This is a genomic window from Salinarimonas rosea DSM 21201, from assembly GCF_000429045.1.
Taxonomy (GTDB): Bacteria; Pseudomonadota; Alphaproteobacteria; order Rhizobiales; family Beijerinckiaceae; genus Salinarimonas; species Salinarimonas rosea.
On record NZ_AUBC01000023.1, the window covers coordinates 1 to 56,838 of the forward strand.

General features: G+C 70.7%; 49 protein-coding genes and 1 pseudogene (1 of these 50 only partly in view). 24 read left to right on the forward strand and 26 right to left on the reverse strand.

All coding sequences use genetic code 11. The features are described 5' to 3' along the window. The first annotated feature begins 444 nt into the window (after window positions 1-444). Both G407_RS0116405 and prpB read left to right on the forward strand, forming a co-directional pair. On the forward strand, window positions 445-2,262 hold the full coding sequence (locus G407_RS0116405) for an NAD(P)/FAD-dependent oxidoreductase (RefSeq protein WP_029031699.1): 1,818 nt from the start codon (window positions 445-447) through the stop codon (window positions 2,260-2,262). A gap of 184 nt (window positions 2,263-2,446) precedes the next feature. Next, window positions 2,447-3,358 carry a methylisocitrate lyase gene (gene prpB / locus G407_RS0116410; RefSeq protein ID WP_029031700.1) on the forward strand — a complete coding sequence of 304 codons (912 nt, stop codon included), beginning with the start codon at window positions 2,447-2,449 and terminating at the stop codon, window positions 3,356-3,358. Here prpB and G407_RS0116415 read toward each other — a convergent pair whose 3' ends face one another. Next, a complete protein-coding gene (locus G407_RS0116415; RefSeq protein WP_029031701.1) occupies window positions 3,359-5,857 on the reverse strand; it encodes an extracellular solute-binding protein in 2,499 nt (832 codons plus the stop codon). Next, on the reverse strand, window positions 5,854-6,525 hold the full coding sequence (locus G407_RS0116420; protein WP_029031702.1) for a response regulator: 672 nt from the start codon (window positions 6,523-6,525) through the stop codon (window positions 5,854-5,856). The genes G407_RS0116415 and G407_RS0116420 overlap by 4 nt, the downstream gene beginning before the upstream one ends. A 164-nt stretch (window positions 6,526-6,689) precedes the next feature. On the opposite strand from G407_RS0116420, the gene G407_RS0116425 reads away from it, so the two are divergent. The 4 genes and pseudogenes from G407_RS0116425 to G407_RS32600 form a co-directional block, all read left to right on the forward strand. After that, window positions 6,690-7,661 (forward strand): Bug family tripartite tricarboxylate transporter substrate binding protein, encoded by a 972-nt coding sequence (locus G407_RS0116425; protein ID WP_029031703.1) that lies wholly within the window; start codon window positions 6,690-6,692, stop codon window positions 7,659-7,661. Then, the gene (locus G407_RS0116430) at window positions 7,658-8,107 is read left to right on the forward strand and encodes a tripartite tricarboxylate transporter TctB family protein (RefSeq protein ID WP_029031704.1); all 450 of its coding nucleotides are present in this window, start codon (window positions 7,658-7,660) and stop codon (window positions 8,105-8,107) included. Before G407_RS0116425 ends, G407_RS0116430 begins: the two co-directional genes overlap by 4 nt. A 6-nt stretch (window positions 8,108-8,113) precedes the next feature. After that, window positions 8,114-9,613 (forward strand): tripartite tricarboxylate transporter permease, encoded by a 1,500-nt coding sequence (locus G407_RS0116435; protein ID WP_029031705.1) that lies wholly within the window; start codon window positions 8,114-8,116, stop codon window positions 9,611-9,613. A 105-nt stretch (window positions 9,614-9,718) separates the two neighbouring features. After that, a pseudogene (locus tag G407_RS32600) lies at window positions 9,719-10,183 on the forward strand (transposase); the annotation flags it as partial. Between the two features lie 54 nt (window positions 10,184-10,237). Here the strand turns inward: G407_RS32600 and G407_RS0116445 are convergent. The 5 genes from G407_RS0116445 to gyrB form a co-directional block, all read right to left on the reverse strand. Further along, window positions 10,238-11,179: a PDR/VanB family oxidoreductase gene (locus G407_RS0116445; RefSeq protein ID WP_029031706.1), complete on the reverse strand. Its 942-nt coding sequence runs from the start codon at window positions 11,177-11,179 to the stop codon at window positions 10,238-10,240. After that, window positions 11,176-11,700, reverse strand: a complete 525-nt coding sequence (locus G407_RS0116450) for an MOSC domain-containing protein (protein ID WP_029031707.1) — start codon at window positions 11,698-11,700, stop codon at window positions 11,176-11,178. The genes G407_RS0116445 and G407_RS0116450 overlap by 4 nt, the downstream gene beginning before the upstream one ends. Window positions 11,701-11,702: 2 nt before the next feature. Further along, window positions 11,703-12,098, reverse strand: coding sequence for a RidA family protein (locus G407_RS0116455; protein ID WP_029031708.1), 396 nt, complete (start codon window positions 12,096-12,098; stop codon window positions 11,703-11,705). 87 nt (window positions 12,099-12,185) lie between these two features. Beyond that, window positions 12,186-12,785: a DJ-1/PfpI family protein gene (locus G407_RS0116460; RefSeq protein ID WP_029031709.1), complete on the reverse strand. Its 600-nt coding sequence runs from the start codon at window positions 12,783-12,785 to the stop codon at window positions 12,186-12,188. A 378-nt stretch (window positions 12,786-13,163) separates the two neighbouring features. Continuing rightward, entirely contained in the window at window positions 13,164-15,590 is a 2,427-nt protein-coding gene (gyrB, locus tag G407_RS0116465; RefSeq protein WP_029031710.1) for a DNA topoisomerase (ATP-hydrolyzing) subunit B, read from the reverse strand. Window positions 15,591-15,849: 259 nt separating this feature from the next. Between gyrB and G407_RS28180 the strand changes: the two genes are divergently transcribed. After that, on the forward strand, window positions 15,850-16,149 hold the full coding sequence (locus G407_RS28180) for a hypothetical protein (protein ID WP_052341470.1): 300 nt from the start codon (window positions 15,850-15,852) through the stop codon (window positions 16,147-16,149). Here G407_RS28180 and G407_RS28185 read toward each other — a convergent pair. The 7 genes from G407_RS28185 to lptF form a co-directional block, all read right to left on the reverse strand. Next, entirely contained in the window at window positions 16,086-17,030 is a 945-nt protein-coding gene (locus tag G407_RS28185; protein WP_084327581.1) for a 4-(cytidine 5'-diphospho)-2-C-methyl-D-erythritol kinase, read from the reverse strand. The two genes, G407_RS28180 and G407_RS28185, sit on opposite strands and share 64 nt — an antisense overlap. A gap of 7 nt (window positions 17,031-17,037) precedes the next feature. After that, window positions 17,038-18,804 (reverse strand): tetratricopeptide repeat protein, encoded by a 1,767-nt coding sequence (locus tag G407_RS28190; RefSeq protein WP_043540032.1) that lies wholly within the window; start codon window positions 18,802-18,804, stop codon window positions 17,038-17,040. Window positions 18,805-18,942: 138 nt separating this feature from the next. Further along, window positions 18,943-19,812, reverse strand: a complete 870-nt coding sequence (gene rsmA, locus G407_RS0116485) for a 16S rRNA (adenine(1518)-N(6)/adenine(1519)-N(6))-dimethyltransferase RsmA (protein ID WP_029031711.1) — start codon at window positions 19,810-19,812, stop codon at window positions 18,943-18,945. Beyond that, window positions 19,809-20,846, reverse strand: a complete 1,038-nt coding sequence (gene pdxA / locus G407_RS0116490; protein WP_029031712.1) for a 4-hydroxythreonine-4-phosphate dehydrogenase PdxA — start codon at window positions 20,844-20,846, stop codon at window positions 19,809-19,811. The genes rsmA and pdxA overlap by 4 nt, the downstream gene beginning before the upstream one ends. 5 nt (window positions 20,847-20,851) lie before the next feature. Beyond that, window positions 20,852-23,320, reverse strand: a complete 2,469-nt coding sequence (locus G407_RS0116495) for an LPS-assembly protein LptD (RefSeq protein ID WP_245259110.1) — start codon at window positions 23,318-23,320, stop codon at window positions 20,852-20,854. Between the two features lie 62 nt (window positions 23,321-23,382). Further along, complete coding sequence (gene lptG / locus G407_RS0116500; RefSeq protein ID WP_029031714.1) at window positions 23,383-24,471, reverse strand: LPS export ABC transporter permease LptG; 1,089 nt, start codon at window positions 24,469-24,471, stop codon at window positions 23,383-23,385. Beyond that, entirely contained in the window at window positions 24,471-25,634 is a 1,164-nt protein-coding gene (lptF, locus tag G407_RS0116505; RefSeq protein ID WP_029031715.1) for an LPS export ABC transporter permease LptF, read from the reverse strand. Before lptF ends, lptG begins: the two co-directional genes overlap by 1 nt. A 161-nt stretch (window positions 25,635-25,795) precedes the next feature. Here lptF and purB point away from each other — a divergent pair, with 161 nt between their 5' ends. Continuing rightward, window positions 25,796-27,103, forward strand: coding sequence for an adenylosuccinate lyase (gene purB, locus G407_RS0116510; RefSeq protein WP_029031716.1), 1,308 nt, complete (start codon window positions 25,796-25,798; stop codon window positions 27,101-27,103). A gap of 109 nt (window positions 27,104-27,212) precedes the next feature. Continuing rightward, window positions 27,213-28,475 (forward strand): SAM-dependent methyltransferase, encoded by a 1,263-nt coding sequence (locus G407_RS0116515; protein WP_029031717.1) that lies wholly within the window; start codon window positions 27,213-27,215, stop codon window positions 28,473-28,475. 251 nt (window positions 28,476-28,726) lie between these two features. Here the strand turns inward: G407_RS0116515 and G407_RS0116520 are convergent, their stop codons facing one another. From G407_RS0116520 to G407_RS0116530, 3 genes are all read right to left on the reverse strand, one after another. Next, the gene (locus G407_RS0116520) at window positions 28,727-29,602 is read right to left on the reverse strand and encodes a cation diffusion facilitator family transporter (RefSeq protein WP_043540045.1); all 876 of its coding nucleotides are present in this window, start codon (window positions 29,600-29,602) and stop codon (window positions 28,727-28,729) included. A 78-nt stretch (window positions 29,603-29,680) separates the two neighbouring features. Further along, on the reverse strand, window positions 29,681-30,352 hold the full coding sequence (locus G407_RS0116525) for an O-methyltransferase (RefSeq protein ID WP_029031719.1): 672 nt from the start codon (window positions 30,350-30,352) through the stop codon (window positions 29,681-29,683). Window positions 30,353-30,785: 433 nt separating this feature from the next. Then, window positions 30,786-32,012 (reverse strand): bifunctional alpha/beta hydrolase/OsmC family protein, encoded by a 1,227-nt coding sequence (locus G407_RS0116530; protein ID WP_029031720.1) that lies wholly within the window; start codon window positions 32,010-32,012, stop codon window positions 30,786-30,788. Between the two features lie 245 nt (window positions 32,013-32,257). Between G407_RS0116530 and G407_RS0116535 the strand changes: the two genes are divergently transcribed. Beyond that, window positions 32,258-33,250: a calcium/sodium antiporter gene (locus tag G407_RS0116535; RefSeq protein WP_029031721.1), complete on the forward strand. Its 993-nt coding sequence runs from the start codon at window positions 32,258-32,260 to the stop codon at window positions 33,248-33,250. On the opposite strand, the gene G407_RS0116540 is transcribed toward G407_RS0116535, so the two are convergent. The 7 genes from G407_RS0116540 to G407_RS0116570 all read right to left on the reverse strand — a co-directional run bounded on the left by G407_RS0116540 (window position 33,223) and on the right by G407_RS0116570 (window position 41,553). Then, window positions 33,223-33,957, reverse strand: a complete 735-nt coding sequence (locus tag G407_RS0116540) for a hypothetical protein (protein ID WP_029031722.1) — start codon at window positions 33,955-33,957, stop codon at window positions 33,223-33,225. The genes G407_RS0116535 and G407_RS0116540 overlap by 28 nt on opposite strands. Beyond that, window positions 33,954-34,808, reverse strand: a complete 855-nt coding sequence (locus tag G407_RS0116545) for a glycosyltransferase family protein (RefSeq protein WP_029031723.1) — start codon at window positions 34,806-34,808, stop codon at window positions 33,954-33,956. Before G407_RS0116545 ends, G407_RS0116540 begins: the two co-directional genes overlap by 4 nt. Continuing rightward, a complete protein-coding gene (locus tag G407_RS0116550; protein WP_029031724.1) occupies window positions 34,805-35,137 on the reverse strand; it encodes a hypothetical protein in 333 nt (110 codons plus the stop codon). The genes G407_RS0116545 and G407_RS0116550 overlap by 4 nt, the downstream gene beginning before the upstream one ends. Beyond that, window positions 35,134-36,765: a TULIP family P47-like protein gene (locus G407_RS0116555; RefSeq protein ID WP_029031725.1), complete on the reverse strand. Its 1,632-nt coding sequence runs from the start codon at window positions 36,763-36,765 to the stop codon at window positions 35,134-35,136. The genes G407_RS0116550 and G407_RS0116555 overlap by 4 nt, the downstream gene beginning before the upstream one ends. A gap of 13 nt (window positions 36,766-36,778) precedes the next feature. Next, window positions 36,779-38,218 (reverse strand): TULIP family P47-like protein, encoded by a 1,440-nt coding sequence (locus G407_RS0116560; RefSeq protein WP_029031726.1) that lies wholly within the window; start codon window positions 38,216-38,218, stop codon window positions 36,779-36,781. Beyond that, on the reverse strand, window positions 38,215-39,909 hold the full coding sequence (locus G407_RS0116565; protein ID WP_029031727.1) for a TULIP family P47-like protein: 1,695 nt from the start codon (window positions 39,907-39,909) through the stop codon (window positions 38,215-38,217). The genes G407_RS0116560 and G407_RS0116565 overlap by 4 nt, the downstream gene beginning before the upstream one ends. 84 nt (window positions 39,910-39,993) lie before the next feature. Beyond that, the gene (locus G407_RS0116570; RefSeq protein WP_084327582.1) at window positions 39,994-41,553 is read right to left on the reverse strand and encodes a TULIP family P47-like protein; all 1,560 of its coding nucleotides are present in this window, start codon (window positions 41,551-41,553) and stop codon (window positions 39,994-39,996) included. Window positions 41,554-41,629: 76 nt separating this feature from the next. On the opposite strand from G407_RS0116570, the gene ccoG reads away from it, so the two are divergent. The 12 genes from ccoG (at window position 41,630) to G407_RS0116630 (ending at window position 53,164) form a co-directional block, all read left to right on the forward strand. After that, the gene (gene ccoG, locus G407_RS0116575) at window positions 41,630-43,177 is read left to right on the forward strand and encodes a cytochrome c oxidase accessory protein CcoG (protein WP_084327583.1); all 1,548 of its coding nucleotides are present in this window, start codon (window positions 41,630-41,632) and stop codon (window positions 43,175-43,177) included. Between the two features lie 31 nt (window positions 43,178-43,208). Then, window positions 43,209-43,733, forward strand: a complete 525-nt coding sequence (locus G407_RS0116580; RefSeq protein WP_029031730.1) for a FixH family protein — start codon at window positions 43,209-43,211, stop codon at window positions 43,731-43,733. 5 nt (window positions 43,734-43,738) lie between these two features. Continuing rightward, on the forward strand, window positions 43,739-46,048 hold the full coding sequence (locus tag G407_RS28195; RefSeq protein ID WP_425337504.1) for a heavy metal translocating P-type ATPase: 2,310 nt from the start codon (window positions 43,739-43,741) through the stop codon (window positions 46,046-46,048). Then, on the forward strand, window positions 46,045-46,230 hold the full coding sequence (ccoS, locus tag G407_RS0116590) for a cbb3-type cytochrome oxidase assembly protein CcoS (protein ID WP_029031731.1): 186 nt from the start codon (window positions 46,045-46,047) through the stop codon (window positions 46,228-46,230). Before G407_RS28195 ends, ccoS begins: the two co-directional genes overlap by 4 nt. Window positions 46,231-46,446: 216 nt before the next feature. Further along, complete coding sequence (locus G407_RS0116595; RefSeq protein ID WP_029031732.1) at window positions 46,447-46,695, forward strand: (2Fe-2S)-binding protein; 249 nt, start codon at window positions 46,447-46,449, stop codon at window positions 46,693-46,695. A 128-nt stretch (window positions 46,696-46,823) separates the two neighbouring features. After that, window positions 46,824-47,309, forward strand: coding sequence for a bacterioferritin (gene bfr / locus G407_RS0116600; RefSeq protein WP_029031733.1), 486 nt, complete (start codon window positions 46,824-46,826; stop codon window positions 47,307-47,309). 332 nt (window positions 47,310-47,641) lie between these two features. Next, a complete protein-coding gene (locus tag G407_RS0116605) occupies window positions 47,642-48,556 on the forward strand; it encodes an ABC transporter permease subunit (protein WP_029031734.1) in 915 nt (304 codons plus the stop codon). After that, window positions 48,556-49,917: a high-affinity branched-chain amino acid ABC transporter permease LivM gene (gene livM, locus G407_RS0116610; RefSeq protein WP_084327584.1), complete on the forward strand. Its 1,362-nt coding sequence runs from the start codon at window positions 48,556-48,558 to the stop codon at window positions 49,915-49,917. Before G407_RS0116605 ends, livM begins: the two co-directional genes overlap by 1 nt. Then, entirely contained in the window at window positions 49,917-50,825 is a 909-nt protein-coding gene (locus tag G407_RS0116615) for an ABC transporter ATP-binding protein (RefSeq protein WP_029031736.1), read from the forward strand. Before livM ends, G407_RS0116615 begins: the two co-directional genes overlap by 1 nt. Continuing rightward, complete coding sequence (locus G407_RS0116620; RefSeq protein ID WP_052341471.1) at window positions 50,822-51,547, forward strand: ABC transporter ATP-binding protein; 726 nt, start codon at window positions 50,822-50,824, stop codon at window positions 51,545-51,547. The genes G407_RS0116615 and G407_RS0116620 overlap by 4 nt, the downstream gene beginning before the upstream one ends. A 12-nt stretch (window positions 51,548-51,559) precedes the next feature. Then, window positions 51,560-51,925, forward strand: coding sequence for a DUF6867 family protein (locus G407_RS0116625; RefSeq protein WP_029031738.1), 366 nt, complete (start codon window positions 51,560-51,562; stop codon window positions 51,923-51,925). Between the two features lie 138 nt (window positions 51,926-52,063). Further along, window positions 52,064-53,164, forward strand: a complete 1,101-nt coding sequence (locus G407_RS0116630) for a branched-chain amino acid ABC transporter substrate-binding protein (protein ID WP_029031739.1) — start codon at window positions 52,064-52,066, stop codon at window positions 53,162-53,164. A 312-nt stretch (window positions 53,165-53,476) separates the two neighbouring features. On the opposite strand, the gene G407_RS0116640 is transcribed toward G407_RS0116630, so the two are convergent. Together G407_RS0116640 and G407_RS0116645 are read right to left on the reverse strand one after the other, a co-directional pair. Continuing rightward, a complete protein-coding gene (locus tag G407_RS0116640; protein ID WP_029031740.1) occupies window positions 53,477-53,995 on the reverse strand; it encodes a YceD family protein in 519 nt (172 codons plus the stop codon). Beyond that, entirely contained in the window at window positions 53,992-54,540 is a 549-nt protein-coding gene (locus tag G407_RS0116645; protein ID WP_029031741.1) for a ubiquinol-cytochrome C chaperone family protein, read from the reverse strand. The genes G407_RS0116640 and G407_RS0116645 overlap by 4 nt, the downstream gene beginning before the upstream one ends. Before the next feature lie 112 nt (window positions 54,541-54,652). Between G407_RS0116645 and G407_RS0116650 the strand changes: the two genes are divergently transcribed. Then, the gene (locus G407_RS0116650; protein WP_043540035.1) at window positions 54,653-55,156 is read left to right on the forward strand and encodes an outer membrane protein assembly factor BamE; all 504 of its coding nucleotides are present in this window, start codon (window positions 54,653-54,655) and stop codon (window positions 55,154-55,156) included. 113 nt (window positions 55,157-55,269) lie between these two features. Continuing rightward, window positions 55,270-56,838, forward strand: the 5' portion of a protein-coding gene (aspS, locus tag G407_RS0116655) for an aspartate--tRNA ligase (protein WP_029031743.1). 237 nt of this gene lie beyond the right edge of the window; 1,569 of the gene's 1,806 nt are visible here — the first part of the coding sequence; its start codon is at window positions 55,270-55,272; the stop codon falls past the right edge of the window.

Here is a 56,838-nt window from a genome sequence, read left to right on the forward strand (position 1 = left end):
TCCTGAAGCTCGTGTTGTCGCAAACCCAAGCTTCCGGGATCCCCGATCCCGTTCAAGTCCCCTCCGTCTCACTTCTGTCCGGCCCTACACAGGGGCTTCTGGCGCATCTCCGACGGGTCGCACACCGGCTCGCGCCCGTGGCGACGGGCCCCGACGCTGCTCACCCGACGACCGCCGGCCCGCCGACTGCGCATTCGGGAGCTTTCGACCGGGCCGGTCGTGGTGAAGGCGGCCGAGATGCCTCCTGCTGTCAGGTAGACCCGGCCACTATCGCCAGCGAAGACAGGGTGACACTCCGTTCTTCTTGCAGCGCACAAGACGATCTTCTTGTCGCCCCGGCGGGACTATGCCAGCCTCGGCCGTAAAGGAGACTTCGGCGCTCGCGCGCGGGGTCGAGGAGGGCGGGAACGGCCGCCCGGGGACATGCGATCGGGGAGACGGGTCATGCTGGACAAGACGGCGGCGGCGCGCGTCACGGAGGTTCTGTCGACGCTCGAGGACGCGCTCGGCGCGGCCGGAGAACAGGACCGAGAGAGCTTGGAGCGCGCGGTCGCGCTCTTCGCGCCGGACTGCTACTGGCGCGACCTCGTCGCCTTCACCTGGAACATCAAGACGCTCGAGGGCCGCGACCAGGTGCGCGACATGCTGGCCGCGCGCCTCGCCGACGTGAAGCCGAGCGGCTTCGCCCTAGACGAGAAGGAGTTCCCCAGCGAGGCGGGCGGGATCACCGAGGGGTGGATCCGCTTCGAGACCGACGTGGCGCGCGGCTACGGGCACGTACGCATCAAGGACGGGCTGATCTGGACGCTGCTCACGACGATGGTGGAGCTGAAAGGCCACGAGGAGAAGGCGGGCTTCACCCGGCCGCTCGGGGCCAGGCACGGCGTCAACCCCGGCGCGCCGACCTGGAAGGAGGAGCGCGAGGCGGAGGCCCGCACGCTCGGCTTCGAGACCCAGCCCTACGTCGTCGTCATCGGCGGCGGCCAGGGCGGCATCGCGCTCGGCGCACGGCTGCGTCAGCTCGGCGTGCCCACCATCATCGTGGAGAAGAACGAGCGCGCCGGCGACAGCTGGCGCAAGCGCTACAAGTCTCTGTGCCTGCACGATCCGGTCTGGTACGACCACCTGCCCTATATCGACTTCCCGAAGAACTGGCCGGTGTTCTCGCCCAAGGACAAGATCGGCGACTGGCTGGAGTTCTATGCCAAGGTGATGGAGCTCAATTACTGGACGAGCACCACGGCCAAGTCCGCCCGCTACGACGAGGCGACGAAGGAATGGACCGTCGTCGTCGAGCGCGACGGGAAGGAGATCGTGCTGCGGCCCAAGCAGCTCGTCTTCGCGACCGGCATGTCGGGCAAGCCGAATATGCCGGACTTCCCCGGAATGGACCGCTTCGAGGGCGAGCAGCACCATTCCTCGCAGCATCCGGGCCCCGACGGCTACGTCGGCAAGAAGGTGGTCGTGGTCGGCTCGAACAACTCCGCCCACGACATCTGCGCCGCCCTTTGGGAAGCGGGGGTCGACGTCACCATGCTGCAGCGCTCCTCGACGCACATCGTCCGCTCGGAGTCGCTGATGGAGATCGGGCTCGGCGACCTCTATTCCGAGCGCGCCGTGCAGTCCGGCATGACGACCGCCAAGGCCGACCTGATCTTCGCGTCTCTTCCCTACGCGATCCTGCACACGCTCCAGAAGCCCGTCTACGACAAGATCCGCGAGGTCGACGCCGAGTTCTACGCCGCCCTGGAAGAGGCGGGTTTCCAGCTCGACTTCGGGGTGGACGATTCGGGCCTGTTCATGAAGTACCTGCGCCGCGGCTCGGGCTACTACATCGACATCGGCGCCTCGCAGCTGATCATCGACGGCAAGATCAAGCTCGTGAACGGCCAGGTGGCGGAGATCCTGCCGCACGGCGTGCGGCTCGAGGACGGGCGCGAGATCGAGGCGGACGTGATCGTCTACGCCACCGGCTACGGCTCGATGAACGGCTTCGTCGCCGATCTCGTCGACCAGGAGACCGCGGACAAGGTGGGCAAGGTCTGGGGGCTCGGCTCGGACACGCCCAAGGATCCGGGCCCGTGGGAGGGCGAGCAGCGCAACATGTGGAAGCCGACCCGGCAGGAAGGCCTCTGGTTCCACGGCGGCAACCTGCACCAGTCGCGCCACTATTCGCAGTTCCTGTCGCTGCAGCTCAAGGCCCGGATGGAGGGCATCCCGACGCCGGTCTACGGCCTGCAGGAGACGCACCACACGCGCTGAGCGCGGCCGCGCGCCCGCCCGCGAGAGAGCCGACGGGCGTCGCAGGCGACCCGCGCCGGCGGGTCGCTCCGCCGGCGCCGCGGGCGACGGGCGTCACCGGCAGGGAGCCGGCATCCGTGGCCGATGTCGACGGACGCCACGCCGCCATGCTACCGGCTCCGCACTTTGCAGATCGGAGCCCGCCATGCCTTACCTCGTCCCGGATCGATCGGTGCACACGCAGGGAGCACGCCTGAGGTCCCGCCTGGCCGACGACGCTTTCCTCGTCATGCCCGGTGCCCATGACGGGCTCGCGGCGCTGCAGGCCAAGCGGGCGGGCTTCGAGGCGCTCTACCTCTCGGGCGCGGCCATGACGGCCTCCATGGGCATCCCCGATCTCGGCATGATCACGCTGGACGAGGTCGCCTTCTTCACCCGCACGATCGTTCGAGCCGGGGACCTGCCGGTCCTGGTCGACATCGACACCGGCTTCGGCGAGGCGCTCAACGTCATGCACGCGGTGCGCACGCTGGAGGACGCCGGGGCCGCCGCGGTGCAGATCGAGGATCAGCTGCTGCCGAAGAAATGCGGCCACCTCAACGACAAGCGCCTCGCCGATCCGCGCGACGCCGCCGCCAAGATCGCCGCCGCAGCCCGGGCGCGGCGCGATCTCGTCGTCGTCGCGCGCACGGACGCCGCCGCGAGCGAGGGGCTCGAGGGCGCGCTCGCCCGCGCCCGGCTCTACGTCGAGGCCGGCGCCGACGCGATCTTCCCCGAGGCGCTGACCAGCACCGAGATGCTCGCCGCCTTCGCCGCCGCGATGCCCGACGTGCCGCTGCTGGCCAACATGACCGAGTTCGGCCGCACCCCGGCCCTCACCGCCGCCGAGCTCCAGGCCATGGGCTACCGTATGGCGATCTGGCCGGTCTCCTCGCTGCGCATGGCGGCGAAGGCGCAGGAGCGGCTCTACGCGACCCTCGCCGGGGAGGGCACGACGCGCGGGCTCCTGCCGGAAATGCTCACGCGGGCCGAGCTGTACGACCTGATCGACCTTCCGGCCTACGAGGCGCTCGACGCGGCGATCGTGGCGACGGTGCTGCCGGACGAGGCTCGGTGATCACCGCACCTCTTCCCCCGGCTCGTACCCGATCAAGGCGCTCCACTCCGCCAGGAAGCGCGGCTTCTTCTGCGCGTCGAGATAGGCGAGCAGCGCCGGCGTGAGGCGGATGGGGCGCAAGGGACCGGCGAGACGGGCTTCGAGGCCCGTGGTCGAGCGGGGCCCGAGGATCGCCGGATGGACCGCGAACATGCGGCTCACGTCGGCGAGCACGGTCTGGCCCTCGATCGAGATCAGGAAATCGAGAAACAGCGCCGCATCGCGCGGATTGCGCGCCTGCGCCGAGACGAGCGCCGTGCGGGATACCGCCAGCGTCACGTCCGCAGGCAGCACGATCTCGAGGTTCGCGCCGCGCTCGATCGCCTCCTGCGCATAGGAGCCGAGCAGATTGTAGCCGAAGGTCCAGCGGCCCTCCGCGATTCCGTCGAGCATGAGCGAGGTGCAGCAGACGACGTCCGCGTCGACGCGCCCGAAGCTCTCGATCAGGTTGGCGAAGGCGCCCGGCTGGGCCGCGTCCTGCGAGGCGAGGAGGTAGCCCACCCCGCTGTCGACGATGTCGTAGGTGACGACGCGCTCGCGGAAGCGCTCCGGCTCCTCGCGCAGGAGCCGCACGAGATCGAAGCGCGTGCGCGGCGCCTCCTCCGCCGAGACGAGGCTCGGATTGTAGACGATCACCGCCGGCTCGTAGGTGAAGGCGAAGACCTGGTCGCGCCAGCGCGCCCAATCGGGCAGGTTCGAGGCGATCGGGGTCACGTGGCGTGCGGCGAAGCCGTCGTTCGCGAGCTTCACCTGCAGGTCCATGGCCGACGAGATCATCAGGTCGGCCGGCTCGCCCCGCCCCTCCGCGGCGGCCCGCGCCGCCTCGTAGAGGTCGTTCGTGTTCATGTCGACGAACGTGACGGCGACGTCCGGATGCACGATGCGAAAAGCCTCGACGATCGGCCGCATGGCGTCGAGATCGGTGGCGCTGTGGATGCGCAGGGAGCGCTCCGGCTGCGCGCGGGCGGGGAAGATCTCGACGATCGTCTGCGCGCGGGGCGTCTCGGGGGATGCGACGGCCAGCACGCAGGCGGCGAGCATCGCCGCTACGCCCGCGCCCCGGCCCGCCGGCGGGCGTGCCGGCTCGTCGGAGGCCGGAAGCAGGATGTCCGCGCACAGGCCGCCGAGCGGGCTTTCGCCCAGCGCGAGCCGGCCGTGATGCGCCTGCGCCACCCGCGCGACGATGGCGAGGCCGAGCCCGCCGCCGCCGGGCCGGCCGAAACGCTCGACCACTTCTCCGCGGCGGCTCTCCGGGATGCCGGGCCCGTCGTCCTCCACACGGATGCGGCGCATGCCCCCTGGCACGTCCGCGATCGAGACGCGGATGCGCGCACCCCGGCCCGGTCGCCCTGCATGATCGAGCGCGTTCGAGACGAGGTTGCGCAAGGCCTCGCGCAAGAGCACCGGGTCCGCCCGCACCGCTGCCCGCGCCGTCTCGTGCTCGAATGTGATGTCCGCCCCGCGCGCGAGGACGAGCGGGGAGAGCTCGCGCAGGGCCGCCGGCACGAGGGTCGCGAGATCGCAGGCCTCCAGCGTCGGCAATTCGCTGCGATGCGCCACGAAGGCGTGGGCCAGGAGCTGGTTCACCCGCACCGTCGCCTCGTCGACCCGCGCCTCGAGCACGGCGAGCGTCTCGCGCGTCTCCTGCGCCGGCAGGCGCTCGCGCTGGAGGGCGATCTCCGCCTTGATGGTGGCGAGCGGCGTGCGCATCTGGTGCGCCGCGTCCGAGATGAAGGCCTGCATCGCCTCGAGCTGGCCGGCGAAGCGGCCGACGAACGTGTTGAAGCCGGTGACGAGGCGCGCGATCTCCGCCGGCACCGCGCCGGAGAGCGGCCTCAGATCCGTCGCATCGCGGCTCGCGAGATCGCGCTCGAGCCGTCTGAGCGGCCGCAGCGCCGTGATCACGCTCGCGCCGGCGAGCAGGAGCGCCAGCACCGCGATGGCGACGAGGGGAAACACGGCGCCGAGCGCCATTTCGCGGGCGAGCGCGCTGCGCGCCGCGCGGGTCTGCGCCACCGAGATCCGCGCCCATCCCTGCAGGCCGGGGTCGGCGATCAGCCGACCGACCGTCGCGACGCGCACGATCTCGCCCTTGTAGGGCCGATCGTCGAAGACGGCCGCCGCCGAGACCGGCTCGACCTCGATCGCCGGCAGATCGGCATAGCCGGTGACGAGCGAGCCGTCGGGCGCGAGTACCTGGTAGAAGACCCGGTCGTCGCGCGCGAGCGCCAGCATGTCGAAGGCCGCCACCGGGACGTCGACCACGAGCCGGCCCTCGACGAAGGCCACGGTCTCGGCGATCGACAGCGCGGCCCCCGCGAGCACCTGGTCGTAGGCGGCATCCGCCGCGCGGCGCCCGTAGTGCGAGGCGGCGAGACCGAGCAGCACCGCGCCGCCCACGAAGACGACGGCGAGGCGCAGGATCAGCCGGCGCAGCAAGGAGACGCGAGCCTCGATCACGGCGCCTGCTCCACGATCGTGTAGCCCAGCCCGCGCAGCGTGCGGATCGTCGCGCCCGAGCCCTCGAGCCGCTTGCGCAGGCGCCCGACATAGACCTCGATCGCGTTGAGCCCCGCCGTGTCCTCGAAACCGTAGAGCTTGTCGGCGATCTCCTCCTTGGAGAGCACGCGGCCCTGCGCCGTGAGCAGCACGTCGAGGAGCCGGAACTCGCGCTTGGGCAGATCGACCGGAACGCCGTCGATCGCCACCGTGCGCCGGCCGCGGTCGAGCACCAGGGTGCCGATGCGCAACGCGTCGTGCGCCTCGCCCCGCGCGCGGCGCAGGAGCGCCCGGCAGCGCGCGGCGAGCTCGTCGCTCTCGAAGGGCTTGATCAGGTAATCGTCCGCGCCCTGGTCGAGGGCGGCGACCCGGTCGTTCACCGCCGAGCGCGCCGTCAACACCAGGACCGGCGCCGTCATCCCCTGCGCGCGCCAGCGCGCGAGGAGCGTCGTGCCGTCGACGTCGGGCAGCCCGAGATCCAGGATGATCAGGTCGTAGGCCTGCACCGCGAGCGCGTCCTGGGCACCCTCGCCCGTCCCGGCCACGTCGACGGCGTACCCCGCCCTCGTGAGCGGCGCCGCGGCGGCGTCGGCGATGGTGCGCGCGTCCTCGACGATCAGAATTCGCATCGGCTTTCTTCGAGAGATCGGCTCCGAGGCAGGTGCACGACAGGTGAATGACAGGTTCGGCCGCTAGTGTCACGTCTCGGAGCGTCGACCCGCACGCCACAAACACGGGCGCCGCCCTGACGAGAACGCGCGCACCGACGCGCGCACGAAACGGAGGAAACCCGATGAAGAGCCTGAAAACGGCGCTGGCCGCACTCGTCCTCGCCGGCTTCGCCCTGCCGGCCGCCGCCTTCGAGCCCGAGCGTCCCGAGTGCATCGCCCCCGCGAATCCCGGCGGCGGCTTCGACCTCACCTGCCGCGTGGCGCAGCGCGCCCTCGAGCCCGCGCTGCCGTCGCCGATGGAAGTCACCTTCATGCCGGGCGGCATCGGCGCCGTCGCCTATGCCCACATGAACTCGAACCGCATCGACGATCCCAACGTCATCGTGGCGTTGTCGTCCGGCTCGGCGCTGAACATCGCGCAGGGCAAGTTCGGCGCCGATTTCGACGAGAACGATGCGCGCTGGCTCGCCGCCGCGGGCGCGGATTTCGGCGCGGTGATCGTGCGCGCCGACAGCCCCTACCAGACGCTGGGCGAGCTGATGGAGGCGGCCGAGGCCGATCCGTCGGGCATCGTGCTCGGCGCCGGCGGCTCGATCGGCAGCCAGGACTGGATGAAGGCGGCGCTCCTGATGCGCTCGATCGGCGTCGACCCGCGCAACCTGCGTTACGTCGCCTACGAGGGTGGCGGCGCTTCCAAGGCCGCGCTCCTCGGCGGACAGATCCAGGTCTATACCGGCGACGTTTCCGAGATGGCCGGCGAGCTCGAGGCGGGCACGATGCGCATCCTCGCGGTCCTCTCGGAGGAGCGCCTGCCGGAGCCCTTCGCCGAGTTCCCGACCGCGCGCGAGGAAGGCTACGACGTCGTCTGGACGATCTTCCGCGGCTACTACATGGGCCAGGACGTCTCGGACGAGGCCTACGATTGGTGGGTCGCGCGCTTCGAGGAGATCTATGCCGACCCGCGCTTCGCCGAGATCCGCGCGGAGCAGGGCCTGTTCGAGCTCAACATGGCCGGCGAGGAATTCGACACCTACGTGAAGGCGCAGGTCGCCGCCTTCCGCGAGCTCGCCCGCGAAGCCGGCCTCATCCAGTGAGCGCCGCCACGCTCTGGGACCGCGCCTTCGGCGCGGTCCTCCTCGGCGTCGCCGGCGTCTACGCCGTCGACGCCTGGAACATCCACGTCCCGTTCCAGTACGAGCCGCTGGGGCCGACCGCCTTTCCGCTCCTCCTCGCCGCGGTGCTCGCGACGACGGGCGTGCTCCTCGTCGCGCGGCCCGATCCGGTGCACTGGTTCACCCGCCGCGATCAGGCCTTCCGCGTGGCCGCCGGCGCGGTCGTGATGGGCGTCTACGCCGCGCTCTTCGTGCCGCTGGGCTTCATGATCTCGACCGCCCTGATGACATTCGCCATGGCCCGCCTGTTCGGCTTGCCGGCGATCAAGGCCGCGATCTACGGCGTGGTGCTGGCCGTCGTCGGCTATTTCGGCATCGCCGAGGCGCTCGGCCTCAACGTCCCCTTCGGCGACATCTTCCGGAGCTGATCCGCCATGGACATCCTCGCCGGTCTCGCGGAGGGCTTCGCCGTCGCGCTGACCCCGCTCAATCTCGGTCTCCTCATCGCGGGCTGCTTCTTCGGAACGCTCGTCGGCGCCCTGCCCGGCATCGGCCCGATCAACGGCGTCGCGATCCTGCTGCCGCTCGCCTATTCGCTCGGGCTCCCCGCGGAGAGCGCGCTGATCCTGCTCGCGGGCGTCTATTACGGCGCGGAGTACGGCGGACGGATCTCCTCCATCCTGCTCAACGTGCCCGGCGACGCCTCGGCCGTCATCACGACGATCGACGGCTACCCGATGGCGAAGAACGGCGAGGCGGGGCGGGCGCTGGCGCTCTCCGCGCTCGCCTCCTTCGTCGGCGGTACGGCGGCTCTGGTCATGATGACGGTGTTCGCGCCCTTCCTCGGCCGCGTCGCCATCGGCTTCGGGCCGGCAGACTACGTGGCCTTGATGGTCTTCGCCTTCTCCTGCCTCGCGACGCTCGTCGGCGCGCGACCGTTGAAGACGATCATCGGCGTCGTCATCGGCCTGATGCTCGCCACCATCGGCATCGATTCGGCGACGGGCGTGATGCGCTTCACGATGGGCATCCCGAACCTGTTCGACGGGATGGAATTCCTCATCGTCGTGATCGGCCTCTTCGCCATCTCGGAGGCGCTCCTGCTGCTCGAGAGCTGGACGCCGGTCGCCTCCACCATCAAGGCGCAGCGCGACAATGTCCGCGCGCGCGTGCGGGAGATCGTCGGCTATCGCTGGACCATGGCGCGCTCGGCGGTGATCGGGTTCTTCGTCGGCGTCCTGCCGGGCACCGGCGCCTCCATCGCATCCGCCGTCGCCTACGGCGTCGAGAAGCGCATGGCGCAGGGCGACGATGCCATGTTCGGCAAGGGCGACCCACGCGGCCTGATCGCGCCCGAGACGGCGAACAACGCCGCCGCCGCGGGCGCGATGGTGCCGATGCTGACGCTCGGCATTCCCGGCTCGGGCACGACGGCGATCCTGCTCGGCGCGCTGCTCCTGTTCAACGTGACGCCCGGCCCGCTGATGTTCGAGCAGCGCCCGGAAGTCGCATGGGGGCTGATCGCCTCGATGTACATGGGCAACATCGCGCTTCTCGTGCTCAACCTGCCGCTGGTCGGCATCTTCGCGCGGCTCCTGTCGATCGACACGGCCTATCTCGTGCCGCTCGTGGTGATGCTCACCTTCGTCGGCGTGTTCTCGCTCTACGGCGCGACCTTCGACCTCGTCTTGATGCTGATCCTCGGCTTCTTCGGCTATCTCCTGCGAAAGCTCGGCTTCAGCCTCGCGCCGGTGATCCTCGGCCTGGTGCTGGGCGCGCTGCTCGAGAGCAACCTCAGACGTGCGCTGTCGATCAGCGCGGGGGACTGGTCGATCCTGTTCGAGACGCCGGCGGCGATCGTGTTCTGGATCGCGGCGGCCGCAGTCGCGGCGAGCCCGCTGCTGATGCGCGCGCGCAGGCGCAAGGCGGCATGAGGCGGAGCGCCGGGTAGACTCCGTCGCAGACTGCCATCGGCCGAGGCGGAGTGAAAACGCCCTCGAAGATGCTAAGCTTCAGCTCGTTACACGGGGAGCTTCGGGATGGGGCGCTCCGTCGAGGGCCAGGATCGCCGGCAGGCCGCTTTCCTTCCTGATTGCCTCGACGACTACGTCGATGCCGAGAACCCGGTCCGCGTGATCGACGCCTTCGTCGATGAGCTCGACCTCGGCGGGCTCGGGTTCGAGCGTGCGCGGCCGGCGGCCACTGGCCGTCCGGCCTAACCACCCGGCGATGATGCCGAAGCTCTATGTCTACGGCCACATGACCCGCGTTCAGTCGAGCCGGCGGCTGGAGCGGGAGGCGGGCCGGAACATCGAGCTGATGTGGCTCACAGGCAAGCTCGCCCGGACTTCGAGACCATCGCCGACTTCCGGCGCGACAATGCCGAGGCCATCAAGGCGGCCTGCCGGCGGTTCGTGGGGCCGTGCCGCGGCTTCGGCCTGCTCGGCAGCTCGGTCGTCGCGCTCGACGGCAGCCGCTTCGAGGCGGTGAACATCGCCAGCCGCGCGAATGCGCACGAGAAGCGCTTGAGCATTCGCTGAAAGGATGTGCGTGCGGTCTCAGAGATCGAGCGTGACGCCGACACGCGCGCGCGACACGCAGAGCATCATGCGGTGCTGCCGTGTGCTCGGCTTGAGAACGACGTCGCGGTGAACGACGATGCCGTCGACATATCCGCATTCGCAGGAGCCGCACACGCCGAGCTCGCACGAGGATGGCAGCGCGAAGCCCTGCTCTCGCAAGACGTCGAGCGCCGAACGGTCCGCGGGCACGCGGTACGTCTGCCCGGTGGACGCAATCGTCACGTCGAAGGGCTCGGGCTTGTAGTTCTCGTCGGACGTCGCGGCGAAGACCTCGAAATGCACGTGTTCCTCGCTGCGTCCTGCCGCCGCCTCGGCCACCGCCACGGTCAGCCGCTCGGGCCCGCAGCAATAGACGTGCACATCGTCGGGCACGCCCGTGAGCAGCGCGGCGACATCGAGCCGACGGGCATCCGCACCCGACGACCGGTAGACAGACAGCCTGTCCCCGCAGACCGCCTCGACCAGCGTGGGGAAGGGTGAATCCTCCGAGCGCACACACAGATGAAAGGCGAAGTCCTCGCCGCGCCGTGCGAGCGCTCGCGCCATGGCGATCAGGGGTGTCGCCCCGATGCCGCCGGCGATCAGCACCGCCCGCCCCGGCACGAGCGGGAAGTTGTTGCGGGGCGCCGAGACGTGGGCGATCGCGCCCTCGCGGAGGATCTGGTGAGCGAGACGAGAGCCTCCACGCCCAGTCTCGTCCCGCTTCACAGCGATCGTGTAGGTCGTCAGGTCGTCGGGGTCGCCGATCAGCGAATATTGGCGGACCTTGCCGTCGGGGAGGCGCAGGTCGACATGGGCGCCCGGCGTCCATGCGGGGAGCGCGGGCCGGCGTGGATGGCGGAGCGTCGCGCGCGCCACGCCGTCGCCGAGGTCGATGCGCTCGACGACCTCGAGCTTCATGACAATGCGTGCGGTCACGACGGTCTCGCCGCTCTGTTGGGCTTGGTGGTCCGCTCCCCCATCGGCTCGATCACGTCGCCGGGGCGGATGATCCCGCCGGTCTCGATCCAGCAATTGAGGCCCGACCGGTTGTACAGCGGCAGGAAAACCGGCTTTCCGAGCAACTCCTCCAGATAGCGGCACGGGAAATTCAGGCGCGCTCCCGCGAGGACGCATTCACCCACCCGAAAGCGCCAGCCGACGAGGTGATTGAGCGGCACACCGCGCACCGTCAGGTTCCGGCGATGCTCGTCGCGTGCGAGCGCGATCGGGGCGTCCTGCATGGGCGGGTCGTTCCAGGCGAGGGCGTCGAGCGCCTCCTCCTCGATCAGCGTCACCTCGCGGGCGTCCGGCTTGGGAGAATAGGTGCCGGTGCCGAGATAGTAGCGGTCCCCCACGATGCCTCGCCGTGCGACGAGCTCGGCCTCGGCGAGCTCCTCCATCTCGTAGCTCGCGGCGGGCGCGATGTGGATCGACAGGAGTGTGCCGCGCCAAGCCATGGTCAGGCGCCCACTTTTCCGGAGGCGAGGGCAATCGCCTCGATTTCGACCTTCGCACCCTTGGGCAGCTTCACGACCTGATACGCCGAGCGCGCAGGGGGGGAGGACGGAAAGTAGCCCGCGTAGACGGCGTTCATTTCCGAGAACGTGTCCATGTCGGTCAGGAAGACCATGCACTTCATCACGTCGGCGAGGGTGAGGCCCTCGGCGTCGAGGATCGCGGCGATGTTGTCGAGCGCCCGACGGGTCTGGTCCGTCACGCTCTCCGGCATCTCGCCCGTAGCGGGGTCGATGGGCAGCTGGCCCGAGACGAAGACCAGGCCCCCTCCCTTCACCGCCTGCGAGTACGGGCCGGCGGCGGCGGGGGCCGCGTCGGTGTTCACGATGGTCTTGGTCATGACGAGCTCTTCTGGTGGAGGATGAAGGGGAGACGGCGCCGGGCCGACGGGACGCGGCGCGTCGGCACGCCACGGCGGAGAGGGGCCTCAGCCATGGCCGAGCGCCTCCCGGTTGGCGGCGAGCGCCCTGTCGTACTCCATCACGCGCACCACTTCGGCGGCGACGTCCTCGCCGTGGTCGCGGGCGAGCAGGTGGAACATCGCGTCGATGCCGAGCGTGACCCCGCCGCTCGTCACCACGCCGCGGTCCTCGGCCAGCACGACGCGGCGGCTTCTCACGCGGGGGCCGAGAAGGTCGATCGGCGGCACCTCGCCGGCAAATACGGCGGCCTTGGTCGTAGCGGCAAGGCCGTCGAGCAGCCCTGCCGCGTGAAGGATCATCGCGCCGGTGCACAGTGATGCGACGCGGCCGTGACCGGCGCGTATGAACGCTAGGGTCTGCGCATCGGAGGCTGCGCGCGTCCAGCCGGGTCCCCCAGTCACCACCAGCAGGTCGAGGGGTGGGCAATCGGAGAAGCCGTGCTCGGCGATGACCCCGAGCCCGTTGGCGCACGCGACCTCGCCCGCTCGCCGGGCGACCCCGGTGAAGGCGAGGCTCGGGATGATGCGCTTGGCGATCGAGAGGACCCCGAAGGCGGCCCCGACGTCGATCGGCTCGACCCCGTCGTAGAGCAGGATGCCGTACATCGATTGCGCCCCGCGCTCACCCCGCCTTCGCCAAATCGATAATAGCGGCGATCCAGGGGAAGGGAAGGTGGGGCGTTTGCGGCGGAGAGGGTGGTCGGGAGACGACGCATGGCTGCCACCGAGCTGTCGGCGCCGAGGCGCCCCTGGAACAAGGGTGTGCTCGTCGGCCAGATAGTCGATCCGCAAAGACCGTTTACATGTCAGGTATTTGAGATGGAAGGATGGCGGAGAGGGGGCTTCGGGCCCCCGACACTTTTGCCCTTATGCCGCATTCCGAGTTCGGTCCTCTCTCGCCCGAGCTTGCAGCGCTGAAGAACCTTGGAGCTAAACCGCAGAGCTTTGGTCAAGACGAAGCACTATGCGCAAATCTACAGCACCTCACACATCCAGGTTCGACACGCTCAGCGCGTTGTCCTGGATGAACTCCCGCCGCGGTTCCACCACGTCGCCCATCAGCTTGACGAAGAGGTCGTCCGCGTCGGCGACGTCCTTGACCTTCACCTGGAGCAGCGAGCGGGCCTCGCGATCGAGCGTCGTCTCCCAGAGCTGGTCGGGGTTCATCTCGCCGAGCCCCTTGTAGCGCTGGAGCGTGATGCCCTTCTGGCCGACGCTCATGGCGGCCTCGAACAGGGCGCTCGGGCCGTAGAGGGTGCGCGTCTCGGCCTTGCGGACGAGCTCGACCGGGCGGTCGTAGATGTCCTGGAGCTTGCCGGCGCGCTCGTCCAGGCGCTTGGCGTCCTGGCTCTCGAGCAGCGCGGCGTCGAGCGTCTCGACCTGGGTCACGCCGCGCAGCGTGCGGGTGAAGACGAAGCCGTGATCGCGCACCTCGCCGGTCCAGCCGCGCTCGGTCTCCTCGGAGATGGCGTCGAGGCGCCGGGCGACGTAGGCGGCCGCTTGGCCGGCGGCGTCCGGGTCGTCGACGAGCTGCGGGCGCAGCACCCCGGCGATCGCCGCCTGCTCGACGATGAAGCGGCGGTAGCGCGAGTGCAGCCCGGCGAGGATGTTGCGCACGGTGCGCGCCTCGTCGACGAGCGCCTTGAGCTGCTCGCCCTGGAAAACCACGCCGGTCGCGAGCTTGAGCTGCGCGTCCGCCATGCCGGTCTCGATGAGGTAGTCCTCCAGCGCCCGCTCGTCCTTGGCGTAGATCGAGCTCTTGCCGCGCCCGACCTTGTAGAGCGGCGGCTGGGCGATGTAGAGGTGCCCGCGCTCGATCAGCTCCGGCATCTGCCGGAAGAAGAACGTCAAGAGCAACGTGCGGATGTGGGAGCCGTCCACGTCCGCGTCCGTCATGATGATGATCTTGTGGTAGCGCAGCTTGTCGGGGTTGAACTCCTCGCGGCCGATGCCCGTGCCGAGCGCCGTGATCAGCGTGCCGATCTCCTGCGAGCCGAGCATCTTGTCGAAGCGCGCGCGCTCGACGTTGAGGATCTTGCCGCGCAGCGGCAGCACCGCCTGGTACTCGCGCGCGCGGCCCTGCTTGGCCGAGCCGCCGGCGGAATCGCCCTCGACGATGAACAGCTCGGCCTTGGCGGGGTCGCGCTCCTGGCAATCGGCGAGCTTGCCCGGGAGCGAGGCGATGTCGAGTGCGCCCTTGCGCCGGGTGAGCTCGCGCGCCTTGCGCGCCGCCTCGCGGGCGGCGGCTGCCTCCACCACCTTGGAGGCGATGGTCCGGCCCTCGGCCGGGTGCGTCTCCAGGAAGTCGCGCAGCGCCTCGTTGACGACGTTCTCGACCGCCGGCCGGACCTCGGAGGAGACGAGCTTGTCCTTCGTCTGCGAGGAGAACTTCGGGTCGGGCACCTTCACCGAGACGACGGCGGTCAGCCCCTCGCGGCAGTCGTCGCCGGTGAGCGAGACCTTCTCCTTCTTGGTGAGGCCCGTGGTCTCCGCGTAGCTCGTGATCTGCCGCGTCAGCGCGGCGCGGAAGCCGGCGAGATGGGTGCCGCCGTCGCGCTGGGGAATGTTGTTGGTGAAGCACAGCACGTTCTCGTGGTAGCTGTCGTTCCACCACAGCGCGACCTCGACCGCGATGCCCTCGCGCTCCGCCTTGAGCATGATCGGCTTCTGCACGAGCGGGCTCTTCGCCCGGTCGAGGTAGCGCACGAAGGCCTCCGTGCCGCCCTCGTACATCAGCTCCTCGCGCTTCTTCTCCGCATGGCGATTGTCGGAGAGGATGATACGCACGCCGGAATTCAGGAAGGCGAGCTCGCGCAGACGGTGCTCCAGCGTGCCGTAGTCGAACTCCACCATCGTGAAGGTCTGGGTCGAGGGCATGAACGACACTTCCGTGCCGCGCTGCCCGTTCGCCTCGCCCACCACCGCGAGCGGCGCCACCGGCACGCCGTCCGCGAACTCCATGAAGTGCTCCTTGCCATTGCGCCAGATTCGCAGGCGCAGCCAGGTGGAGAGCGCGTTCACGACGGAGACGCCGACCCCGTGCAGGCCGCCGGAGACCTTGTAGGAGTTCTGGTCGAACTTACCGCCCGCGTGCAGCTGGGTCATGATGACTTCGGCCGCGGAGACGCCCTCGCCGGAATGAATGTCGGTGGGAATGCCGCGGCCGTTGTCGGAGACCGTCACCGAGCCGTCGGCGTTGAGCGTGACGTTCACCGCGGTGGCATGGCCGGCGAGCGCCTCGTCGATGGCGTTGTCGACGACCTCGTAGACCATGTGGTGCAGGCCGGACCCGTCGTCCGTGTCGCCGATGTACATGCCCGGCCGCTTGCGCACGGCGTCGAGTCCCTTGAGCACCTTGATGGATTCGGCGCCGTAGGCGTCGGTGTCGAGATTGGTCGCAGGCTCTGCCATGAACGGGTCCCTGGGACGCGCCGCGACGTGCGGCGGGATCGCCCCCCACGAGTTCGATTCGTCTTCCCTATTTAGGCGCTGCGGCTCGACTTTTCACCCACCGCGCATCACGCGCGCGCGCCCGCGGACATCTGTACACGGGTTTTTGCCGGCGTGCACGCCGGCCCGCGAGGCGGATGCGTCGCAGGTTCCCGGGCCGACCCATCCGCCCTCTCGCGCGTTGCCCCTCGACCTGATCCGAAGTCGCGAGGAGCTCCCCATGCCCGAGCACGGCACCGCAGACGCGCAGTCCCGCCCGCAGGACGCACCGCCGCTCTCCGACAAGGCGCTCGCCGTCTTCGCCTTCGCGGCCTACCACCAGCTCGAGAGCGGCGAGCCCGTCACCGGGGTCGTTCGCCGCGACGGGGCCGGGCACAAGGCCGACGAGGAGGCGATCGCGGAACTCCGCGAGGCCGGGCTCGTGACCGTCGAGGAGAGCCGGGTGCTCTTCTCCGCTCAGGGAGAGGCGGTGCTCGGCGCGCTGGTCGGGGCGTTGCGGACGGTGGCGCCGCAGTCCTGAGCCGGCCCGAGCCGGGTGGCGGCGACCCACCAGCCCGGATGCGCGGCGGCGAGGCGGGCGGCCGCCGCGCCGGCCTGCGCGTCGCTTCCGTAGAGCCCGAACACCGTCGCCCCGGAGCCCGACATCCGCGCGAGCGCGCAGCCGGGGGTCTCCCGCACGGCGCCGATCACATCGGCGACGACCGGCGCGACCGCGATCGCCGGCGCCTCCAGGTCGTTGCCGGCGGCGCGCAGGCGCGCGACGAGGTCGGCCCCCGAGACTCCCGGCTCGAACCCGAGCGCCGTCGGCGCCACGGCGCGTGTCTCGCCCGCCGAGAGGCCGAGCGCGCGGAACACGGCGCGGGTCTCGACCGGGACGCCGGGGTTGACGAGCACCGCGGGCAGCACCGGGCAGGGGAGGGCGGGGCCGAGGCGCTCGCCGATGCCCTCCATCACGCACACGCGCCCGGCGAGGCAGACGGGGACGTCCGCGCCGGTCCCGGCGGCGGCGTCGGTCACGCGGGGGTCGTCGAGGGGGAGCCCGTTGGCTCGGGCGAGGAGCCGCAGCGCAGCCGCCGCGTCCGCCGAGCCGCCGCCGATGCCGGACGCCACCGGCAGGCGTTTCGTCAGGCGAAAGCGCCCCGACATCAGGCCCGGCACCCGCTCGGCGAGCGCCCGCGCAGCCTTCACCACGAGATTGTCTGGATCGCCGGCGAGCGCCGTCGCCTGCGGGCCCTCGACCGCGACGGCGGTGTCGCCGCCGGGGACGAGTGCCAGGTCGTCGCCGACGTCGGCGAAGGCGACGAGGCTCGAGAGCCGGTGATAACCGTCCTCCCGCCGGCCGAGGACGGCGAGCGTCAGGTTCACCTTCGCCGCCGCGAAGGCGGTCAGCGCCTCGGGCACGGTGCGCTCAGCCGCCGTTCGCGCCGGTTCGCGGCGCCTGCGCCGCCTCCGGCGCGGGCTCGTCCTCGAGGCCGTGCTCGAGCTTGCGCAGGATCGCCTCGCGCTCCTCGGGCTCGGGATCGTTGTCGAGCGCGTGCTGCCACTGGAAGCGCGCCTCGAGCCGGCGGCCGACGCGCCAGTAGGCATCGCCGAGATGATCGTTGATCACCGGGTCCGAGGGCTGCAGCTCCACGGCGCGCTCGAGCTCGCGCACGGCGTCCTCCCAGCGGCCGAGCCGGTAGTAGGCCCAGCCGAGCGAGTCGATGATCATGCCGTCGCGCGGCGAGAGCGACACCGCCTCCTTGAGCATGTCGAACGCCTCGTCGATGTTGATGCCCATGTCGACCCAGGAATAGCCGAGATAGTTCAGCACCTGCGCCCGCCCGATGGAGGAGCCCTCCGGCACGAGCTCGAGCGCGCGCTCGAGGTCGGCCTCGGCCTTCGGCCATTGCTTCGCGCGTTCGTAGGAGGCGCCGCGGAAGTAGAACAGCGGCCAGTGCACCGCGGTGGGCGCGCCGATCAGCTCGATGGCGCGCGTGTAGTAGCGCGCCGCATCGTTCCACTGCTGACGCACCCGCAAGATGTTCGCGAGCGCCGTGACGACCTCGAGATCGTCCGGCCGATCCGCCATCAGCATGCGCAGGCGCGATTCCGCCTCGGCATTGCGCTCCAGCCGCTCGAGCAGGTGCGCGACCTCGATGTCGGCGTCGACGTTCAGGGGCGAGGTCCGCGACACCTGCTCGTAGAGCAGGATCGCGTCCTCGGGGCGGTCCATCCGGGCGAAGACGTCGGCGAGGGTGATGAGCGACATCTCGTGCTCGGGCGCGAGGTGGAGCGCGAGCCGCAGGTAGATGATCGTCGGCATCTCGTCGCCCTGCGCGTTCCCCGCCGAGCCGAGCGCGTAGAGCACCTCCGCGGCGCCCGCCGCGATCGAGGTCGCCGGACGGCCGGGACGCTCGCCGGCGCGCAGCGCGTCGATCCGCGCCTCCGCGAGCGCATGGCGCTGAACCTGCGCGAGGAAGGCCTCGTAGATGCCGATCGCCTCCTCGGTCCGCCCGCGCCGGGCGACGTGGCGCGCGTAGGCGTCGACGATCGAGAGCGCCGTCGGCTGCATCCCGTAGGCCGCCGCGAGCCGTTCCTCGGCCTCGTCGGGCATGCCCAGGAAGGAGGCGAGCAGGCCGCCGTGGTAGAGGCGGAAGATCTCGAAAGCGGGCTCCCCCGCGAGACGGTCGAGCGCCTCGAGGGCGGCCTTGCCGTCCCGCGCGCCCGCGTGCGCCCAGGCGGCGAGGAGCGTCGCCGTGAGGTCGGCTGCGCGGCTGCCGGTGCCGTCCTCGAAGCGCGCGAGCGCCTCGCCGAAGCGAGCGTTCCGCAGGTCGTCGACGCCGAGCGCGAGGAGGGCGAGGCCGTTCTGCGGATCGAGGGCGATCATCCGCTCGGCGGTGCGCATCGCGTCCGGCATCGACCCGTCCGCCAGGAAGGCGACGAAGGCGCGCTCCATCAGCTCGGGATTGGACGGATCGTCGAGGAGCGCCTCGCGCAGGAAGGTCGCCGCCGCCGTCGGATCACGGGCGAGACCGGCGACGTAGCCGGCGAGGAAGTTGCCCGAGAGCGAGCGGGCGGGCTCCACGACGTCGCGCGCCTGCGCGTCACGGGCGCCGCCGCCCGCGAGCGTCGCCGCGAGGAGCGCCGTCGCGAAGACGAGGGCTGCACGGCCCGGCAGTCGGATAATCGGCAAGGGGCGTCTTTCGGTGTGAGCGGGCAAGGACTTCGGCTCCGATCTCGCGCGCCGGGATCGATCGGCGCGCGCGTCCGCAACGACGCGCGACCATGCCCCGTCCACGCGGCGGTAGCAAGGCGGGACGAGGTCACGGCGCTAGCCGCGCCGGCGTTCCGCATCGAGCGCCCGCGCCATCGCCACGAATCCATCGACCCCCACCTCCTCCGCCCGAGCGGTGGGCGGCACGCCGGCGGCCTCGATCAGCGGCGCCGGGTCGTGGCCCAGCGACTTCAGGCTCTGGCGCAGCATCTTGCGCCGCTGGCCGAACGCGGCGGCGGTGACGGCCTCGAGCGCACGCACGTCGCAGGGCGCCGGGTTCTCGCGGGGAACGAGCCGCACGACGCTCGACGTCACCTTCGGCGGCGGCACGAAGGCCGAGGGAGCGACGTCGAAGAGAATCTCGGCCTGCGTGCGCCAGCCGCAGAGCACGCCGAGACGTCCGTAGTCCTCGCGCTCGTCGGGCGTCGCGACGATGCGCTCGGCCACCTCTCGCTGGAACATCAGGGTGAGGCTCTCCCAGAAGGGCGGCCAACCGGGCGTCGCGACCCAGCCCGTGAGGAGCTGGGTGCCGACGTTGTAGGGAAGGTTCGCCACGACCCGCGGCGGCCCCGCGCCCGGACCGTCCGCGAGGAGCCCGCACGGGTCGAAGGCGGCGGCGTCGGCCTCGACGACGGTGAGGCGGCCGGGATAGCGCTCGGCGATCCGCGCGAGCGCCGGCAGGCAGCGGGCATCGCGCTCGATCGCCACGACGTGCGCGGCACCACCGGCGAGCAGCGCACGGGTGAGGCCGCCGGGCCCGGGACCGACCTCGAGCACGCGCGCGCCCTCCAGCTTCCCGGAGGCGCGGGCGATCCGGCTCGTCAGGTTGAGGTCGAACAGGAAGTTCTGGCCGAGCTGCTTCCTGGGCGCGAGGTCGAACTCCCGCACCACCTCCCGCAGCGGCGGAAGGTCGTCGATCGCGCTCACGGGGTCGCGACCGCCTGCGCCCGGCCCGCGAGCCGCCCGGCGAGCCCGAGCGCCGCGACGAGGCTGTCGGGCCGCGCGATGCCGCGCCCGGCGATGTCGAAGGCGGTGCCGTGGTCGGGCGAGGTGCGGATGAAGGGCAGGCCGAGCGTGACGTTCACCGCCTCGTCGAAGGCGATGGTCTTGATCGGGACGAGGGCCTGGTCGTGATACATCGCGAGCGCGACGTCGTAGCGCGTCCGCGCGCGGGCGTGGAACAGCGTGTCCGCCGGATGCGGCCCGGTGGCGTCGATCCCCTCCGCCCGCAGCGCCGCGATCGCCGGGGCGATCGTGTCGATCTCCTCGCGCCCCATGGCGCCGCCCTCGCCCGAATGCGGGTTGAGCCCCGCGAGCGCGAGCCGCGGGGCGGTGATGCCGAAGCGCTGGCGCAGATCCCGGGCGACGATACGCGCGACGGCGAGGATGCGCTCGCGCGTGAGCGCGTGGGGCACCTCCGCGAGCGCGATGTGGACCGTCACCGGAACCACCGCGAGGTCCTCGCTCCACAGCATCATCACGGAGAGCGGCGGCGGTGCGCCAGGCTCTGCCGCCAGTGCGGCGAGGAACTCGGTGTGGCCGGGATGGGCGAAGCCCGCCTCGTAGAGCACCGACTTGGCGATGGGGCAGGTCACGACGCCGCCCGCACGGCCGGACCGCGCGAGCGCGACGGCGCGCTCGATCGACTCGAGGATCGCGGGCGCGTTCGCCGGGTCCGGCCGGCCGGGCTCGGCGGAGACGGGCGCCTCCAGGGGAAGCACGGGGAGGGCCTCGTCGAAGACGGCGGGCGCCTCCTCGATCTCGGCTACGAGTCGCACCGGCACGTCGATGCCGACGGCCCGCGCCACGCGGGCGAGACGATCGGCGTCGCCGACCAGCGCGAACGGGGCGAGGCCGTGCGCCGCGCGCGCGCGCCAGGCCGCGAGCGCGATCTCCGGGCCGATGCCGGCGGGGTCGCCGAGGGTGAGCGCGAGGGGGCGAGGATGATCGGGGCTCGCCATCACGATCACTGGTTCTGCGTGCGGCCGAGCGGGTCCTGCGACAGGTCCTGGCTGAAGCCGACCTCGCCGAGCGTCAGCAGCTCGAGCCGCGCCAGGAGCGTGCGGTTGTAGCGCTGCCCGTTGGTGGCGCCGGCGATCGGCTTCGACGTGAGCTGGACGGTGAAGATCGTGCACTCGTCCGCGTAGCCGGCGCCGACAGCCATCGAGGTGATCGCGTCGGAATCGAAGCCCTGCCTCGTGTCGTTGCGGTACTTGTCGAGGTCGACGCCGATGTCGCCCGTCACGAACCAGTTGCGCGTCAGGTAGAGCGTGCTCGACGCACTGATGCCCTCGCGGGCAGTGTTGTAGCCGAGCTCGGGCTGCGGCGAGAGCCGGGCGTAGAACAGCGTCGCGGTGAGCGGGCCCAGCGTGCCCGTCATGTCCGCCTCGAGGCGCTTGACTGAGAAGTCGTCCCTGTCGAAGCGGGCGCGGGCACCGGCCCGAAGGCCGGTGAACGGGCTGAACTCGAGCCGCCCGACCACGTCGGAGAAGCGGTCCTCGAGGCCCGAGCCGGACCCGATGTCGAGCAGCCCGCTCTTCTCGAAAGCGTTGCGGCCCGCGAGATGGATGGACTGGCCGAGCATGGCGTTGAGGTAGAGGCCGCCGTCGCCGGAATAGGTGTACTGCAGCCCGTAATTGCCGCGCACGCCGCCTTCGCTGCGGTCGAAGCCGGTGAACTTGTCCCACTCGAACAGGCCGGTGTCGTCGAAGACGAAGCTCTGCGCATCCTCGTTCGGGAACCTGCCGACGAGGGTCTCGTCCGGCCGCGCCACGACCTGGACGATCGGCTCGACGACCTGCGTCCCCCCGAGGAAGTCGCCCGCCAGCGGGAAGCGATACTCGAGCCCGACGCCCGGCATGACGCGCGCGTGGAACTCCTCGTCGCGTCCCGTGAAGGTCGCGACGTTGGCGTTCTGGAAGCCCGTCAGGTTGGGCGAGAACCACATGGCGTCGGCGCGCGCATAGGCGAAGGGCGTCCAGGCCTGCCCCCAATCGTCGATGAAGCGCCGCCGCCAGCTCGTCTCGACCGACGCACGCGTGTAGGCGCCCGCGAGGCCGAAGGCGAAGCAATCGCGGTCATAGGCGAGGCAGGTCGGGTAGTTCGCTTGGAGCCCCGGCGTGATGATCGTCGCCTCGTTGCGGTTGATGCCCTGGAACTGCGCCGCCTCGCGGGAGAGGCTCGTGAGGTTCGCGGTGAGCCCGATCTCGCCGCCGATCGCCCAGGGCGCCTCGAAGCGGCGGTCGTAGTCGATGACCGGGTGGACGATCGGCTGGTGCTTCTGGAAGTCGGCCGAGGAAAGGCCCTTGAAGTAATAGCCCCGGGCCTCGAAGAACGAACGCTCGCCGACGCCCGTGAGGAAGAGCGTCGAGATCGCCTCGCTGCGGTAGGTCGAGATCGCGCTGACGGTGGCGCTGTTGAGGTTGTAGTCCGAAAGGAAGAAGCGGTCCGACACCAGGGTCACGTCCCAGCCGAAGGACCAGCGCGGGTTGATGGTGAAGCGACCGACGCTCTCGATCATGCCGCGGCTCTCGTCGAAGCCCTCCGGCGGCTCCTTGCGGTCGAAGGCGGCCGGGTCGTTCTCGAAGATGCCGGCGGCGCGAATCGAGTACGAGCCCGTCATCAGCCGGTGGCGCCACTCGGCGTCGGCGAGGAAGCCCTGCCGGTCGAAGTAGGCCGAGCGCAGCGTGATGTCGTAGTTCGGCGCGAGATTGATGAAGAACGGCACACGCGCGCCGTTGCCGAGCGTCTGCGACACGATCGGCGTCGGTGCGAGAAAGCCGGTCTTGCGGCGCACCGTCGGGTCTGGCGACCAGAAGTAGGGAATGTAGGCGATCGGCACGCCCGCGAACTCGAGCGTCGCGTTCTCGTAGTAGATCGTCTTCTCTTCGGTGTCGTGGATGATGCGCGCGGCCTTGACCTGCCACAGCGGCGGGCGGCTCGGGTTGTCGGCGCAGGGCTCGCAGGTCGTGTAGGTGCCGCGCTCGAAGACCGTCTGCTCGCCCTCGATCCGCTCCGCCCGCGGCGCGGTGAAGCGGCCGGTCGCGCCGCGGCCGGCGTCGACGACCGGCTGCTCGACGCGCAGCGAGTCGATGAACCCCGAGCGGAAATCCTCGGTCAGCTCGAACCGGTCGCCGGTGACGACGGTGCCGTCGGCCTGCGTGAGCCGGGCGTTACCCTGGGCGAAGACGCGGCCGGTGTTGCGGTCGTAGGTGACGCGGTCGGCCTGCAACGTGCGGCCGTCGTAGTTCATCTCGACGTTGCCGACGGCGGCGACCGTGTTGCGGTCGTTGTCGTAGACGAGCTCGTCCGCCTCGACGAGGAGGCGCGCTCCCGGGTTCGCGGCCACCTGGCCGGCCAGAGGGTCTCCCCCCGCACCCTGCGCATACGCCGGGGCATGCGAGAGAATGGCCACGAGCGCCGTCGCCAGGGCCATGCGCGCGAGTCCGACCGTCACTCGTCCCACCCTTCGAGGTCGGCGAGCCGTGGGGGCGACCATCAGCCGTCCTCCTTGTGCAAGAGCACCAGCACGCCGAGCAAACTCCCTACTACAGCCGGAAACCAGGCGGCGAGCGTGGTTCCCACCAGCCCCGAGCCGCCGAGATCCTCCATCAGCTCGGTGGCCACATAAAGCAGGAATCCCGCGGCGACGCCACCCAGAACCATCTGGCCCACACCACCAAATCGGAAGAATCTTAAGGAAACGGACGCCGCCACCAGGATCATCGCGACGAACAGGAGCGGGCGCGCCATCAGCGCCTCGCGCTGCAGGTGGTAGCGCGTGGCGTCGAGCCCGGCGAGCTCCGTCTGGGCCGCGACGTCGTCGAGATCCCAGAAGGGCACCGATTCGGGCGGGGTGAAGCTCGTGCGCAGCTGGCCCGGGTCGAGGCTCGAGGCGAGCTCGTAGCGGGCGTAGCTCTGCGGCTCGACGTCGAGCGCCGTCACCCGTGCGTCGAGCAGCTCCCAGCGGCCCTGCCGCAGCTCGCCCTCGCGCGCCTCGATCCGCTCGCGAAAGCGACCCTCGCGGTCGAAGACGAAGATCGTCGGGCGCGACAGCCGGGTCGTGCCCTCGACGGCGGCCTCCGCGCGGATGATGGCGGTGCCCTCCGGGCTGCGCTGGCGGATCCAGACGTTCTGCGCCGCCGCGATGCCGGAATCGCGCGCGAACAGCACGGCCTCGCGGGCGCTCGCCTCCTGCTTCAGGGTGGCTGCCAGGGGGTTGTAGACGAAGACCGCGAACACCCCGACGGCGAGCGCCACCACGATGCCGGGCTGGAGGAACTGCCAGGCGGAGACGCCGGCGGCACGGGCGACGACGAGCTCGAGCTTGCGCGAGAGGTTGAGCAGCGTGATCATCCCGCCGAACAGCACCGCGAAGGGCAGGACCTGCTCGGCGATCGCCGGCGAGCGCAGGAGCGAGAGCATCGCCACGTCGCCGGCGCCGACGCTCGCGCTGTCGCCCGCCTGGCGCATCTGCTCGACGAAGTCGAGCGTGTAGACGAGCAGGAAGACGGTGAGGAACACGCCGCCGATCGTGCGCAGGAAGCGCGCCGCGAGGTAGCCGCCAAAGGTGGCGCCGACGAGCATCACGCCCTCCGGGAGGACGCGAGGAGGCGCGCGGGTGCGAGCCGGGCGAGCCCGCCCGACAGGCGCGCGGTCAGCGCGGCGCTCTGCTGCGGGCGCATGGCGATCCACAGCGGGATTGCGATCCCCGCCAGCGGCGCGGCCCAGACCAGCGCCACCGCCGCCGCCGAGCCGACCGCGGCGCTCGAGGCCGCGAAGCCCGCGACGCGCACGAGCACCATGCCGACGACGGCGGCCGCGATCGCCGTCCCGCGCCCCTGCCGTGTCGTGACCGCCTGGCCCAGCGCGGCGAAGGCGATGGCGACGCCGGCGAGCGGGTAGAGCCAGGAGGTGAGCCGGTCGTGCAGCTCCGCCCGGAAGCGCCCGGGCACGGCCCGGTAGTACGGGTCGTCCGGATCCGGCGCGAACAGGGCGCCCGTCGATTGCTCGCGCGGCTTGTAGAGGATCGCCGCCTGCTCCGGCCCGAAGGCCGCGAGGTCGACGGCGTAGCGCTCGAAGGTGACGATCGAGCCGTCCTGGCGGCCCGTCTGCTGGCGATGGATGCTGCCCGATTCGAGCAGCAGGTAGCTGCCGTCCTCGAGGTCCGCCGCGACGCCGCGCTCGGCGACGTAGACGACGGTGCGCTGCGGATCGCGCCGGTCCTGCAGGAAGACGCCCAGCAGCGCGTCCCCGGATTTGTCGCGGTAGGAAAAGGTGATGCCGCTGTCGAGCTCGGTGAACTGGCCCTCGCGCACCAGGTTCGCGACGAAGTCGGCGCGGATCTGCGTGATCAGGTGGCGCAGCTGCGCGAAGCTCGCCGGCATGAGCCAGATCGTGTTGAGCGCCACGACCACGGCGACGATCGCCCCGAGAACCGCGAAGGGGCGCATCATCCGCCAGGGCGACATGCCCGCCGCCGAGGCGACCACCCATTCGGAATCGCCGTTGAGCTTGTTGAGCGTGTGGATCGAGGCGATGAACAGCGCCACCGGGGCGATCACCGTCACGAGCGCGGGCAGCGACAGGCCGGTCACGACGAGGAAGACGACGAAGGTCTGGCCCTTGCCGGTGATCAGGTCGAGCTCGCGCAGCGCCTGCGTGATCCAGATCACGCCGGTGAGCCCCACGAGGATCGTGAGGAACGCGCCGAGCACGGTTCCGAAGATGTAGCGTTCGATGCGCGTCATGCGGCGGGCTCCGACCCGTTCGCTACCGCCCCTCGCGCCGCGAGGCAAGCGTCGCGGGTTGCGCTCACGCCGACGTGAGGCGGGCGGCACCCGCCCGCGCGGCTTCACCCCCGCGCCCCGGCGTGCTACGGCGCACGCCTCCCGCCCGAGAGGATGACGTCATGGTCCCGCGCTATTCCCGCCCCGAGATGACCGCGCTCTGGTCGCCGGAGACGAAATTCCGGATCTGGTTCGAGATCGAGGCGCACGCGACCTCCGCGCTGGCGGAGCTCGGCGTCGTGCCGAAGGAGGCGGCGGCCGAGATCTGGGAGAAGGGAGCGAACGCGACCTTCGACGTCGCGCGCATCGACGAGATCGAGCGCGAGACGAAGCACGACGTCATCGCCTTCCTCACACACCTCGCCGAGATCGTGGGGCCGCAGGCGCGCTTCGTGCACCAGGGCATGACCTCGTCGGACGTGCTCGACACGACGTTCTCGGTCCAGCTCGCCCGGGCCTCCGACATCCTGCTCGGAGATCTCGACGCGCTGCTCGCCGCGCTCGAGCGGCGCGCGCGCGAGCACAAGCTCACCCCGACGATCGGCCGCTCGCACGGCATCCACGCCGAGCCGACGACGTTCGGGGTGAAGCTCGCGCAGGCCCACGCCGAGTTCGCCCGCTGCCGCGCCCGGCTCGTCGCGGCGCGCGCGGAGATCGCGACCTGCGCCATCTCCGGTGCGGTCGGCACCTTCGCCAACATCGATCCGCGGGTGGAGGAATACGTCGCCGAGAAGCTCGGCCTCGTCGCCGAGCCGGTCTCGACGCAGGTGATCCCGCGCGACCGCCACGCTATGTTCTTCGCCACGCTCGCCGTGATCGCCTCCTCGGTCGAGCGGCTCGCGACCGAGATCCGCCACCTGCAGCGCACCGAGGTGCTGGAAGCCGAGGAGTACTTCTCGGAAGGCCAGAAGGGCTCCTCCGCCATGCCGCACAAGCGCAACCCCGTGCTCACCGAGAACCTGACCGGGCTCGCGCGCATGGTGCGGGCCTATTGCCTGCCGGCGATGGAGAACGTGGCGCTGTGGCACGAGCGCGACATCTCGCATTCCTCGGTCGAGCGCATGATCGGCCCGGACGCCACGATCACGCTGGACTTCGCGCTGGCCCGCCTCACCGGCGTCGTCGACAAGCTGCTCGTCTATCCCGCGCGCATGCAGGCGAACCTCGACCGGCTGGGCGGCCTCATCCACTCCCAGCGCGTGCTGCTGGCGCTCACCCAGAAGGGCGCCTCGCGCGAGGACGCCTACGCCCTCGTCCAGCGCAACGCCATGCCCGTCTGGCGCGGGGAGGGGGACTTCCTCGACCTCCTGAAGCGGGACCCGGACGTCACGGCGAAGCTGAGCGATGCCGAGCTCGAGGCGCTGTTCGACCTCGGGTATCATCTGAAGCACGTCGATACGATCTTCGCGCGGGTTTTCGGCACGAGCTGACCCGCGAGCCCCCCGCGGGCGGGCTCCGGCCGATGCGGCGCCCGCCGGGCGGAAACCGATCGGGTTCCGCGGCGTTCTTCTCCTGCGACAAACACCCGCGGGGGAGACCATGGAACTCCTGTTGCGTCGACTATGCGACATCGCCGTCCGTAACGGCAGCCTGGAGGTCGTCACCGCCTCCGGCAACCGGTTCGTCTCCGGCAGCGGCGGAAGCGCGCCCGAGGTGACGATGCGCTTCACCGACAAGGCCGCCGAGCGGGCGCTCGTCCTCTATCCGGAGATGAAGCTCGGCGAGCTGTTCATGGACGGCCGGCTCGTCCTCGACCGCGGCTCGATCTACGACCTCCTCGCGCTCCTGATGCGCGGGCGCCCCGGCGGGCGCGGCGTGTACGGCACGCGCCTCGTGCGCAAGCTGCGGCGGGCGGTGCTCGCGCTGTTCGCCCGCAACGGCGAGCGGCGGGCGCGGGCCAACGTCTCGCACCACTACGACCTCGACCACCGCCTCTACGACCTCTTCCTCGACGCCGACCGGCAATACAGCTGCGCCTATTTCGAGCGTCCGGGCCAGTCGCTCGACGAGGCGCAGCTGGCCAAGAAGCGCCACATCACGGCGAAGCTCCTCGTCGAGCCGGGGCACGAGGTGCTCGACATCGGCTGCGGCTGGGGCGGGCTCGCGCTCTACCTCGCCGGCGTCGCCGGCGCGGGGCGCGTCACGGGCGTGACGCTCTCCACCGAGCAGTACGAGATGGCGCGCGAGCGGGCGGCGAAGCGGGGGCTCTCGAGCCGCATCGACATCGCGCTGAAGGACTATCGGCGTGTCGAGGGGACCTTCGACCGGATCGTGTCGGTGGGCATGTTCGAGCACGTCGGCCCGGCGCATTACGGGGAGTTCTTCGACACGACGGCCCGCCTCCTGCGCGAGGACGGCGTGATGCTGCTGCACACGATCGGCTCGACCAGCGAGCCGGGGCCGACGAACCCCTGGATCACGCGCTACATCTTCCCCGGCGGCCACATCCCCACCCTGTCGGAGATGATCCCCGCGATCGAGCGCGCGGGCTTGCGGCTCGCGGACGTCGAGGTGCTGCGGCTGCACTACGCCGAGACCCTGAAGGCCTGGCGCGAGCGCTTCCTCGCCCGCCGCGAGGAGGCGGCGCGGCTCCTCGACGAGCGCTTCTGCCGGATGTGGGAGTTCTACCTCGCCAGCTGCGAGGCGGCCTTCCGCTACGAGGACCTCGTCGTCTTCCAGCTCCAGCTCGGGCGGCGCAACGACGTCGTGCCGCTGACGCGCGCCTACGTGGGCGAGCGCGAGCGCATGCTGCGCGGGCTGGAGGCGGGCACCGCGCGCGAGGCGGCGCGACGCACGGGGTGAGCGGAAGGGGGATCGCGGACGCATCCGGCACGCGATCGGGAGCTCCCCTCTCTCTCGTGGAGAGGGGCGGGGGGGGGCGTTCAGGATCGAGCACTGCATCGATGCAGACCCCGGCCGACGTGGTGCGGCATTGGCGTGGAGATCGTCCTCCACGCCCCCCACCCCCGGCCCCTCCCCACGAGGGGGAGGGGAGAGCGTCGGCGGACTGCATCTCGGTGTCGTTCACCGCCGAAGGCCGGCTCGGCCTCCCGTCACAGCACCAGCACGCCGGTGTGCTTCGCCTTGTCCTCGGGCTCGACGTGGATCGTGATCACCGCCTCGCCGACGGCGGCGCGCAGCCCGCCCTCGATGCGGTCGCAGATCTCGTGAGCCTCGCACACCGTCATCTCGCCGGGCACGACGAGGTGGAAGTCGATGAAGGTCACGCGCCCGGCCTGCCGGGTGCGCAGGTCGTGCGCCTCGAGCGCCCCGTCGGCGTGGCGGGAGATCACGGCGCGGATCGCGCCGAGCTCCTCGGGCGCGACGGCCTCGTCCATCAGCCCCGACACGGACGACTTCACCAGCTGCCACCCCGACCAGAGGATGTTGAGCGCGACGAGCAGCGCCAGGACCGGGTCGAGGATCAGCCATCCCGTCAGCGCGGCGAGCAGGACGCCCGCGAGCACGCCCACCGAGGAGACGACGTCGGTGAGGAGGTGGCGCCCGTCCGCCGCGAGCGCCGGCGAGCGGCGGGTCCGTCCCGCCCGGATCAGGACCGCCGCCCATACCCCGTTGATGACGCTCGCGAGCGCGTTGACCGCGAGGCCCACCGGCCCGAAGTCCGGCATGTGCGGCGCCGAGAGCGCGCCATAGGCCGCATGCGCGATCGAGAGGGCGGCGAGGATGATCAGCACGCCCTCGATGACGGCGGAGAAGTACTCCGCCTTGTGGTGGCCGTAGGGGTGGTTGCGATCGGCGGGCTTCGCCGAGAGCCGGATGGCGACGAGCGCCGCGACCGCGGCCGCGACGTTGACGATGCTCTCGAGCGCATCCGAATAGAGCGCGACCGACCCGGTCAGCCACCAGGCCGCGAGCTTCAGCCCGAGGACGAGCACGCCCACGGCGATGCTCCCCACCGCGAGCCGCATCACGGTCTCCACGAGTGCAGCTCCCTTCCGCCGGCGGACCTCGGCGGCGCCCGCGGGCGCCGGTTTCGCGCAGCGTTATCAGGCCTCGCCCACGATCGCCAGGGCGAACCCGTCCCAGCCCTTGATCCCGAGCGTCTGGATCGCGGTCGCCGAGAGCCGCTTCTCGCGGCCGATCGCCTCGACCACCGCGCGGGTGGCCACGACCGACGCGTCCGTGCTCGCGGTGTCGACGACGGCGCCCTCGCGCACGACATTGTCGAAGATCAGCACCGTGCCGGGCCGCGAGAGGCGCAGGGCGAAGGCGAGATAGTGCGGGTTCGAGGGCTTGTCGGCATCGACGAAGACGAGGTCGAACGGCCCCGCACCCTCCGCCTCGAGCGCGGCGAGCGTGTCGAGCGCGCGCCCGACGCGGATGTCCACGCGATCGGAGAGGCCGGCCCGGGCGATGTTCGCCCGCGCCGTCTCGGCGTGCCGCGGGTCGAGCTCGAGCGTCGTCACGCGCCCGCCCTCGGGCACGGCGCGGGCGAGATGGATGGTGGAATAGCCGCCGAGCGTGCCGATCTCGAGGATGCGCCGCGCGCCCGCCATCCGGGCGAGGAGCTCGAGCAGCTTGCCCTGCGCGGGCGACACGTCGATCGCCGGCAGCCCGGCCTCGACGTTGGCCGCGAGCGCGGCGTCGAGCGCGGGATCGGACAGGGAGAGGGCGTCGGCGAACCAGGCGTCGACGGCGGCGGCTTTCTCCTCGGTCATGGCGGTCTCTCCGGTCATGGCATGTCGCTCGATAGATAGCCCTGCGCGTCTCGTGGCTCCGGACCAGCGGCGTCGCGGAGTTGCGATCCGACGCCCGCGAACATCGTCCTTCCCCGTAGGGGAAGGTGTCTCGGCGGAGCCGAGACGGATGGGGCGCGCGGCACGCGCGTTCGGCGAAGCCGAAGTGCAGCGGCGGCAGCGGACGCGTCGTCTTCCGCTTCGCGGAACGCGTCGCTCGCGCGCCGCGCCCCATCCGTCACGCAGCCTTCGGCTGCGCGCCACCTTCCCCTACAGGGAAGGAGGACCTCGGCCTTTCGCGCGAATTCGTACGCCCGCGCAGGAAATCGAGGGAGGTATGCCTGCGCGGGCAGGTCGAGGCGAGGCGCCTTCCGGCTCGGAGGTCTCGAGTCGCGAATGTCGGCTCGTCGCACGCTCAATCCTCCTCCTCCGAGGTCTCGATCACCGAGGCGTGCTCCAGCGTCCGGTGCACGGGGCACATGTCGGCGATCTCGAGGAGGCGGGCGCGCTCGGCCGGCGTCAGGTCGCCCGCGATACGCAGGCGGCGCACGAAGCGGTCGGCGCGGCGGTGGGTGCCGGCCTCGGCGTCGCTGCTGTCCTCGGCGTGGACCTTGTCGTGCGTCACGTCCACGACGACGCTGTCGAGCGCGAGCTTCTTGCGCCTGGCGTACATCCGCAGCGTCATCGCCGTGCAGGCGCCGAGCGCGACGGACAGGAACTGGTAGGGCGTCGGCCCGAGGTCCGAGCCGCCGAGCGATCGCGGCTCGTCGGCGATCAGGGGAAAGCGCCCGTCGACCGAGACGTGCTGGAGGAGGCCCGCGGGCGAATCCTCGCTCACGCGAACCACCCCCTCGTGCCGCGCGGCGGCCGCGTCGTCCGCCGCCGGCGGCAGGTAGCGCGCGACCCAGGCGGCGATGACGGAGGCCGCGTATTCCGCGTCCTCGGCGCTCGTGAGCAGGTGGTCGGCGTCGTCGAGGGTGACGAAGCTCTTGGGGTGCTTGGCGGCCGTGAAGATCGCGCTCGCGTTCTCGATGCCGACCGTCTCGTCGCGCGGGGCGTGGAGCACGAGGAGCGCCTTGCGCAGATCGGCCAGCGCCGTGCGCAGGCTCGCCTCGCGCACGTCCTCGACGAAGTCGCGGGTGATGGTGAAGTCGCGCCCCGCGAGGGTCACGCGCGCGGACCCGTCCCGCTCGATCGTCTCGAGCGAGGCGCCGAGAGCGTGGGTGACGTGGGCGGGCTCGGCCGGCGCGCCGATGGTGACCACCGCCTTCGCCTCCGGGATGCGCGCCGCCGCCGCGATCGTCGCCGCCCCGCCCAGCGAATGGCCGATCAGGATCGCGGGCGCCTCCAGCGTCGCGCGCATGTGGTCGGCGGCGAGGACGAGGTCGGCGACGTTCGTCGTGAAGCTCGTGTTGGCGAACTCTCCCTGCGAGTGACCGAGGCCGGTGAAGTCGAAGCGCAGCACCGCGATCCCCGAATCGGCGAGCGCGGCGGCGATCCGGCGCGCGGCCGCGAGGTCCTTCGAGCAGGTGAAGCAATGGGTGAACAGCGCGTAGGCGCGCGGGCGGCCCGGCGGCCGATCGAGGCGCGCGGCGAGGCTCTGGCCGTCGTGTCCGGGAAACGTGATCTTCTCGATGGGCATGGGGGCTCCGGGATGCGGGACGCGCGTATCTGAATTCCCATTCGACCCTTGCGCAATCCGCGTTACCCCGCCATCTGACGCTCGCTACAGCGCCGGGCCCCTCTGGCGGAACGGGTCGACCCCCTTCCGCGATGTCGGAGCTGTTCCCTCGTTCGGGATCAGCCGGCGGCCGGGCGCGCATGCGCGCGGGGACGGCGGCGGGTCGCGAGCGGGCTCTCGCCCACTCACGTCATCGGTGCGCATCCATGACTGTCACCCTTCTCCTCGTCCTCGCCGGCCTCGTCCTGCTCGTTTTCGGCGGCGACCTTCTCGTGCGCGGCGCCGTCAAGGCCGCGACCCGGCTCGGCGTCTCGCCCCTCGTCATCGGCCTCACGCTGGTGGGCTTCGGCACCTCGACGCCCGAGCTCGTCACCTCGGTCCAGGCCTCGCTCGCCGGGGCACCGGGCATCGCCATCGGCAACATCGTCGGCTCGAACATCGCCAACATCCTGCTGATCCTGGGCATCTCGGCGCTGATCGCGCCGATCGCGATCGACTCGCGCGCGCTGACGCGGGACGGCGTGGTGGCGCTCGTCGTCGCCGTGCTGTTCGCCGCCCTCGCCTTCGTCTGGCCGCTCGATCGGCTGGTGGGCGCCGTCTTCGTGGCCGGGCTCGCCGCCTACATCTTCGTCGCATTCCGGCAGGAGCGATCTGCGGTCCCCGTGCCGGACCACGGCGCGCTCTACGACAAGGCGGTGGCGACGCAGGCGGCCGACGACGCGCTGGTGCCCGACCCGGCGGAGAAGGGCGGCGGGCTGCTCTGGCCGATCCTGCTCGCGCTCGCCGGCCTCGTCCTCGTCGTGGGCGGCGGCAAGCTCCTGGTGGACGGCGCCACCGAGCTCGCCCGCGGGCTCGGCATCTCCGAGACGGTGATCGGCCTCACCGTCGTCGCGGTGGGCACCTCGCTGCCCGAGCTCGTCACGTCCGTCGTCGCGGCGCTGAGGCGCCAGGCGGACGTCGCCTTCGGCAACATCGTCGGCTCGAACATCTACAACATCCTCGGCATCGGCGGAGTCACCGGCCTGATCGCGCCGGTGGACATCCCCGGCGAGATCGCGCGCTTCGACGCGCCGGTGATGGTCGGCGTGACGCTGCTGATGCTCCTCGTCGCCTGGACCGGCCGCAAGATCGTGCGCTGGGAGGGTGCCGTGCTGATCGGCGGCTACGGCGCCTATCTCTGGTTCCTGTGGCCGGCCTGATCGGCCAGGAACACTTCCGCCAGGAACGCATCGATCGCCCCGCTCACCACCGCGAGCGGGGCGAAGTCGCCCGTGTCCGGCGCCGCCGCCAGCGCGAGGTGGTCGCCGGGGACGACGTGCAGCGGCGCCGGCGGAGAGGCGGCGTCGCGGCCGTAGGGCGCGAGCCAGCCGGGCGCCTCGCTGAGGATCGAGACAACCCGGATGCCCGCGGTCCCGGCCTCGCCGCGCAGCCACAGCGTGAGGTCCGCCATGTCCGAGACGGTCAGGCCCAGCCCCGCGCCGATCTCGGGATAGGGGTCGTCGCGCTCCGGCAGGAGCAGGGGCGCATCCATCAGGAAGAGCAGCGTCGGCGGAAGCCGCCCGCGCGCCGCCCGCGCCCGCAGCGCCAGCGCGGCGAGGAGGCCGCCGAGGCAATACCCGACGACGACCACCGCGGGGCGCTCCGCCAGGAGCCCGTCGAGCGCCGCCCCGAACGCCGCCTCGATCGGCGCGAGCGTGAAGGCGGGGTCGCTCTTGAAGCGGGCGACGCTCGCCGGGTAGCCGATCGTCGTCGTCGCGCAGCCGGGGTGCGCCGCGGACAGGCGGGCCTGGAACATGCCGGGACGCTCCCGCGGCCCCCAGCTCGCGAAGGCGTCGCCCTCGAGCCCGTGCAGGAAGACCACGTGCGGCGCGCCGGGCGCCTCGACGAGAGGATGGAGCGCGATCACGCCGCCGCCTCCGCCAGGAAGGCGCGCGCCGCCGCGCGCAGCGCGGCCGCGTCGTAACCGAAGCGCTCCGGCCCGCCGCGGTCGATCGGCCCGCCCGGGGCCGATCTCTGGATCGCGCAGAGGTGGACGAGCCCCAGATCCATCGCCCTGCCGCGCCCGGCGCGAACCGCGTCCTCGAAGGCGTCGAGCACCCGCGCGGCGGTCGCCTCGGGTACGAGCGGCGCGGCGCGGTCTCCGTAGAAGTGCACGAAGCGCGTCGTCGGCGAGGCCAGCCGCGGCGGCGCCTGCAAGTCGCCGACGTACCGGATGCGCCCCGGAGCGGGCGGGCGGCGCTTGAGGACGGCATTGATCGCCTCCTGCTCGCCGATGCCGTTCCACGGCGCCGCGGGCTTCACGAACTGCGTCTCCTCCCAGGCGGCGGCGAGGAGATCGCGGGCGAAGCCCCCCGCGCACAGGGCGAAGACGCAGGTATGCAGCGGCTGGGAGGCGCGCCCCAGGACCGGGTCGAGGCCGAGATCGGCGAAGAAGGCGTCGGGGTCCTGGGCGACGATGTCGGCGTCCGTCGCCAGAAGCGGCGCGAGGTCGCGCGCGGGCGCGAGCGCGACCGCGTCGGAATCGACCCAGACGGCCCAGTCGTGGCTCTCGAGCGCCGCGAGGAGGGCGGGGATCTTCGCCCAGCAGGCCGGCCGCACGCCGACGTCGGGCAGCGTGCCGGAGAAGCCGTAGCCGTGGCGTGTGGCGTAGGCTCGCGCCGCCGCGATCCCGATCGGCCCCAGGCGCGTGTACTTCAGCCCCGCCGAGTCCTCCGGCGGGGCGTTGCCCGTGACGATCGCGATGCGCGCGCGGCTCACGCGGTCTCGACGAAGTCGGTGAGGCGCCTCATCGAGGCGAGGGTCGCCTCGTCCACCGGCCCCTCGACACGGAGCTCGGCGACGCGGGCGATGCCGTCGAAGGCGCCGTAGAGAGGCCCGTGCTCCTTCAGGTGCCGGTCGACGGCGGCCTGGGAGGCGGCGCCGACGCGGATCGTCAGGATCGCGTTGCCGTTCTCCCAGCCGGCGGTGAAGGCGAGGTCGTCGGCCGGCGCGACCGCCTCGGCCACCCTGTCACGGGCGGCCTCCGCCGCCTGCGCCTTCCCCGGGGCGACGGCGAGCGTCGCCGTGAGCGTGATCGGATGGGTCATGATCCACCTCCCCGCAGGGCCTTGGCCGCGCCCGTCGGCATGCCCCAGAACACGATGGCGCCGTCGACCTTGCCGCCCTCGAAGGTGATCCCCTCGCGGTCGGCCCAGGTGACCGGCAGCGCCGCATCGACGGCGAGCGGGTCGATCGTCGGCAGCTGGTCGTACTGGCGCCTTGCCAGCGCCACGGCGACGTCGACGATCTTGCCGGCGGGGATCTCGACCGCCTTCTCGATCACCTTCAGCAGGATCTTGGTGCGGTTGGCCATGATCGCCGACTTGAAGCTCTGTACCCAGCCGGCGTCCCCGCCGTTGACGACGGCCTCGCCCGCCTGCTGGCCGGCCTCCTCCTCGGCCCGCTCGATGTCCTCCTCGCTGGCGTGACCGTCGAGCAGGCCGACGATCTCCTCGTCCTCGAAGTCCGAGACGAGCTGTCCGCTCGCCTCCTCCTCGACGGACTCGGCGGCCGCGTTCTCGGCCGCGCCGGCCGCGGAATCGAGCGCCCCGCCGATCACCGCGAACAGCACCTGGAGCGCGACGTTCACCGCGATCTGGAAGGCCTGGACGTCGTGGTCGGGGATGACCGTGACGTGGAAGCTCTGCACCGGGTCGGCGATCTCCGCGAGGACGAGGTGCCCGTCGTCGCGGCGCACGATCCCCATCGTCACGAACTGCTCGGCGTCCATCGCCACCCGGATCTCGCCGGGGCCGTGCCAGGCCGGATAGGGGAAGTGCACGTTCGACATCGAGACGTGCGCCACCGCCCCGTTCAGCGTCAGCTGCAGGTTGCCCGCCGGGATGGTGGGGTGGATCGTCGTCGTGTCGCCGTCCGCATCCGTGTAGGTGAACGCGCCCCAGGTCATCGTTCCGGTGTTGTAGATCGTGCCCGTGGCGCTGGCGGCGAAGTCCGACAGGGACGAGCCCTGCACGATCGATGTGATGGCGGGCTTCAGGAGGTCCTCGTCGACCCGATGCGGGCCGAGCGCGACGGCGCGGTCGCAGCCGGCGGGCGCGCCGTCGAGCATCCGCCCGTCGACGGCGAGCTGGAGCCCGTCCATCGAGCGGTGCTCGGTCATGGCGAGGAGCGCGACGATGGCGCCGCGCTGGTCGTTCGCAGGCAGCGGCGTGACCGCGACGGCGGCGGAGGTCGGCACGATCCAGGGGCGATCGCCGGCCGGCGCGGCCGACACGACGCCGGTCGTGATCGAGCCGAACGCGCCGGCGAGGAGCGGCACCTGCTGCTGGAGGACGGCGTGGAAGGCCTTGGCCACCTCGTAGACGTCGTCGCCCGTCACGCCCGGCGGGAAGCTGTAGCGATCGAGCACCACGGCGTCGCCGCCCACGGGCGCAATCGTTCCGTCCGCGGTGACCGCGAGCGTCACGAGGACGCGGATGGTCGAGCCGGCGAGGTCGAGCGACTTGCCGCCGAGCGTCGCCGTGCCGGAGGCGACGGTGCAGCCGACGACGATGCGGTTCGAGGGCGCGCCGGGGACGAGGTCCCAGGCGCCCCAGTCCCCCGCGACGCCGCCGCCGGAGAACGAGGCGGGAACCCGTCCGCTCGCCTTCACCGCCGCGTCGACCGCGGTCAGCGTCGTGGCGTAGACGAGATCCCAGCCGAACGTGTCGAGCATGTCGTGACCTCCCTCAGGGGCACGCGACGGCGGCGCTCGTGAACCCGAGCGCGCCGGCGAGCCGCAGCGAGCCGTCGAGATCGACGGCGGAGACGGTGAAGTCCTGGCTGTCGGTCCACACCATCGGGGCGTAGACGTTGTCCTGCAGGAGATCGATCGCCGGCGCGTCGTCGTTGGCGATCATGCCCTCGATCTCCGCCGAGAAGCCGACGAGGCCCACGAGCAGCGCCCCGATCACCACGATCACCGGCACCGCCGCGCCGCCGGTCACCACGGCCAGCACCGCGAGCGCGATGGCGAGCACGATCGCGAGGATGGCGTCGGTGATCTTCACCCATTCGGCGATGATGTTGCCGTGGGTCTCCTCCGGGTCGCCGATGCGCTGGTAGGCGAGGGTGGTCTGGCCGGACTTGTTGGTGCCCTTGACGATCGTGTAGCGGTTCGTCGAGCGGCACCAGGCGGTGACGCCCGCGTCCACGTGCGTCTCGGTATAGGCGTCGATCGAGACCTGCGGACCCTCGATCATGAAGGTGAACTGCTTGAGCTGGGGTGTGTAGATGTTGCCCTGGTGCTCGACCTGCGGCAGGTCGACCGAGACGTTGGGCTTGAGCTGGATCTGCTGGTCGCCGATCTCCAGGTCCTCGGGCCTCAGGTTCGGCCACATGCGCTGGAGGGAGGGCACGATCAGGTCCTGCAGCATCAGCGTGCGCGAGATGCAGAAGGCGCCCTCGACGCCCTTGGGAACGATGCGCTTGTCGATGACCTGCTGGAGCCCCGCGGGCGAGCGCTTGCCGCACATCGCGAGCACGCCGAGGAAGGCGTCCTCGTCGTCCGGCCCGTCGACGTAGGAGTAGGAGACGTAGGACGGCTTGAGGAAGGCCCAGGCGCCGGTGTCCGCCTCGTCGTTGAGGTCGGCGATGGAGAAGATGTAGGCGAAGTCCGCGAGGTTGGCCTCGCACCAGGCGACCAGCGCCGCCTGGATCGAGTACATCGCCCAGGCGGGGGAGGGGAGGATCGTCTCGTCCACCCCGTACACCTCCACGACGGGCACGCTCGGCTCGTCGCTGGTGGGCTTGACCTTGAGGTGCTTCTTCTTGCCGGTCGCGTCCGCGGCGTCGTCGAAGAAGTGCAGCCGCACGGTCATGGTGATCGAGCCGGCGGTCCACGAATACGGCGCGTAGCTGTCGCCGTTCGGCGCGACGCCGGTCACGGCGCTCATCGGCAGCTCGACGTTGACCCCCGAGCCGTCGCCGCCGCGCACGAGCCTCCAGTCGCCGAATGTGCCCTTGCAGGTCACCTTCGGGTCGCTCGCGTCCGTGTAGGAGAACCCCGTCGGGGAGGCCTTGCGCGCCACGATCGCTGCGTTGACGTTGGCGATCCGCACGGCGAAGGCCGTGTCCCAGCCGAAGGTCGAGATCTCGCCCTGCGGAGTGGTGACCGGCGCGGCGCTCATTCCGTCGTCCCCGTGGTCGCGGCATTGCCGCCGAGCAGGAAGGCGGCGCGGAAGGTGCCGCCGGTCACCTGCCAGCTCTCCACGTAGGGCCACTGGATCGCGGCGGAGAAGTTCGTGGCGAAGTCGTCGATCGTGGGCACGTTGCCCTCGGTGATCTTGTCGTTCCAGATCATGGTCATGATCTGCGGCAGGACGCCGACCGGGATGCCCAGCATGCCGCCGAGCACACCGCCCCAGACCTTGTACTTGTTGGCGAAGATGCCGGTGCGGCCGTTGCCCTCCTCGCCGCCGGACGCGATCGACTCGGTGGCGTCCTCCACCGAGGAGTCCTCGGCGGCCGAGATCTCCTCCTCGGACATCTCGCTGAACTCGTTGTCGATCGCCTCGGCGCCGGCCTCCACGACGCCCTCGCCCCCCTCCGTCGTGGCGGTGGAGACCGCGCCGCCCAGCGCCTCGCCGAGCTCGGCGCCGATGAAGCCGAAGGCGATGCCGATCGCGATCGACTCGATGATCATCGCGATCTCGAAGCCCTTGTTGGGGGAGACGTCGGCACGGATCGAGTTGGTGCCGAGCCCCGGCGAGGGCACGAGGTAGTACTTGCCGTCGGAGAGCTTCGCCGCCTCGACGTTGAAGTATTGGTCGGCGGTGAGCTTCACGTCGGCGGTGCCGTCCGGCGTGGTGAACGACGCCTGCGAGATGCTCAGGTGGAAGTTCATCCCGTCGAGCGTCAGCTCGAAGTCGCCGGGTGCGATCGTCGGCACGACGATGCTCGTCGGGTCGTCCTTGGTGAGCTGGAAGTTGCCCCACTGGAGGGTGTTCTTGTTCGCCACGGTGATGCCGTCGTTGACGATATGGAAGTCGTCGTCGGTGGCGCCCATGACGCACTGCTTGGCGGCCTGCAGGACGATGTTCTGCATCGCCAGCGGCGCGGAGACCGCGAAGACCGAGTTCGTCTTCGTGGCGGTCTTGGAGAAGACGTCGAACATGCGGATGTCGAAGTTCTGCTGCGGCAGGGGCCCGGAGGGCTTGCTGGTCAGGCTGAGCAGCGCGAACGAGGTCTGGCTCTGGTCGCCCTGGACCGAGGCCATGCCGTAGAGCGAGACGACGGGCTTGAGCCATTGCTTGCCCGCCTCGATCGCCTCCTCCTCGAGCCTCACGGCGGCGAAGACCGCGTCGAAGGCGGCGAGGTTGTTCTCGTAGTAGGCGTTGAACGCGGCCTCCGCCGCGTAGACGTCGCCGCCCGAGAGCCCCGGCGCGGTCACCGACTGCACGCGCGGGCGCTGGAACTCCTCGGTCGTCTGGTTCGCCTTGAAGTGGTGCGTGCTACCGGTGCCCGGCTTGGCGGTGGGATCGGAGATCTCCTGCGACGCCTTGTCGGAGGCCAGCGTGATCATCACCTCGACGTTGCCGCCGTCGAGCTTGACCGGGGCGCTGCCCGGCAGGGTCAGGTCCCCCGTCTTGATCGGGCACTCCATGATGATGCCGTTGCCCTCGCCGCCCTTGACGGACCAGTCGCTCCAGGCACCGGCGACGTGCGCGCCGCCCGCGGTGTCGGTGCCGTCGAAGTCGGCGGGCGTCGTCTTCTGCGCCTTGATCGAGGCGTTGAGCGCCTCGAGGCGCAGGGCGAAGACCGTGTCCCAGCCCATCAGGTCGATGTTGCCGGTGTCGTTGCCGTTGGAGCCGTTCGCCATGGGAATCACCTCGACTAGAGAGAGGCGCGCCCGGGTCGGGGGCGCGTGAGGTCGTCGTGCCGGCGCGGGACGGCGCACGGCGGCTCAGGACGCGCCGGAGGCGCGGATCACGAACGCATCGGACAATTCGGCGCTCGACGCCTCGAACTTGTCGAGGCCCGACCAGACCGCGGTCGCGACGGGGATCGAGTCGATGGAGAACTGGCCGGAGCTCTTGAGGGCGTTGGTCACCGCGTCCTCGATCGTCGCGACGACGACGTCCATCACCACGTTGACGATCAGGCCGATCACCGGGACGATCCAGGTGATCTCCTTCTCGTACCAGGGGATGTGCTCGTGCGTGGACGGGCTCGACTTGCTGACGACGTTGAAGGTGACCTGGTTGGTCTTGGGATCGTAGCCGACCTCGGTGACGACGCTGAGGTTGTCGAACGTGACATAGGCGTCGTGTAGGCCGGTGATGTCGAAGCGGCCGCTCGCCGTGGTGATGATCTGCTTGCCGCTGATCTTCACCGCGTAGCTGGTCAGCTCCGGATAGTAGTCGATCGCCCCGCTGTGCACCTTCCCCATCGGGATGGCGGCCGTGTTGGTGATCGAGCACGCGGTCGGCTGCGAGGGGTTAGGCGGCGCGTTGAAGCGCAGCGACGAGGCCGGGACGCCGAGCGCCTTCACCACCGAGGGCATGAGCAGGTTCTTCAGGAACACCGCCGGCGCCATTGCGAAGAAGTAGTCGTCCCCCGCCACGAGGAGGCTCGGATCCACCGCCGTCGCGAGCCCGCCCGCGCCCCAGGGCGCCTGCGTGAGCGACTGGATGCCCAGCGCCTGGATCTTCTTGTCGATGGACTCGAAGTAGCTCACCGAGATGGCCTTGGGCGCGAGCCAGGGCTGTCCCTGCGGGTTCATGATCACGGTGGCGAAGATGAACGAGATCTTGTCCTTGTTCTCGACGAAGATCTCACCGAACCAGTCGTTGAAGATCTGCGCCGCCTGTCCCGTCGGGTCGCGCGTCTTCAGGACATGGCCCGGGCTCGCGTCTGGATTGGCGACGTAGACGTCGCCGTCCTTCGTCGCCGGGCGCGGCGAGTTCGTCTCGATGGCGAAGGTGAGCGATTGCGTGCCGTTGCTCGGGGCCGCGACGAGCACGAGCGCGAGGTTGAGGATCGGCTGGACGCCCGCGAGATCGATCGGCGCGCGGAACTGCGGGGCCGTGAGCGTGCCCGACGTGATCGGCACCATCAGGTTGATGCGGTTGGCCGAGCCGCCGGGCTGGATCGTCCAGGGGCCGAAGTCGCCGCTCATCGCGATGGCGAGGCTGGTGTTCTCGAACGAGAACGTCGGCAGCGTCGTCGAGGTCGAGCCGGCGAGAACCTTGTTGACCGCCGCGACGTTGCTCGCGGTCACTACGTCCCAACCCTGGAGATCCATGGCCGCGCCCCCGTGCCGGTGCGAATCACTTTTCGGTTGTTTTCGGGACGATATGTGATTGTGCAGTCCGGTCAAGGAAATTGCGATTTCCGCGTGCTCCGGAAGACGGTTCGTCGCGCCATGGTTTCCGTAGCGGGAACCGGGCCCGCGCATTTCGCGGCGAAAGCGTCGGGAGGCGCACGGCTGCGACATCCCGTCCGCTCGGGCGAGCGCGGCCATTGATCCCGATCAACGCGGCGGGCGATCCGGCGCGGCAGGGTGCGCGGCACGAGACGGATCAGCGAGCTCCCCCGCCATGGCCGACACGGCAGCACCGAACCCCTCGCGCGACGCGGACCTCCTCGAGGCGCGCCGGGCCGAGGAGACCCACGCGCACGAGACCCACGCGGACGAGACCCACGCGGACGAGACCCTCATCGAGGGGCCGCTCTACGCCAAGCGCAGGCAGCTCTACGTCCAGAAGGTCGACGGCACGTTCCGGCGCATCAAGTGGGCGGTGCTGGTGCTGACGCTCGGCGTCTACTACCTCCTGCCCTTCGTGCGCTGGGACCGCGGGCCGAACGCGCCGGACCAGGCGGTGCTGATCGATTTTCCCGCGAGGCGCTTCTACTTCTTCTTCATCGAGATCTGGCCGCAGGAGATCGTCTACCTCACGGGCCTGCTCATCCTCGCGTCCTTCATCCTCTTCCTGATGAACGCGGTCGCCGGCCGCGTCTGGTGCGGCTACCTGTGCCCGCAGACCGTGTGGACCGACCTGTTCCTCGCGGTGGAGCGCTTCTTCGAGGGCGACCGGCGCGAGCGCATCAAGCTCTACAACGGCGGCTGGACGAAGGAGCGCGTGGCGCGCTCGACCGGCAAGCACGTGACCTGGCTGATGATCGCCTGGTGGACGGGCGGCGCCTGGGTGCTCTACTTCGCCGACGCGCCGACCCTCGTCTGGGAGCTCGCCACGCTGCAGGCCCCGGCCGTCGCCTACGTCTGGATCGGCATCCTCACGTTCACGACCTACACGCTCGCCGGCTTCATGCGCGAGCAGGTCTGCACCTACATGTGCCCCTGGCCCCGCATCCAGGCCGCGCTCACCGACGAGCACGCGCTCAACGTCACCTACAAGGTGGACCGCGGCGAGCCGCGCGGCTCGATGAAGAAGAACAAGGCGCTCATCGAGAAGGGCGAGAAGGCCGGCGACTGCATCGACTGCAACCAGTGCGTCGCCGTCTGCCCGACGGGGGTCGACATCCGCGACGGCATGCAGCTCGGCTGCGTGCAGTGCGGCCTGTGCATCGACGCCTGCGACGGCGTGATGGAGAAGATCGGCCGCCCGAAGGGGCTGATCGCCTACGATTCGGAGTACAACCTCGAGCGCCGCGAGGCGGGCCTGCCCGAGGAGAAGCCCAAGATCGTGCGCGCCCGCACCATCCTCTACGCGGTGCTCATCGTCGGCATCTCGCTGTTCATGATCTACCACCTCGCGGTGCGCGCGACGCTGGACGTCTCGGCCCTGCACGACCGCAACCCGGTCTACGTGCTGCTCTCCGACGGCTCGATCCGCAACGCCTACACCGTGCGGGTCGCCAACAAGGCGCTGGAGGAGCGGACCTTCACGCTCTCGCTCGAGGGGCTCGACGCGGCGACCGTCGAGTCGGTCGGCACGACGAACCTCGACCCGGACACGCTCGAGGTCGTGATCGGCCCGGCCCGGACCCGGGAGCTGCGCGTGCTCGTCACGCAGACGCCGGTCGCCGGCGCGCCGGAGAGCCGCGACGTCGCCTTCGTCCTGACCGCCCCCGACGGCGCCGAGACCGCCGTCGCCCGCGACCATTTCATCCAGCCCGCCCGCTGAGCGCGGGCCTCACTCGAGGAGCGAGACGACCATGACCTCCCCCGATCGGCTCGTCGACGACTACAGGCCCGGCGGCCGGCCCCTCACGGGCCGCAAGGTGCTCGCGATCCTCGTCGCGTTCTTCGGCGTCATCTTCACGATGAACGTCTTCCTGCTGAACATCGCCTCCTCCACCTTCCGGGGCCTCGAGGTCGACAGCACCTACCGCGCGAGCCAGGAGTTCAACGGCACGCTCGCCGAGAGCGCCGCCCAGCGGGCGCGCGGCTGGAGCGTCGATGTCCGCGTCGCCCGCCGCGACGACGGCACCGTCGCCGCCGCCTTCGCCGTCGCCGACAACGAGGGCGCGCCGCTCGCCGGCCTCGCCGGGACGGCCCGCCTCGCGGCGCCCGCGGACAAGAGCCTCGATGCCACGGGCGCGATCGTCGAGACCGGGCTCGGCCGCTACGAGGCCGTCTTCGCCGGCGATCCGGGACCCGGCCGCTGGACGCTCGTCACCGAGCTTGCGCGGGACGGCGAGGTGCTGTTCCGCTCCCGCAACCGCATCCTCGTGGATTGATCGTCGTGAGCGTCTCCCCCGCGCTCGCGGCCGGCACCCCGAAGGCCGACCGCATCGACTATTCCGCCTTCGTCACCCCCGGCGGGGACGGCGCCTGCCGCCTCGACCTCGCCATCGACGGGGTGACCTGCGCCGCCTGCATCCGGGAGATCGAGGACGGCGTCGCCGGCGCGCCGGGCCTGCGCGCGGCGCGGCTCAACTACACGACGCGCCGCCTGACGCTGCAGCTCGACGCCGACGGGGATCCCGCCGAGGCCGTCGAGCGGCTCGAGCGGCTCGGCTACCGCGCCTGGCCGTTCACCCCCTCGCGTGAGGAGGCGCTGGAGAGCGCGCAGACCAAGGACCTGCTGACGCGCCTGGGCGTCGCCGCCTTCGCGACGATGAACATCATGCTGCTCTCGGTCTCGGTGTGGTCGGGCAACGCCTCCGACATCGATCCCGTGACCCGCGACCTGTTCCACTGGATCTCGGCGCTGATCGCGATTCCCGCGGTGGCCTATTCGGGCCAGCCCTTCTTCAAGGCGGCGATCCGCTCGATCCGCGCCGGCGCGCTCGGCATGGACGTGCCGATCTCGCTCGGCGTGCTGCTCGCGGTCGGCGTCTCGCTGTGGGAGACGGCCCACTCGGCGACACACGCCTATTTCGATTCCGCCGTGATGCTGCTCGCCTTCCTGCTCGCGGGACGCGTCCTCGACCAGGCGATGCGCAAGCGCACCCGCGCCGTCGCCGGCAACCTCGTCGCCCTGCGCGGCGACACCGCGCGGCGCATCGACGCCGACGGCGGCGTCACCGAGATCCCCGTCCTCGCGGTGAAGGCCGGCGAGCGCATCGCGGTGCGCCCCGGCGACCGCATCGCCGTCGACGGCGTGGTGGAGGACGGCACGTCCGAGATCGATGCGAGCCTCGTCACCGGGGAGACCGCGCACGAGCCCGTGGCGCCGGGCGCGCGCGTGCATTCCGGCACGCTCAACGTCACCGGCGCCCTCGTCGTGCGCGCCACCGCCGCCGCCGAGAGCTCGCTCGTCGCCGAGGTGAACAAGCTCCTCGACGCCGCGCTCCTCGCCAAGTCGCGCTACGTGCAGATCGCCGACCGCGCGGCGCGGCTCTACTCGCCCGTGGTTCACGCGACCGCGCTCCTCACCGCGCTCGGCTGGCTCGCCTTCGGCGCGGACCCCCACTTCGCCATCCTCACCGCCGTCGCGGTGCTGATCATCACCTGCCCCTGCGCGCTCGGCCTGGCCGTGCCGGCGGTGCAGGTCGTGGTCTCGGGAGCGCTGTTCAAGGCGGGCGTCCTGCTCGGCGCCGGCGACGGCGTCGAGCGCATCGCCGCCTGCGACACCGTCGTCCTCGACAAGACCGGCACGCTGACCACGCCCGAGGCGCGGATCGCCAACCGGGCGGACGCGCCCGACGACCTCGTCGCGCTCGCCGCCCGGCTGGCGCAGTCCTCCTCGCATCCGCTCGCCAAGGCACTCATGCTCGCCCTCGCGCGCGAGGGGCGCGACACGAGCCCGCTCGCCGGGGCCCGCGAGGAGCCCGGCCGCGGCGTGCTCGCGACGCTCGACGGCGTCGAGGCGCGGCTCGGCTCGGCGGACTTCTGCGGCGCCGCCGACGAGGCCGCCCGCGCGCTCGCCGCCGATCCGGACGCCACCGCGATCGCGGTCGCGCTCGGTGACCGCCGCGCCGTGCTCACGCTCCGCCAGACCCTCAAGGACGACGCCGCCGAGACCGTGGACCGGCTCGAGCGGCTCGGCCTGCGCATCCTCGTCGTCTCCGGCGACCGCGAGGGGCCGGTCTCCCGCGCTGCCGCCGCCGTGGGCGCGACCGAGTGGCACGCGGGCGCGAAGCCCGGGGACAAGACGGCGCTGATCGAGCGGCTCACCGCGGAGGGCCGGCGCGTCCTCATGGTCGGCGACGGGCTGAACGACGCGCCGGCGCTCGCCGCGGCGCACGCCTCGCTCTCTCCGATCTCCGCCTCGCACCTCGCCCAGACCTGCGCCGACGCGCTCGTCATCGGCGATCGCCTCGGGCCGGTGGCGGACGCCGTGGTGCTGACGCGCCGGGCGCTCGCGGTGATGCGCCAGAACCTCTGGCTCGCGACGCTCTACAACCTCGTCGCCGTGCCGATCGCAGTGGCGGGTTGGGTGACGCCCCTCGTCGCGGCGCTCGCGATGTCGGGCTCCTCGATCGTGGTGACGCTCAACGCCCTGCGCGCGCAAGCCCGCGTGCGCGCGCAGGCCCCCGCGCCCGGGCCCGCGACCCCGCCCCGGCGCGTCCCGGCCTCGCGCACCCGCCTCGAGGAGGCCGCGCCGTGAACGTCATCCTCTATCTCCTCCCCATCGCGCTCGGGCTCGGCCTTCTCGGCCTCGCCGGCTTCCTGTGGTCCCTGAAGAAGGGGCAATACGACGACCTCGAGGGCGCGGCGCTCCGGGTCCTCGACGACGACGACCTGCCGGAGGGGGAGCGGCCGCGGCGCTCGGACGACGGGGGTGCCTGAGCCGTCGCGGATCGGGCGCCGATGGAGCCCTCGGCGCTCGTCGCACATTGCTCGCGCCCGCCGCCTCGCGCCGTCGCGGCCCGGCGCGCAGCGCGACCGCGGGTCGCGCCTCCGGGGCGACCCGGATGGGTGAAACCCGATTGCCGGGCTCGGCCGTTTCGTGCTAAGTCATTGAAATGAAATGCAGTTTCGAACGGCTCTAAACTGGATGCCCCGATGATCGTCTGCTCCTGCAACGTGCTCTCGGACCAGCAAGTCAAGGCCTGCATGAGCCCCGGAGCGGGCGGGCCGCGCACGCCGGCGCAGGTCTATCGCTGCCTGGGCTGCGCTCCGCGCTGCGGGCGCTGCGCGACGACGATCCGCAAGATCATGAACGCGAGCTTCGCGGAGGCTTCCGCCGATGCCGTGGAGGGCTGCACCGAGACCTGCGGCGCCGTCTGCCTGCACCAGGCCAAGGTCGCCTGAGCCGCGGCCGGAACCGATCGCGCCGGTTTCCCGTCTCCCGGGACGACTCCGCCATTGCCAACGGCCCGATTCTGTCCGATAGTCCCTTCTCTGGAATCGTTCTAATCTGAGAAGGGGCGTGACGAGCCATGAAGGGCGACACCAAGGTCATCGAGTATCTCAACCGCGGCCTGCGCAGCGAGCTGACGGCCGTCAGCCAGTACTGGCTCCACTACCGCCTGCTGGACGACTGGGGCTACAAGGACCTGGCCAAGTACTGGCGCAAGGAGTCCATCGAGGAGATGGAGCACGCGGACAAGTTCGTCACGCGCATCATCTTCCTGGAGGGCTTCCCCAACCTGCAGGAGCTCGACCCGCTGCGCATCGGCCAGACCGTGCTCGAGGTGCTCGAGGCCGACCTCGCCGCCGAGGTCGAGGCCAGGGCGCTCTACCTGGAAGCGGCGCAGTACTGCGACAGCATCAACGACCGCGTGTCCAAGAACCTGTTCGAGGAGCTCGCCGCCGACGAGGAGGGTCACATCGACTTCCTCGAGACGCAGCTCGAGCTGATCAAGCAGGTCGGCCTGCAGCTCTACGCGCAGAAGCACATCGGCGGCCTCGAGGGCGACGGCTGAGCCGCCCGCCGGCGCCCGTCCAGCCGGCCGGGCCTGCCACTTCGAATCGAGAATTGGTCGAGGGGCGAGCGTCGCGTGGCGCTCGCCCCTCGCGCTTCCGGCAGCGTCATTACCGGTCGCAGGCCCCGCGCTCCGCCGAAAATGCAGCAAAAGCACCTTCCTGCCTCGTAATCGGGCTCGATCACTTTTTTCGCACGCGGCTATGGACGGCGCCGCGACGACCGGCTTAAGTGACGCGGGTGAGAAGAAGGCCGCGAAAAAGCGGCCAGGGGAACGGGAACGAGGGTGCCTCGCGGCGCCACGACGTCCCATGGGACGAGGCTGTCGACTAGATGGATTATTTTCTCCAGCAGCTCATCAACGGGCTGACGCTCGGCTCGATCTACGGCCTGATCGCCATCGGCTACACGATGGTCTACGGCATCATCGGCATGATCAACTTCGCCCACGGCGACGTGTTCATGGTCAGCGCCTTCTCGGCGCTGATCGCGTTCCTCGTGATACTGGCCGTCGGCATCACCGCGGTGCCGCTCGCGCTCGTCATGGTGCTGATCTTCGCCATGCTGATCTCGTCGCTCTACGGCTGGACCGTGGAGCGGATCGCCTACCGCCCCTTGCGCGGATCCTTCCGCCTCGCGCCGCTGATCTCGGCGATCGGCATGTCGATCGTGCTGCAGAACTACATCCAGATCGTGCAGGGCGCGCGGGTGAAGGCGATCCAGCCGGTGTTCACCGGCGGCATCACGCTGCACGAGGGCGACCTGTTCGACGTGCGGATCTCGACGATCCAGATCCTGATCATCGTCACGACGATCGTGCTGATGACGGTGTTCTCGCTGATCGTCGCGAAGACGTCGCTCGGGCGCGCGCAGCGCTCCTGCGAGCAGGACCAGAAGATGGCCGCGCTGCTCGGCATCGACGTCGACCGCACCATCTCGCTCACGTTCGTCATGGGCGCCGCGCTCGCCGCCGTCGCCGGGACGATGTTCCTCATGTACTACGGCGTCGTCGACTTCTTCATCGGCTTCATCGCGGGCGTGAAGGCCTTCACCGCTGCGGTCCTGGGCGGCATCGGCTCGCTGCCGGGCGCCATGCTCGGCGGCCTGCTGATCGGCCTGATCGAGGCCTTCTGGGCGGGCTACTTCTCGAGCGAATACAAGGACGTGGCGGTCTTCGCCATCCTCGCGATCGTGCTCATCTTCCTGCCGACGGGTCTGCTCGGCAAGCCCGAGGTGGAGAAGGTCTGATGACGGCGACCACGAAAGGGGCCCAGGACACGCCGGCGAAGCCGTCGGCGACGGCCGGGCGGCCCGGGCCCGCGGGCGGCATCGACGTCGCCCACGTGCTCAAGGACGCGGTGATCTCCGCGCTGATCGCGCTCGGGCTGTTCGGCGTGATCATGGGCCTGAAGACGGAGCAGGCGCCCGGCGGGCTCGTGCTCGAGGAGAACTGGGAGCGGGTGATCTGGGCCGTCGGCATCGTCTTCGTCGGCCGGCTCCTGCTCAACCTGACGATCTGGCGCCGCCCCGGCGGCAAGATCGACGACCTGATGCCGGTCGGGCTGAAGAAGTACTCGGGCTTCGTCGGTACCGCCATCGGCGCGGCGCTGATCCTGGTGGCGCTGACGCTCCCGTTCCTGCCGGGAGCGGGGCGCTACCACGTCGACCTCGGCACGCTGGTGCTCACCTACGTGATGCTCGGCTGGGGGCTGAACATCGTCGTGGGCCTCGCGGGCCTGCTCGACCTCGGCTACGTCGCCTTCTATGCCGTGGGCGCCTATTCCTACGCGCTGCTCGCGACCACCTTCGACCTCGGCTTCTGGGTCTGCCTGCCGCTCGCCTTCATCCTGGCCTGCTTCTGGGGCATCATCCTGGGCTTCCCGGTGCTGCGCCTGCGAGGGGACTACCTCGCAATCGTGACGCTCGCCTTCGGCGAGATCATACGCGTGGTGCTGCTCAACTGGTCGGAGTTCACCGGCGGCCCCAACGGCATCGGCCAGATCCCGCGCCCGACCTTCTTCGGGCTGGAGTTCTCCCGCGGTGAGGGCGGCTTCGCCGACTATTTCGGGCTCGACTTCTCGTCGATGCACCGGATCATCTTCCTCTACTACGTCATCCTCGTGCTCGCCTTCGTCACGCACCTCGTCAGCGTGCGCCTGCGCAAGCTGCCGATCGGGCGCGCCTGGGAGGCGATGCGCGAGGACGAGATCGCCTGCCGCTCGCTCGGCCTGTCGATCGTGCGCACCAAGCTCACGGCCTTCGCCATCGGCGCCGGCTTCGGCGGGCTGGCCGGCGCCTTCTTCGCCACGCGTCAGGGCTTCATCTCGCCCGAGAGCTTCACCTTCATCGAGTCGGCGCTCATCCTCGCCATCGTGGTGCTCGGCGGCATGGGCTCCCAGCTCGGCGTCGCCATCGCCGCCGTGGTGATGATCGGAGGCTTCGAGTACTTCCGCGAGTTCGAGCAGTACCGCATGCTCGTCTTCGGGGCGATGATGGTCCTCATCATGGTCTGGCGTCCGCGCGGCCTGGTCTCCGCGCGCGCACCCTCGGTCTACCTGAAGGAGCGCAAGAAGGTGGGCGCCGACATGGTCTCGCAGGGGCACGGCTGATGGCGGGCGTATCCGACACGATCCTGCGCATCGATCACCTGACGATGCGCTTCGGCGGCCTCGTCGCCGTCGACGACCTCTCCTTCGAGGCGCGGCGCGGCGAGATCACCGCCCTCATCGGCCCCAACGGCGCCGGCAAGACGACGGTGTTCAACTGCATCACCGGCTTCTACAAGCCGACCGAGGGGCGCATGGCGCTCTCCCACGGCTCGGCCTCGGCCTACGCCCACATCGACCGGCTGACCGCCTCCCCGCAGCAATCGTGGGAGGGGGACGGCGAGGCGCTGTTCCTGCTCGAGCGCATGGCCGACCACGACGTCAACGCCAAGGCCAAGGTGGCGCGCACCTTCCAGAACATCCGCCTGTTCGGCGGCATGACGGTGCTCGAGAACCTGATGGTGGCGCAGCACCATTACCTGATGCGCGCCTCGGGCTTCACCTTCCTCGGCCTCGTCGGCGCGCCGCGCTACCGCCGGGCCGAGGCCGCCGCGATCGAGCGGTCGGTCGCCTGGCTCGAGCGCATCAACCTGCTCCAACGGGCGGACGAGCCCGCCGCGAGCCTGCCCTACGGCGACCAGCGCCGGCTCGAGATCGCGCGCGCGATGTGCTCCGACCCCGTGCTGCTGTGCCTCGACGAGCCGGCGGCGGGCCTCAACCCGCGGGAGTCCGCGCAGCTCAACGAGCTGCTCCTCGGGATCAGGGCCGAGGGCGAGACCTCTCTGCTCCTCATCGAGCACGACATGAGCGTCGTGATGGAGATCTCGGATCACGTGGTGGTGCTCGACTACGGCAAGAAGATTTCCGACGGCGTGCCCGACTTCGTCAAGAACGACCCCAAGGTCATCGCGGCCTATCTCGGCGTCGACGACGAGGAAGTGGACGCCGTCGAGGCGGAGGTGGGGCAATGAGCCAGGCGATGCTCGAGGTCTCCGGCGTCACGACCTACTACGGCAACATCGTCGCCCTGCGCGGCGTGGACGTGCATGTGAACCAGGGCGAGATCGTCACCCTGATCGGCGCCAACGGCGCCGGCAAGTCGACCCTGATGATGACGATCTTCGGCAAGCCGCAGGCGCGCGACGGCCGCATCACCTACATGGGGGAGGACATCACGCGGATGCCCACCCACAAGATCGCGCGGCTCTCGATCGCGCAGTCTCCGGAGGGGCGGCGGATCTTCCCGCGCATGACCGTGTTCGAGAACCTGCAGATGGGCGCCGCGATCACGGACGGCACGCATTTCCAGTCCGATCTCGAGAAGGTCTTCGCCTTCTTCCCGCGGCTGAAGGAGCGCATGCACCAGCGCGGCGGCACGTTGTCGGGCGGCGAGCAGCAGATGCTCGCCATCGCCCGCGCGCTGATGAGCCGCCCGAAGCTCCTGCTCCTCGACGAGCCCTCGCTCGGCCTCGCGCCGCTGATCGTCAAGCAGATCTTCGAGAGCCTCAGGACGCTCAACCAGGAGGACGGGCTCACCGTCTTCCTGGTGGAGCAGAACGCCTACCACGCGCTCAAGCTCGCCCACCGCGGCTACGTGATGGTCAACGGGCTCATCACCATGACGGGCGGCGGGCGCGAGCTCCTCGCGCGCGAGGAGGTCCGCGCGGCCTACCTCGAAGGCGGCCGGCACTGAGGGGAGGGGACGATGGGCATTCTCTGGGAGACGTCCTTCTGGGTCTTCTTCTTCGTGACGGTGGTGCTCGCCGGCGGTGCGGCCTGGATGTCCGGGCGCGCCATCGCCCGCAGCTGGGAGCCCTACTGGCAGGCCGGCGCGTGGATGTTCCTGCTGGGCGCGGCGACCCGCTTCATCCACTTCTCGCTGTTCGGCGGCAGCCTGCTCAGCCTGCAGTACTATGTCGTCGACACGGCGATCCTGATGATCATCGCCTGGCTCGGCCACCGCGTCACCCTGGCGGGGCTGATGACGAGGCAGTACCGCTTCGGCTTCGAGCAGGTCTCGCCGCTCACCTGGCGGGCCCGCGGCGGGGCCGGCCGCGGTGCGGAGGAATGATGGCGAAAGGCTGTCGACAAGCTGCGCGAAACGCGCAGAAATAGCGGCTGCGGCGCGCGGACGTCGCCCTCATCGGGGCTCGTGACGCGAGGCGCTCCGCCCGGGATCATACGAAGTCCGAAAGAAGGGAACGAACAGATGACCAGGAAGATGTTGACGGGTGTGGCCTTCGGCGCGCTGATGGCGGCCTCCGCCCCTGCCTCCGCCGAGATCGTGATCGCCGTCGCCGGCCCGATGACCGGCCAGTACGCCTCCTTCGGCGAGCAGTTCCGGCTCGGCGCCGAGATGGCGGTGGAGCAGATCAACGCCGCCGGCGGCGTCAACGGCGAGATGCTGCGTCTCGTCGTCGGCGACGACGCCTGCGATCCCCGCCAGGCGGTGAACGTCGCCAACCAGTTCGCCGGCGAGGGCGTGGTCTTCGTGGCCGGCCACTTCTGCTCCGGCTCCTCGATCCCCGCCTCGGCGGTCTATTCCGAGGAGGGCATCATCCAGATCTCTCCGGCCTCGACCAACCCGGCCTATACCGACGACCGTCCGGGCCCGGGGATCTACCGCGTCTGCGGCCGCGACGACAAGCAGGGTGTGGTCGCCGGCGGCTACCTCGCCGAGAACTTCCCCGAGGGCAACGTCGCCGTCCTGCACGACCGCACCGCCTACGGCCAGGGCCTCGCCGAGGAGACCCGCAAGGCCATGGAGGCCGCCGGCGTCTCCCCGAAGATGTTCGAGGCCTTCACGCCCGGCGAGCGCGACTACTCCGCCCTCGTCTCGCGCCTGAACGCCGAGGGCATCGGCGCGGTCTATATCGGCGGCTACCACACCGAGGCCGGCCTGATCCTGCGCCAGATGCGCGAGCAGGGCCTCGAGGCGCAGATGGTCTCCGGTGACGCGCTCGTGACCGACGAGTTCTGGTCGATCACCGGCGATCTCGGCAACGGCGTCATGATGACGTTCTCGCCCGATCCGCGGAAGTACGAGTCCGCCGCCGAGGTCGTGGCCGCGTTCGAGGAGCGTGGCGTCAACCCCGAGGGCTACGTGCTCTACACCTACGCCGCGATCCAGGCGTGGCAGGACGCCGTCGAGGCCGCCGGCTCGACGGACTTCGACGCGGTGGTCTCCGCGCTCGACGAGGGCGTGTTCGACACGGTGCTCGGCGAGATCGACTTCAACGACGTCGGCGACCCCACCGAGGCGAACTACGTCTGGTACGTCTGGGAAGACGGCACGTACCGCGAGATGTGATCGGCCGCGGGCTGCGCGCCCGCGCCGCTCACGCGACCACAAGAGCCCCCGCGCGGTCACCGCGCGGGGGCTTCTTCGTCTCGGGCTCCGCGTGAGGCGGAACGTCACGCCCCCGCTCGGTGTTGAAGCGCAGCACCGAAACGGAGGCAATTCCCATGAACGGCATCATCTACGCGGTCGGGCTCGTCGTCATCGTCATCGCGATCCTCTCGCTCGTCGGCTTCGTCTGAGCCGCGAGGAGACGCCGACGAGCGACCTCCCGCGCGCGGCGCGGGAGCGACCCCGAGTCGTCCGGGGCCGAAGGGAAGGCGCTCAGCCGCCGCCCTTCGGCCCCTTCATGTCCTTGAGCTTGTCGAAGGGCGAGACGTCGGCGTCCTCGACCACGGGCTCGAACGCCGCGTCGGGCTTGCGGGGGTAGGGGTCGAGCCCCAGTGCCAGGAACTCGGCGGTCAGCGCGCCGAGATCGATCTTGCCGTCGAGGATCTCGTCGGGCGGGTCGATCGCGCGCAGCGCCGCCTCCTCCTCTGACGTCGGCTCGCTGGCGGGGGCGAAGTCGACGTCGACCTCCTCCGTCACCTCCGCCTCGAAGGGCTCGAGGGTGACGACGCAGGTCTGCGTCACGCGGCCGCGCACCGTGCCGGTGACGCTGGCGCGACGCGTATCGCCGCTCACGCGATACTCGCCGACGAGCGAGGCGATGCCCGCGAGCCCGAAGTCCTGCGCGAGCGCCGCGCGCTCGGACTCGGTCGCCTCGACGCGCACCACCTCGCCGCGGGCCGGCAGCCGGTCCACCGAGACGAGGCGCGAGAGGGGAAGGGCGTCTTGGGTCATGTCGGGTCTCCTGCCTCCGGTGCGCCGTCGATCGTGGGGAAGACCGGGCCCGCGGCGAGGATCGCGTCGAGATCCTGGCCCCTCAGGCGGTCCTGCGCTTCCAGCGCGTAAGCGGCGAGGCGCCGCGCGGGTTCCTCCCCGCCGGTGACGTTGCGCTGGAGCGCGACCGCGAGCCCCTCCGCGTCGCCGGCGTCGAGCAGCGGGTCGTAGGCCCGGGCGCGGCCGTAGAAGGCCTCGGCCAGCGTCTTCATCTTCTTGGGGACCGCGAGATCGCCCACGCCCATCTCGCGCAGCGACTGGTCCAGCGCGCGGAACAGCGCGTCGGCGAGGTCCTGGTTCACGTCCGCCGCGGGGTCGGGCAGGGTGCGCAAGTGCCGGAAGGTGAGGACGACGTGGAGCGCAAGGGACTCGAAGCGCCCCTCGACCGTGTCCGGCACGTCCGCCTCGAGGTACAGCCCCGGCTGGCGCGACGCCCGGGCGATGCGCGTGTAGAGCCCCTCGACGAGCTGGCGGCGCGGGTCGCGCCGGAAGAAACGCAGGATCATCGGCCTCGCTCGGGTTGTCGCGCCTTGCCAAAGGGTCTAGGTCGGGGTTAAGCCATCATGCCGGCGCGGCGCAAGCATCCTCGTGCCGCAGCCCGACCCGGATCCGCCCCCCATGCGTGCCTTCAAGCGTCACGACGCCCCGCAGATCACCCGCCGCGGCCTCCTCGGCCTCGTCGCCGCCGGCACCGCCGCGGCCGTGCTCGCGGGCTGCAACCAGACGATCGCGCCGATCTCGGAGGAGTTCCAGCGCGGCTACATCCTCGACGAGGCGGCCCTCGAGCAGGTGACGCCGGGCATGAACGCCCAGCAGGTGCTCGAGCTGATGGGCACGCCCTCCACCGTCTCGACGGTGGGAAACCAGTCCTGGTACTACATCAGCCAGACGACGCGCCGCCGCGCGGCCTTCCTGCGCCAGGAGGTGGTCGACCAGCGGGTCGCGGCGATCTACTTCACGCCCCAGCTGCGCGTCGAGCGCAAGGCGCTCTACGGCCTCGAGGACGGCGTGATCTTCGACTTCGTCTCCCGCGAGACGCCCACCGGCGGCGCCGAGCAGAGCTTCGTGCGCCAGCTCTTCCGCGGCGTCACGAGCTGGAACCCGATCGCGCCCGGCAGCTGACCGCACGCCCCGCGCCGATCTCCGCCCGCGCCCGCGCTTGACATCCCCCCGCCCGCATGAATGGTGCGCGCGGTCCGCTTCCCGTTGACGAAGGTCGATCGATGTCCGCCCCCCTGCATCGCTACCGCTCCCACACCTGCGCCGGCCTGCGCGCGAGCGACGTGGGCGCCCATGTGCGGCTCTCCGGCTGGTGCCATCGCATCCGCGACCACGGCGGCGTGCTGTTCATCGACCTGCGCGACCATTACGGCATCACCCAGATCGTGGTGGACCCCGACAGCGGCGCCTTCCGGGCCGCCGAGAGCTGCCGGTCCGAATGGGTGATCCGCGTCGACGGCAAGGTGAAGACGCGCCCGGCCGGCACCGAGAACCCCGACCTGCCGACCGGCGCGGTCGAGGTCTACATCACCGAGCTCGAGGTGCTCGGCCCCGCCGCCGAGCTGCCGATGCCGGTCTTCGGCGAGCACGACTATCCCGAGGAGACGCGGCTGAAGTACCGCTTCCTCGACCTGCGCCGCGAGAAGCTGCACGCGAACATCATGAAGCGCGGGGCGATCATCGATTCGATCCGCGCCCGCATGAAGGCGCAGGGCTTCTTCGAGTTCCAGACGCCGATCCTCACGGCGTCCTCGCCGGAGGGCGCGCGCGACTTCCTGGTGCCCTCGCGGCTGCATCCGGGCAAGTTCTACGCGCTGCCGCAGGCGCCCCAGCAGTTCAAGCAGCTCGTCATGATGTCGGGCTTCGACCGCTACTTCCAGATCGCGCCCTGCTTCCGCGACGAGGACGCCCGCGCCGACCGCTCGCCGGGCGAGTTCTACCAGCTCGACGTCGAGATGAGCTTCGTCACGCAGGAGGACGTGTTCCAGGCGGTCGAGCCGGTGCTGCGCGGGCTGTTCGAGGAGTTCGCGGAGGGGCGTCGCGTCACGCCGGTCTTCCCGCGCATCCCCTACGCGGAGGCGATGCTCAAGTACGGCATCGACAAGCCGGACCTGCGCAACCCGCTCGAGCTCGCCGACGTCACCGACGTCTTCGCCCGCGAGGACGTGACCTTCAACGCCTTCAAGACGCTCGTGAAGCACGGCGGCATCGTGCGTGCGATCCCGGCGCCGGGCGCCGCGGCGCAGCCGCGCTCGTTCTTCGACAAGCTCAACGAGTGGGCGCGTGGCGAGGGTGCGGCCGGGCTCGGCTACGTGATCCTGGAGGAGGAGAACGGCGCGCTCGTCGGCAAGGGGCCGATCGCGAAGTTCATCCCGGAGGCGGCGCTCGCGGCCATCGCCGCCGCGGCGAAGGTGGGCGCGGGCGACGCCGTGTTCTTCTCCGCCGGCGACAAGGCGAAGGCGGTGGCGCTCGCCGGCAAGGCGCGCACGCGCATCGGCGGCGAGCTCGGCCTGATCGACGCCGATCAGTACGCCTTCTGCTGGATCACCGACTTCCCCATGTACGAGTGGGACGAGGAGAACCAGAAGATCGACTTCTCGCACAACCCCTTCTCCATGCCGAACTACGACATGGAGAAATTCCTGGCGCTGAACCCGGCGGACGCCGACGAGATCCTGGGCATCACCGCCTGGCAGTACGACATCGTCTGCAACGGGACCGAGCTGTCCTCCGGCGCCATCCGTAACCACCGCCCGGAGATCATGAAGAAGGCCTTCGGGCTCGCGGGCTACGGCGAGGACGTG

Bases quoted from the DNA above. Each gene is read 5' to 3' on its own strand.
- G407_RS0116405 (WP_029031699.1), top strand. From the start codon at position 445: ATGCTGGACAAGACGGCGGCGGCGCGCGTCACGGAGGTTCTGTCGACG.
- prpB (WP_029031700.1), top strand. From the start codon at position 2,447: ATGCCTTACCTCGTCCCGGATCGATCGGTGCACACGCAGGGAGCACGC.
- G407_RS0116420 (WP_029031702.1), bottom strand. From the start codon at position 6,525: ATGCGAATTCTGATCGTCGAGGACGCGCGCACCATCGCCGACGCCGCC.
- G407_RS0116425 (WP_029031703.1), top strand. From the start codon at position 6,690: ATGAAGAGCCTGAAAACGGCGCTGGCCGCACTCGTCCTCGCCGGCTTC.
- G407_RS0116435 (WP_029031705.1), top strand. From the start codon at position 8,114: ATGGACATCCTCGCCGGTCTCGCGGAGGGCTTCGCCGTCGCGCTGACC.
- G407_RS0116450 (WP_029031707.1), bottom strand. From the start codon at position 11,700: ATGGCTTGGCGCGGCACACTCCTGTCGATCCACATCGCGCCCGCCGCG.
- G407_RS0116455 (WP_029031708.1), bottom strand. From the start codon at position 12,098: ATGACCAAGACCATCGTGAACACCGACGCGGCCCCCGCCGCCGCCGGC.
- G407_RS0116460 (WP_029031709.1), bottom strand. From the start codon at position 12,785: ATGTACGGCATCCTGCTCTACGACGGGGTCGAGCCGATCGACGTCGGG.
- gyrB (WP_029031710.1), bottom strand. From the start codon at position 15,590: ATGGCAGAGCCTGCGACCAATCTCGACACCGACGCCTACGGCGCCGAA.
- G407_RS28180 (WP_052341470.1), top strand. From the start codon at position 15,850: ATGCCCGAGCACGGCACCGCAGACGCGCAGTCCCGCCCGCAGGACGCA.
- pdxA (WP_029031712.1), bottom strand. From the start codon at position 20,846: ATGGCGAGCCCCGATCATCCTCGCCCCCTCGCGCTCACCCTCGGCGAC.
- G407_RS0116495 (WP_245259110.1), bottom strand. From the start codon at position 23,320: ATGGCCCTGGCGACGGCGCTCGTGGCCATTCTCTCGCATGCCCCGGCG.
- lptG (WP_029031714.1), bottom strand. From the start codon at position 24,471: ATGCTCGTCGGCGCCACCTTTGGCGGCTACCTCGCGGCGCGCTTCCTG.
- lptF (WP_029031715.1), bottom strand. From the start codon at position 25,634: ATGACGCGCATCGAACGCTACATCTTCGGAACCGTGCTCGGCGCGTTC.
- purB (WP_029031716.1), top strand. From the start codon at position 25,796: ATGGTCCCGCGCTATTCCCGCCCCGAGATGACCGCGCTCTGGTCGCCG.
- G407_RS0116515 (WP_029031717.1), top strand. From the start codon at position 27,213: ATGGAACTCCTGTTGCGTCGACTATGCGACATCGCCGTCCGTAACGGC.
- G407_RS0116520 (WP_043540045.1), bottom strand. From the start codon at position 29,602: ATGCGGCTCGCGGTGGGGAGCATCGCCGTGGGCGTGCTCGTCCTCGGG.
- G407_RS0116525 (WP_029031719.1), bottom strand. From the start codon at position 30,352: ATGACCGAGGAGAAAGCCGCCGCCGTCGACGCCTGGTTCGCCGACGCC.
- G407_RS0116530 (WP_029031720.1), bottom strand. From the start codon at position 32,012: ATGCCCATCGAGAAGATCACGTTTCCCGGACACGACGGCCAGAGCCTC.
- G407_RS0116535 (WP_029031721.1), top strand. From the start codon at position 32,258: ATGACTGTCACCCTTCTCCTCGTCCTCGCCGGCCTCGTCCTGCTCGTT.
- G407_RS0116550 (WP_029031724.1), bottom strand. From the start codon at position 35,137: ATGACCCATCCGATCACGCTCACGGCGACGCTCGCCGTCGCCCCGGGG.
- G407_RS0116555 (WP_029031725.1), bottom strand. From the start codon at position 36,765: ATGCTCGACACGTTCGGCTGGGATCTCGTCTACGCCACGACGCTGACC.
- G407_RS0116560 (WP_029031726.1), bottom strand. From the start codon at position 38,218: ATGAGCGCCGCGCCGGTCACCACTCCGCAGGGCGAGATCTCGACCTTC.
- G407_RS0116565 (WP_029031727.1), bottom strand. From the start codon at position 39,909: ATGGCGAACGGCTCCAACGGCAACGACACCGGCAACATCGACCTGATG.
- G407_RS0116570 (WP_084327582.1), bottom strand. From the start codon at position 41,553: ATGGCCGCGCTCGCCCGAGCGGACGGGATGTCGCAGCCGTGCGCCTCC.
- ccoG (WP_084327583.1), top strand. From the start codon at position 41,630: ATGGCCGACACGGCAGCACCGAACCCCTCGCGCGACGCGGACCTCCTC.
- G407_RS0116580 (WP_029031730.1), top strand. From the start codon at position 43,209: ATGACCTCCCCCGATCGGCTCGTCGACGACTACAGGCCCGGCGGCCGG.
- G407_RS0116595 (WP_029031732.1), top strand. From the start codon at position 46,447: ATGATCGTCTGCTCCTGCAACGTGCTCTCGGACCAGCAAGTCAAGGCC.
- bfr (WP_029031733.1), top strand. From the start codon at position 46,824: ATGAAGGGCGACACCAAGGTCATCGAGTATCTCAACCGCGGCCTGCGC.
- G407_RS0116605 (WP_029031734.1), top strand. From the start codon at position 47,642: ATGGATTATTTTCTCCAGCAGCTCATCAACGGGCTGACGCTCGGCTCG.
- livM (WP_084327584.1), top strand. From the start codon at position 48,556: ATGACGGCGACCACGAAAGGGGCCCAGGACACGCCGGCGAAGCCGTCG.
- G407_RS0116615 (WP_029031736.1), top strand. From the start codon at position 49,917: ATGGCGGGCGTATCCGACACGATCCTGCGCATCGATCACCTGACGATG.
- G407_RS0116620 (WP_052341471.1), top strand. From the start codon at position 50,822: ATGAGCCAGGCGATGCTCGAGGTCTCCGGCGTCACGACCTACTACGGC.
- G407_RS0116625 (WP_029031738.1), top strand. From the start codon at position 51,560: ATGGGCATTCTCTGGGAGACGTCCTTCTGGGTCTTCTTCTTCGTGACG.
- G407_RS0116630 (WP_029031739.1), top strand. From the start codon at position 52,064: ATGACCAGGAAGATGTTGACGGGTGTGGCCTTCGGCGCGCTGATGGCG.
- G407_RS0116640 (WP_029031740.1), bottom strand. From the start codon at position 53,995: ATGACCCAAGACGCCCTTCCCCTCTCGCGCCTCGTCTCGGTGGACCGG.
- G407_RS0116645 (WP_029031741.1), bottom strand. From the start codon at position 54,540: ATGATCCTGCGTTTCTTCCGGCGCGACCCGCGCCGCCAGCTCGTCGAG.
- G407_RS0116650 (WP_043540035.1), top strand. From the start codon at position 54,653: ATGCGTGCCTTCAAGCGTCACGACGCCCCGCAGATCACCCGCCGCGGC.